At 61.0% G+C, this 54458-nt stretch carries 63 protein-coding genes and 4 pseudogenes (2 of these 67 running past the window's edge); 31 read left to right on the top strand and 36 right to left on the bottom strand.

What is annotated here, in order from left to right; genetic code table 11:
- Together RL_RS06180 and RL_RS06175 are read right to left on the bottom strand one after the other, a co-directional pair.
- Positions 1-514, bottom strand: partial view of an adenylate/guanylate cyclase domain-containing protein gene (locus RL_RS06180; RefSeq protein ID WP_011650913.1) — the start only. Its footprint begins 1193 nt before the window's first position; the window shows 514 of its 1707 coding nt (coding positions 1-514); the start codon lies at positions 512-514; its stop codon lies beyond the left edge, outside the window.
- Between the two features lie 295 nt (positions 515-809).
- Entirely contained in the window at positions 810-1697 is an 888-nt protein-coding gene (locus RL_RS06175; RefSeq protein WP_011650912.1) for a LysR substrate-binding domain-containing protein, read from the bottom strand.
- Positions 1698-1814: 117 nt separating this feature from the next.
- On the opposite strand from RL_RS06175, the gene RL_RS06170 reads away from it, so the two are divergent.
- Both RL_RS06170 and RL_RS06165 read left to right on the top strand, forming a co-directional pair.
- Complete coding sequence (locus RL_RS06170; protein ID WP_011650911.1) at positions 1815-2519, top strand: SDR family oxidoreductase; 705 nt, start codon at positions 1815-1817, stop codon at positions 2517-2519.
- Positions 2520-2614: 95 nt separating this feature from the next.
- Complete coding sequence (locus RL_RS06165) at positions 2615-3184, top strand: pyridoxamine 5'-phosphate oxidase family protein (protein ID WP_011650910.1); 570 nt, start codon at positions 2615-2617, stop codon at positions 3182-3184.
- A gap of 212 nt (positions 3185-3396) precedes the next feature.
- Here RL_RS06165 and aac(3) read toward each other — a convergent pair whose 3' ends face one another.
- Complete coding sequence (gene aac(3), locus RL_RS06160; protein WP_011650909.1) at positions 3397-4212, bottom strand: aminoglycoside 3-N-acetyltransferase; 816 nt, start codon at positions 4210-4212, stop codon at positions 3397-3399.
- 407 nt (positions 4213-4619) lie between these two features.
- On the opposite strand from aac(3), the gene RL_RS06155 reads away from it, so the two are divergent.
- Positions 4620-4808, top strand: a complete 189-nt coding sequence (locus tag RL_RS06155; RefSeq protein ID WP_028742892.1) for a hypothetical protein — start codon at positions 4620-4622, stop codon at positions 4806-4808.
- A gap of 110 nt (positions 4809-4918) precedes the next feature.
- On the opposite strand, the gene RL_RS06150 is transcribed toward RL_RS06155, so the two are convergent.
- The 8 genes from RL_RS06150 to RL_RS06120 all read right to left on the bottom strand — a co-directional run bounded on the left by RL_RS06150 (position 4919) and on the right by RL_RS06120 (position 10479).
- Positions 4919-5569, bottom strand: coding sequence for a pyridoxamine 5'-phosphate oxidase family protein (locus RL_RS06150; RefSeq protein WP_041936216.1), 651 nt, complete (start codon positions 5567-5569; stop codon positions 4919-4921).
- A gap of 150 nt (positions 5570-5719) precedes the next feature.
- The gene (locus RL_RS06145; protein WP_011650906.1) at positions 5720-6775 is read right to left on the bottom strand and encodes a Cj0069 family protein; all 1056 of its coding nucleotides are present in this window, start codon (positions 6773-6775) and stop codon (positions 5720-5722) included.
- Complete coding sequence (locus RL_RS39820) at positions 6772-6924, bottom strand: hypothetical protein (RefSeq protein ID WP_155251678.1); 153 nt, start codon at positions 6922-6924, stop codon at positions 6772-6774. The genes RL_RS06145 and RL_RS39820 overlap by 4 nt, the downstream gene beginning before the upstream one ends.
- Before the next feature lie 120 nt (positions 6925-7044).
- On the bottom strand, positions 7045-7596 hold the full coding sequence (locus RL_RS06140) for a hypothetical protein (RefSeq protein WP_244432354.1): 552 nt from the start codon (positions 7594-7596) through the stop codon (positions 7045-7047).
- A gap of 8 nt (positions 7597-7604) precedes the next feature.
- Entirely contained in the window at positions 7605-8336 is a 732-nt protein-coding gene (locus tag RL_RS06135; RefSeq protein ID WP_011650904.1) for an ABC transporter permease, read from the bottom strand.
- Positions 8336-8773 carry a YqaA family protein gene (locus RL_RS06130; RefSeq protein WP_011650903.1) on the bottom strand — a complete coding sequence of 146 codons (438 nt, stop codon included), beginning with the start codon at positions 8771-8773 and terminating at the stop codon, positions 8336-8338. The genes RL_RS06135 and RL_RS06130 overlap by 1 nt, the downstream gene beginning before the upstream one ends.
- A gap of 4 nt (positions 8774-8777) precedes the next feature.
- Positions 8778-9056 carry a metal-sensing transcriptional repressor gene (locus RL_RS06125; protein WP_024323399.1) on the bottom strand — a complete coding sequence of 93 codons (279 nt, stop codon included), beginning with the start codon at positions 9054-9056 and terminating at the stop codon, positions 8778-8780.
- Positions 9057-9129: 73 nt separating this feature from the next.
- Positions 9130-10479, bottom strand: a complete 1350-nt coding sequence (locus RL_RS06120) for a cation diffusion facilitator family transporter (protein WP_011650901.1) — start codon at positions 10477-10479, stop codon at positions 9130-9132.
- A gap of 527 nt (positions 10480-11006) precedes the next feature.
- Here RL_RS06120 and RL_RS06115 point away from each other — a divergent pair.
- Together RL_RS06115 and RL_RS06110 are read left to right on the top strand one after the other, a co-directional pair.
- The gene (locus RL_RS06115; RefSeq protein ID WP_028742887.1) at positions 11007-11279 is read left to right on the top strand and encodes a BON domain-containing protein; all 273 of its coding nucleotides are present in this window, start codon (positions 11007-11009) and stop codon (positions 11277-11279) included.
- A 128-nt stretch (positions 11280-11407) separates the two neighbouring features.
- Positions 11408-11803 (top strand): DUF1236 domain-containing protein, encoded by a 396-nt coding sequence (locus RL_RS06110; RefSeq protein WP_011650899.1) that lies wholly within the window; start codon positions 11408-11410, stop codon positions 11801-11803.
- Between the two features lie 159 nt (positions 11804-11962).
- Here the strand turns inward: RL_RS06110 and RL_RS06105 are convergent, their stop codons facing one another.
- The 6 genes from RL_RS06105 to RL_RS06080 form a co-directional block, all read right to left on the bottom strand.
- Positions 11963-12220, bottom strand: a complete 258-nt coding sequence (locus tag RL_RS06105) for a GlsB/YeaQ/YmgE family stress response membrane protein (RefSeq protein WP_028742885.1) — start codon at positions 12218-12220, stop codon at positions 11963-11965.
- Between the two features lie 163 nt (positions 12221-12383).
- Entirely contained in the window at positions 12384-12602 is a 219-nt protein-coding gene (locus tag RL_RS06100) for a hypothetical protein (RefSeq protein ID WP_011650897.1), read from the bottom strand.
- A 385-nt stretch (positions 12603-12987) separates the two neighbouring features.
- Positions 12988-13599 (bottom strand): ATP-dependent Clp protease proteolytic subunit, encoded by a 612-nt coding sequence (locus RL_RS06095; protein WP_011650896.1) that lies wholly within the window; start codon positions 13597-13599, stop codon positions 12988-12990.
- A 46-nt stretch (positions 13600-13645) separates the two neighbouring features.
- Positions 13646-14005, bottom strand: coding sequence for an SRPBCC family protein (locus RL_RS06090; protein WP_011650895.1), 360 nt, complete (start codon positions 14003-14005; stop codon positions 13646-13648).
- Positions 14002-14316 carry an ArsR/SmtB family transcription factor gene (locus RL_RS06085; RefSeq protein WP_003546150.1) on the bottom strand — a complete coding sequence of 105 codons (315 nt, stop codon included), beginning with the start codon at positions 14314-14316 and terminating at the stop codon, positions 14002-14004. The genes RL_RS06090 and RL_RS06085 overlap by 4 nt, the downstream gene beginning before the upstream one ends.
- A 120-nt stretch (positions 14317-14436) precedes the next feature.
- Positions 14437-15048 (bottom strand): TetR/AcrR family transcriptional regulator, encoded by a 612-nt coding sequence (locus RL_RS06080; RefSeq protein WP_011650893.1) that lies wholly within the window; start codon positions 15046-15048, stop codon positions 14437-14439.
- 137 nt (positions 15049-15185) lie between these two features.
- On the opposite strand from RL_RS06080, the gene RL_RS06075 reads away from it, so the two are divergent.
- From RL_RS06075 to RL_RS06045, 7 genes are all read left to right on the top strand, one after another.
- The gene (locus RL_RS06075) at positions 15186-15575 is read left to right on the top strand and encodes a RidA family protein (protein WP_011650892.1); all 390 of its coding nucleotides are present in this window, start codon (positions 15186-15188) and stop codon (positions 15573-15575) included.
- Positions 15576-15920: 345 nt separating this feature from the next.
- Entirely contained in the window at positions 15921-16238 is a 318-nt protein-coding gene (locus RL_RS06070) for a PepSY domain-containing protein (protein ID WP_011650891.1), read from the top strand.
- Positions 16239-16255: 17 nt separating this feature from the next.
- Positions 16256-16852: a general stress protein gene (locus RL_RS06065; protein WP_011650890.1), complete on the top strand. Its 597-nt coding sequence runs from the start codon at positions 16256-16258 to the stop codon at positions 16850-16852.
- Positions 16853-17276: 424 nt separating this feature from the next.
- Entirely contained in the window at positions 17277-18392 is a 1116-nt protein-coding gene (locus RL_RS06060; RefSeq protein ID WP_011650889.1) for a sensor histidine kinase, read from the top strand.
- Between the two features lie 11 nt (positions 18393-18403).
- A complete protein-coding gene (locus RL_RS06055) occupies positions 18404-18796 on the top strand; it encodes a response regulator (RefSeq protein WP_012756433.1) in 393 nt (130 codons plus the stop codon).
- Between the two features lie 254 nt (positions 18797-19050).
- Entirely contained in the window at positions 19051-19842 is a 792-nt protein-coding gene (locus tag RL_RS06050; RefSeq protein WP_011650887.1) for an aldolase, read from the top strand.
- A gap of 128 nt (positions 19843-19970) precedes the next feature.
- Positions 19971-20570, top strand: coding sequence for a c-type cytochrome (locus RL_RS06045; RefSeq protein ID WP_011650886.1), 600 nt, complete (start codon positions 19971-19973; stop codon positions 20568-20570).
- Positions 20571-20621: 51 nt separating this feature from the next.
- On the opposite strand, the gene RL_RS06040 is transcribed toward RL_RS06045, so the two are convergent.
- On the bottom strand, positions 20622-20972 hold the full coding sequence (locus RL_RS06040) for a cupin domain-containing protein (RefSeq protein WP_041936215.1): 351 nt from the start codon (positions 20970-20972) through the stop codon (positions 20622-20624).
- Positions 20973-21117: 145 nt separating this feature from the next.
- On the opposite strand from RL_RS06040, the pseudogene RL_RS06035 reads away from it, so the two are divergent.
- The 3 genes and pseudogenes from RL_RS06035 to RL_RS06025 all read left to right on the top strand — a co-directional run.
- Positions 21118-21333 (top strand): annotated as a pseudogene (locus tag RL_RS06035) (IS110 family transposase); the annotation flags it as partial.
- A 162-nt stretch (positions 21334-21495) separates the two neighbouring features.
- Positions 21496-22173: a winged helix-turn-helix domain-containing protein gene (locus RL_RS06030; protein ID WP_028742872.1), complete on the top strand. Its 678-nt coding sequence runs from the start codon at positions 21496-21498 to the stop codon at positions 22171-22173.
- Positions 22160-23557 carry a HAMP domain-containing sensor histidine kinase gene (locus tag RL_RS06025; RefSeq protein WP_011650883.1) on the top strand — a complete coding sequence of 466 codons (1398 nt, stop codon included), beginning with the start codon at positions 22160-22162 and terminating at the stop codon, positions 23555-23557. Before RL_RS06030 ends, RL_RS06025 begins: the two co-directional genes overlap by 14 nt.
- Here the strand turns inward: RL_RS06025 and RL_RS06020 are convergent.
- Positions 23523-24326, bottom strand: a complete 804-nt coding sequence (locus tag RL_RS06020) for a glycosyltransferase family 25 protein (RefSeq protein WP_011650882.1) — start codon at positions 24324-24326, stop codon at positions 23523-23525. The two genes, RL_RS06025 and RL_RS06020, sit on opposite strands and share 35 nt — an antisense overlap.
- 330 nt (positions 24327-24656) lie before the next feature.
- On the opposite strand from RL_RS06020, the gene RL_RS06015 reads away from it, so the two are divergent.
- On the top strand, positions 24657-25094 hold the full coding sequence (locus RL_RS06015) for a hypothetical protein (protein ID WP_011650881.1): 438 nt from the start codon (positions 24657-24659) through the stop codon (positions 25092-25094).
- A 301-nt stretch (positions 25095-25395) separates the two neighbouring features.
- On the opposite strand, the gene RL_RS06010 is transcribed toward RL_RS06015, so the two are convergent.
- The 5 genes from RL_RS06010 to RL_RS05990 all read right to left on the bottom strand — a co-directional run bounded on the left by RL_RS06010 (position 25396) and on the right by RL_RS05990 (position 31313).
- A complete protein-coding gene (locus RL_RS06010) occupies positions 25396-25755 on the bottom strand; it encodes a hypothetical protein (protein WP_011650880.1) in 360 nt (119 codons plus the stop codon).
- A gap of 130 nt (positions 25756-25885) precedes the next feature.
- The gene (locus RL_RS06005) at positions 25886-27382 is read right to left on the bottom strand and encodes a DUF1254 domain-containing protein (RefSeq protein ID WP_011650879.1); all 1497 of its coding nucleotides are present in this window, start codon (positions 27380-27382) and stop codon (positions 25886-25888) included.
- A gap of 54 nt (positions 27383-27436) precedes the next feature.
- Positions 27437-28114: a hypothetical protein gene (locus tag RL_RS06000; RefSeq protein ID WP_011650878.1), complete on the bottom strand. Its 678-nt coding sequence runs from the start codon at positions 28112-28114 to the stop codon at positions 27437-27439.
- Positions 28115-28123: 9 nt separating this feature from the next.
- Positions 28124-30544 (bottom strand): arylsulfatase, encoded by a 2421-nt coding sequence (locus RL_RS05995; protein ID WP_011650877.1) that lies wholly within the window; start codon positions 30542-30544, stop codon positions 28124-28126.
- A gap of 472 nt (positions 30545-31016) precedes the next feature.
- A complete protein-coding gene (locus RL_RS05990) occupies positions 31017-31313 on the bottom strand; it encodes a hypothetical protein (RefSeq protein WP_011650876.1) in 297 nt (98 codons plus the stop codon).
- Between the two features lie 289 nt (positions 31314-31602).
- Here RL_RS05990 and RL_RS05985 point away from each other — a divergent pair, with 289 nt between their 5' ends.
- Entirely contained in the window at positions 31603-31971 is a 369-nt protein-coding gene (locus tag RL_RS05985; protein WP_049778362.1) for a hypothetical protein, read from the top strand.
- Entirely contained in the window at positions 31958-32653 is a 696-nt protein-coding gene (locus RL_RS05980; RefSeq protein ID WP_011650874.1) for a class I SAM-dependent methyltransferase, read from the top strand. Before RL_RS05985 ends, RL_RS05980 begins: the two co-directional genes overlap by 14 nt.
- A gap of 143 nt (positions 32654-32796) precedes the next feature.
- Here RL_RS05980 and RL_RS05975 read toward each other — a convergent pair whose 3' ends face one another.
- Positions 32797-33852, bottom strand: coding sequence for a linear amide C-N hydrolase (locus RL_RS05975; RefSeq protein ID WP_011650873.1), 1056 nt, complete (start codon positions 33850-33852; stop codon positions 32797-32799).
- Between the two features lie 485 nt (positions 33853-34337).
- A complete protein-coding gene (locus tag RL_RS05970; protein WP_011650872.1) occupies positions 34338-34847 on the bottom strand; it encodes a nucleoside kinase in 510 nt (169 codons plus the stop codon).
- Positions 34848-34907: 60 nt separating this feature from the next.
- Between RL_RS05970 and RL_RS37330 the strand changes: the two are divergent.
- From RL_RS37330 to RL_RS40440, 4 genes and pseudogenes are all read left to right on the top strand, one after another.
- Positions 34908-35198 (top strand): annotated as a pseudogene (locus RL_RS37330) (GyrI-like domain-containing protein); the annotation flags it as partial.
- Between the two features lie 121 nt (positions 35199-35319).
- The gene (locus RL_RS05960; RefSeq protein WP_041936213.1) at positions 35320-36846 is read left to right on the top strand and encodes a winged helix-turn-helix domain-containing tetratricopeptide repeat protein; all 1527 of its coding nucleotides are present in this window, start codon (positions 35320-35322) and stop codon (positions 36844-36846) included.
- A 335-nt stretch (positions 36847-37181) separates the two neighbouring features.
- The gene (locus tag RL_RS40445) at positions 37182-37526 is read left to right on the top strand and encodes a hypothetical protein (protein ID WP_080667650.1); all 345 of its coding nucleotides are present in this window, start codon (positions 37182-37184) and stop codon (positions 37524-37526) included.
- A gap of 261 nt (positions 37527-37787) precedes the next feature.
- A pseudogene (locus RL_RS40440) lies at positions 37788-37919 on the top strand (AAA family ATPase); the annotation flags it as partial.
- Positions 37920-38128: 209 nt separating this feature from the next.
- Here RL_RS40440 and RL_RS05950 read toward each other — a convergent pair.
- From RL_RS05950 to RL_RS05930, 5 genes are all read right to left on the bottom strand, one after another.
- Complete coding sequence (locus RL_RS05950) at positions 38129-38896, bottom strand: anti-sigma factor family protein (RefSeq protein ID WP_011650869.1); 768 nt, start codon at positions 38894-38896, stop codon at positions 38129-38131.
- Positions 38893-39420, bottom strand: a complete 528-nt coding sequence (locus RL_RS05945; RefSeq protein ID WP_011650868.1) for an RNA polymerase sigma factor — start codon at positions 39418-39420, stop codon at positions 38893-38895. The genes RL_RS05950 and RL_RS05945 overlap by 4 nt, the downstream gene beginning before the upstream one ends.
- A 51-nt stretch (positions 39421-39471) precedes the next feature.
- Positions 39472-40932, bottom strand: coding sequence for a YncE family protein (locus RL_RS05940; protein WP_011650867.1), 1461 nt, complete (start codon positions 40930-40932; stop codon positions 39472-39474).
- 17 nt (positions 40933-40949) lie between these two features.
- On the bottom strand, positions 40950-41423 hold the full coding sequence (locus tag RL_RS05935; RefSeq protein WP_041936211.1) for a DUF305 domain-containing protein: 474 nt from the start codon (positions 41421-41423) through the stop codon (positions 40950-40952).
- Positions 41424-41497: 74 nt separating this feature from the next.
- Positions 41498-41932: a CopD family protein gene (locus RL_RS05930; protein WP_206778323.1), complete on the bottom strand. Its 435-nt coding sequence runs from the start codon at positions 41930-41932 to the stop codon at positions 41498-41500.
- Between the two features lie 42 nt (positions 41933-41974).
- On the opposite strand from RL_RS05930, the gene RL_RS40435 reads away from it, so the two are divergent.
- The 8 genes from RL_RS40435 (at position 41975) to RL_RS05890 (ending at position 46766) form a co-directional block, all read left to right on the top strand.
- A complete protein-coding gene (locus RL_RS40435; RefSeq protein WP_041936210.1) occupies positions 41975-42217 on the top strand; it encodes a hypothetical protein in 243 nt (80 codons plus the stop codon).
- Between the two features lie 20 nt (positions 42218-42237).
- Positions 42238-43536, top strand: a complete 1299-nt coding sequence (blh, locus tag RL_RS05920; protein WP_011650864.1) for a bifunctional sulfur transferase/dioxygenase Blh — start codon at positions 42238-42240, stop codon at positions 43534-43536.
- A complete protein-coding gene (gene bigR / locus RL_RS05915) occupies positions 43527-43874 on the top strand; it encodes a sulfite-sensing transcriptional repressor BigR (protein ID WP_011650863.1) in 348 nt (115 codons plus the stop codon). Before blh ends, bigR begins: the two co-directional genes overlap by 10 nt.
- Entirely contained in the window at positions 43871-44281 is a 411-nt protein-coding gene (locus RL_RS05910) for a YeeE/YedE family protein (protein WP_011650862.1), read from the top strand. Before bigR ends, RL_RS05910 begins: the two co-directional genes overlap by 4 nt.
- Complete coding sequence (locus RL_RS05905; protein WP_028742861.1) at positions 44278-44709, top strand: YeeE/YedE family protein; 432 nt, start codon at positions 44278-44280, stop codon at positions 44707-44709. The genes RL_RS05910 and RL_RS05905 overlap by 4 nt, the downstream gene beginning before the upstream one ends.
- Positions 44691-45488 carry a sulfite exporter TauE/SafE family protein gene (locus RL_RS05900; protein ID WP_041936209.1) on the top strand — a complete coding sequence of 266 codons (798 nt, stop codon included), beginning with the start codon at positions 44691-44693 and terminating at the stop codon, positions 45486-45488. The genes RL_RS05905 and RL_RS05900 overlap by 19 nt, the downstream gene beginning before the upstream one ends.
- A 299-nt stretch (positions 45489-45787) precedes the next feature.
- The gene (locus RL_RS05895; RefSeq protein ID WP_041936208.1) at positions 45788-46291 is read left to right on the top strand and encodes an AAA family ATPase; all 504 of its coding nucleotides are present in this window, start codon (positions 45788-45790) and stop codon (positions 46289-46291) included.
- Positions 46292-46532: 241 nt separating this feature from the next.
- A complete protein-coding gene (locus tag RL_RS05890) occupies positions 46533-46766 on the top strand; it encodes a hypothetical protein (RefSeq protein ID WP_041936207.1) in 234 nt (77 codons plus the stop codon).
- A gap of 144 nt (positions 46767-46910) precedes the next feature.
- On the opposite strand, the gene RL_RS05885 is transcribed toward RL_RS05890, so the two are convergent.
- Both RL_RS05885 and RL_RS05880 read right to left on the bottom strand, forming a co-directional pair.
- Complete coding sequence (locus RL_RS05885) at positions 46911-47351, bottom strand: hypothetical protein (RefSeq protein ID WP_011650858.1); 441 nt, start codon at positions 47349-47351, stop codon at positions 46911-46913.
- A gap of 19 nt (positions 47352-47370) precedes the next feature.
- Positions 47371-49143, bottom strand: a complete 1773-nt coding sequence (locus RL_RS05880; RefSeq protein ID WP_041936205.1) for an adenylate/guanylate cyclase domain-containing protein — start codon at positions 49141-49143, stop codon at positions 47371-47373.
- Between the two features lie 620 nt (positions 49144-49763).
- Between RL_RS05880 and RL_RS05870 the strand changes: the two are divergent.
- Positions 49764-51186, top strand: a pseudogene (locus RL_RS05870) (DUF1254 domain-containing protein).
- 258 nt (positions 51187-51444) lie between these two features.
- On the opposite strand, the gene RL_RS05865 reads toward RL_RS05870, so the two are convergent.
- The 3 genes from RL_RS05865 to RL_RS05855 form a co-directional block, all read right to left on the bottom strand.
- On the bottom strand, positions 51445-53019 hold the full coding sequence (locus RL_RS05865; protein ID WP_041936203.1) for a carboxylesterase/lipase family protein: 1575 nt from the start codon (positions 53017-53019) through the stop codon (positions 51445-51447).
- 464 nt (positions 53020-53483) lie between these two features.
- Positions 53484-53810 carry an NIPSNAP family protein gene (locus RL_RS05860; RefSeq protein WP_011650854.1) on the bottom strand — a complete coding sequence of 109 codons (327 nt, stop codon included), beginning with the start codon at positions 53808-53810 and terminating at the stop codon, positions 53484-53486.
- Between the two features lie 223 nt (positions 53811-54033).
- A protein-coding gene (locus tag RL_RS05855; protein ID WP_011650853.1) for a hypothetical protein crosses the window boundary here: on the bottom strand, positions 54034-54458 show its 3' portion. Its footprint extends 169 nt past the window's final position; 425 of the gene's 594 nt are visible here — the last part of the coding sequence; the start codon falls outside the window, past its right edge; its stop codon occupies positions 54034-54036.

Raw genomic sequence — 54458 nt, 5'->3', positions numbered from 1 at the left:
GCCAATGCCACACGTGGACCGGGCGAGTCAGGTTCTTCAGGTAGCGTTCGCCTGCATCAAAGAACCGGTCGCTAATCTTGCCGTCGATCTCGCCGTGAACATTGGCTGAAATGCAGATACCTCCCGGTGCGGCCTGCGTCTGGAGGCGCGCAGCGACATTGACGTCGTCGCCGAGGACGTCTGAACCGTCGTCAATGACATCTCCCAGATTGACGCCTACACGCAAAAGCAGGCGCCGGTCTCCGGAAGCCTCAACAGCGGTGGCGGCCCGTTGCATTTCCAACGCTGCTGCGACCGCCTCCACTGCGCTACCGAATTCGATTAGGAATCCGTCGCCCATGACCTTGAAGATGCGACCGTGGTGGCGCATCACAGCCGGCTCGATAACGCCGGAACGGAGTTCCCTGAGGTTCGCCAGCGTTGCGGCTTCATCAGCCTCCATCAGGCGTGAATATCCCACCACATCGGCAACGACGATGGCAGCAAGGCGACGCTGAAGAGAGTGATCCGCCATGTGAGGACAAGCCCAACGACTGAATTCGTAAGTTATTGTTCAACCGCGGGTGAGTCAACAAGTGGTAAAGAGGTAATGTCCAGGCGATCTCCACCTCCATCGAGCCGTCATCCTTCTTTGTGACCGACGGCTTCCAGGTGGACGACACGAAATGAGTATCCACGGAAAGCGGACGGTTCTTGAACGTCTGGTGATGGGCGGCGAGCGGGGGCCCCGGCGGAAGTGCCCCAACGACTGCTCCTGGGCGCAAACCTGCCGCAGCTGGTTCATTCCTTGAGCGATGGCTGTCCGACCATCAACTCTGCACCTTTGACCGCAGCCAGTCCTGAAGCTTGTCCACCGCTTCGGACTTCCGATATCGCGGCTTCACCAGATAGAAGTGCGACCGCGCCCTGAGGGCGCCGTCGAAGACCTGCCTCAGCCTGCCCGCCTCGATGTCGGTCGAGACGAAAGCGCGGGTCGCCACGGCGATGCCCTGTCCGGCGATTGCAGCTTCGATCGCGTGCGATGTCTGTGAGAAGCTGATGCCCCGAAACAGCGTGGGATCACCGCCGCCGAGGAAGCGATCGATATATTCGGGCCAGGAATTATGGGCATCGTGAAGCAGCGTGTAGTGCGAGAGTTCTTCCGCGTTGTTGGGCTCGGCTCCCTCGGCGACGAGGCTCGGATTGCAAATGGCGATGATCTCCTGCTCGAACAGCAGTTCGGCGGCGAGGCCTGGACCGAAGGGAGGGCTGCCATATCGGACGGCGAGATCGACGCCGTCTGTCTGGAAGCTGGAAATGCGGTCCGTCGCCAGGATGTGGAGATCGAGATCGGGATGTCTCGAGGTGAAATCAGGAAGACGCGGGATCAGCCATCTCGAGGCGAAGGTCGGTGTCGTGCTGACCACCAGTTTGACCGGCTGGGGCTTCAGGTTCGCCGTCGCGTTTGAAAGCAGTTCGAAGGCGCGCCGGACGTCGGCGACGTAGCTTCGCCCCTCGCCCGTCAGCGCCAATGACTTCGGCAGGCGCTCGAACAACGTCACCCCGAGCTCCGCCTCAAGCCCGCGCACGTGCTGGGCGACGGCTCCCTGGGTGACGCCGAGCTCTTCGGCCGCGAGCCGGAAGTTCAGATGACGCGCCGCCACGTCGAAGGCCTTGAGGCCGTTGAGAGAGGGAAGATTGCCGATGGACATGGACATTCGATAGTTTTTCTACTGGGATATTTCACGAAAACTGGTTCGCTCTTGCGTAAAGCCCATGGTATTCCAGGGATCAAAGCTCGGCAATGGGTGCAATATCGAATAGGGATAGCGACGATGGCAGTAGAAAAGGTGGCGATCATTACGGCTGGCGGCAGCGGCATGGGTGCGGAAGCCGCCAGGCGGCTGGCGGCCGATGGCTTCAAGGTCGCCATCCTGTCTTCGTCTGGCAAGGGCGAGGCGCTTGCCGCCGAACTGGGCGGCATCGGCGTCACCGGCTCGAACCAGTCCAACGACGACCTGAAGCGCCTGGTCGACGCGACGATGGAGAAATGGGGACGTGTCGACGTGCTCGTCAACAGCGCCGGCCACGGCCCGCGTGCGCCGATCACCGAGGTCACCGACGAACAGTGGCATACCGGCCTCGACGTCTATCTGATGAACGTCATCCGTTCGGTTCGGCTGGTCACGCCGATCATGCAGGCGCAGAAGTCGGGCGCGATCGTCAATATCTCCACCGCCTGGGTGTCCGAACCGTCGGCGATGTTCCCGACCTCGGCCGTCTTCCGCGCCGGGCTCGCCGCCTACACCAAAATTTATGCCGATACCTACGCGGGCGACGGCATCCGCATCAACAACGTGCTGCCAGGCTGGATCGACAGCCTGCCGGCGACGGAGGAGCGCCGCGACAGCGTGCCGATGAAGCGCTACGGCACCAGCGCCGAAGTGGCCGCAACAATTTCCTTCCTCGTTTCCGAAGGGGCGGGCTATATCACCGGCCAGAGCCTCAGGATCGACGGCGGCCTTACCCGGTCCGTCTGATCGGAATCGCTTTCAACGCCAAGGAGAACAGCGATGTGCTTCAACTGGAACGTCAAGGCCGGCGAGATAAAGAAGGCGGAGGCGGAGGCGACAGAATGACCCTCGAGGCGGTCGATGCATCGGCCTGGGCCGAGCTGGAAGGTGCTGCCGCCGATCCGCAGTCGGCCTTCCGCTACCTGAACCTGTGTTCGGTCGACGCCGGCGGCCGGCCGCAAGCCCGCATGGTCGTGCTGCGGCGCGTGGATGTGGCGCGGCGCGTCCTGGAAATCCATACGGATGTCAGAAGCCCGAAATGGCAGGAAATATCGGTCAATCCTCTGGTCACCATCCTCGGCTTCGGCCCGCAGCCGAAAGTGCAGCTTCGCCTGCAGGGATCGGCCGAGCTCCATGGACCGGCCAGCGAATGCGCGACTGAAGCCTGGAGCCTGCTGCCGCGATCGACGCGCAGTACCTATATGGGCGGGCCGCCGGGCGACGACATCGGCGAGCCGCTGGCAAGCGAGGCAGCGGTCGCAGACGCCGAAGGACGGGCCTTCTTCGGGGTGCTGATCTTCCGGGCCGAGACGCTGGACTGGTTCCAGCTGCGCCACGCCGACAACCGACGCGCAGTCTTTGCCTACGACCATCTGGGCGCGCTGACCTCCTCCCGCTGGGTCAATCCCTGAACGCCAGACGATGTCGAAGCCGCCCCTCGCTTTGCGATCGTCCGCCACATCCGGCTGATGGGCGAGATGCCCGCCGGGACCAGGAATGGGGAAGCGAGACTGTCGGCTGGATTGCAAGGCAGGCAAATTTCCTCAAGACGTGGGAGACCGCGCGATGTGTCGACCGCCTGTTCTGAAGCACCCTTTGACGCGCGGCTTATCGGCTTAGCCGCTCAGCCTTCAAGCCGAACATGATGCTCCAGCCATGCGACAGCGAAGCTGCAGATCGCGGCCGCGTCGACCAGGACCGATCCTGCGTCTCCGACCAGGCCCTGCGCACCCTGCCCGCTGGCGAGAAACGCGCCCACGATCCGGCCGAAATAATCGTCGTCGAGGCCCGGCACGACTGGGTCGCTTGTGTCGAACTCTTCCAGCATGCGCCACACCACGCCGGCCGATGTGACAAAGGGCGCCTCGTAGCGGCGCAGGCGCTTGTTCGGAATTCGCGCCAGGTGTTCTGCATGGTGGAGCAGGGTCATGGTGTCGAGCGGGGCGCCGGCCATCAGAACCTTGCCGCCTGCAGCCACCAGCCTGCCGAGCGGCGATGTCTCTCCATAGCCGTAATCGAGCGGGTGATCGGCGGTGAGCCAATCGGCGCGCGCACCGATCGCCGCGACCGAGGCGCCCGGATTGCCGCTGCGCCTTGCCCCCGGTGTCGTTCGAATGAATTCGGCGAGCACGCCATTATCGCGGGCAGCGCGAGAAACAGCCGGATCGAACGGCGCGATATGTGCGCGCCATTCCGGCGGGACGCGACCATTTTCATCCAGCAACGCATCATAGGCGCCGTTCCAGTCGGTGTAGGCGAGGATGGTGCCGGAAGGCCCCACGGCATCGCGAAGCGCTTCGATCAGTACATCAGGCCCGTTGAGCAGCCGCCCCACCCGCTTCATCGCGGCGTGGACCATGACCATGTCGCCGGCGCGAATGCCGAGACTGTCGAGATCCCTGGCGAGCGAGAGGCGGGTGTGAATGCGCGGAACGATCATCGGCAGACGATCATGGGGGCGCGTGCCGGAGTCAAGCGGTCGGAGACCGTGCTCTGATGCTCCCCTTCCGCCGACGATCGCGGCGGTGGGCCTCGCAGAGCTCATGCCACGTCCGTCAACAGGCTGGAGGCTACGCACATCTTATTCTGGTGGTCTCGTGTCACGTATAGTCGCGGTGCGTGTGTCACGCTGATTTCACGCGATTTCGATGGTGGATTTTACTAGATTTCTTCACGATTTCGCCGGGATGATTTGGCGGGACGCGTTGTCTTTTGGATCGCGTTTCGGACAGCGCCGGCCGCCGAAGTGGCAAAGAGTTTCGTGCCGATCAAGCATTGCCCCTCCAGGGTGGGCGGCGGTCGGTCGTTTTCACCTTGATCATGCTGCAGCGCAGGAGGCAGCTGAAGATGCACTTTCTGGTCCATTCAAAGACGATCGCCGAACTTGAATATGACAGCGAGACCTGCCTCTTGCGGGTGCTCTACAAAGACGGACGAGTGAGCTCCGTTCCTGATGTCGCTCCCACGCTGGTGATGAAGATCGTCGCGCGGGTTCCCGTCGAAAAATCTCCTTATCTCATGCAGACCGCGATCTGAGACTTCTGCGAAAGGCACAACGAGTCGGAAAGGGCGGGTAGCGCCGGTCCGAAGGTCAGGCGAGTTGCGGCAGCGGAGACACGGCCCCCGCTTCGGCCCGCGCCGGGCAGCTAGTAGAGTGTCTTTCGGTAGGCTTGTTCCAGGTCTTCGTCCATCTTTCGCATTTCATCCCCGTCCTTCGGCGCCCCTGTCGTCTCATCCAGAATGATCTTTATCAGCGAGGGCATCTCGGTGCGGTCCTGGAAATGGTCCGGGCTCCACAAGCGGGACCGTCTGAAGGCCTTGGCGCAATGCATGAAAACTTCGCTTACCGTCACGATGATCGCGAGTTTCGGGAGACGATCGGCGACGCTCATGCTCGTCAGCAGTTGAGGATCATGGGTCAGACTTGCCCGCCCGTTGACGCGCAATGTGTCGTCGAAACCGGGGACAAGAAACAAGAGCCCGACATTCGGGTTGGCGATGATGTTGCTTAAGGTATCAAGACGATTGTTGCCGGGTCGATCCGGGATCGCCAGGGTGCGCTCGTCAAGAACCTTGACGAACCCCGGAGGGTCGCCGCGAGGACTGACGTCGGCCTTTCCCTCGGAACTCTGCGTGCCGATGCAGAAGAATGGCGAGCGCCGAATGAATTCCTGCGCGTGCTCGCCAAGAGAATTCTGACACTTCACGATTGCCAGAGCGTGGGTCGGCTCGAACAGCGCCCGAAGCGACTGTTCATCCGCGATGGCAAAATCTGGATTGAGTTGCAAGGCCGTCATGATCCCCTCCCGAAACCCTCTCATCGCATGGCCGAACTGCAGGTCTGGAACTCTGACCTCGCTCGTCTCCGTCCGCAAGCGATGGATATGATGTACGTACCTCAGAAGCTATACATGAGTTGATATCCGGGATCAATGCTCCGGCGACAGTTACACTGCGGACTGGCGCAGCCGCGATGCCATCGCGCGCGCAATCTCCGCAGGGGCTTCGTCAGGAATGGCGAAGACGGAGCTGACGTTGATCTCGCAGAGAACGTAGGTGTCGTTGCCTGCAGCGTCGGGTGGCCCGTAGAGGAAATCGGCGTCCCAGATGATCGGCAACGACGTTGCTTCGACCCCAAGCGTCGACATCATTTCCGGCGTCCACTCACTTTCCATTCTTGTCCTCAAAGTATGGAACGGTTCTGCGGATGCCGGATGCATGATCCGTGGACCAGGCTGAAGTGGTTCCCGGCCAGATCCCGACGGCGGCGTCACCAGTGCCTTGACCAACTGTTGTCCGAAGCCCACGACCCTGCTTCCAGACATGTAGCAGCGGATCATGCCCTCGGGCAGACGGGACTGAAACGGCTGATCGACGATGCAGCCACCTTCGGTGAAGTAGCTCTCGCAGCGGGAAATGAAGTCGGACAGGTGGGTGGCTTCAGGGACACTGCCTGATTTCGCTTCCAGCACACTGATCGAGGTCGCACCGCCGGCGGGCGCTCCCGCCAGTTCGACCTTCCAGATACCTTGCCCGCCGTTGCCGCGGTTCCGCTTCAACACGCGCGGCCCGGCGGCTAGGAACGTTGGAACGAACGCCTGGCGGAAGTCCGCCGCGGTGCGATAGAGCCGTGTGTCGACGCCCCAGCCGATATGCCTGGTCTCGTAGAGCACCTCCTTGACGCCCATCTTGAGGATGACGTCCGGATGCGCACTTACAAATCGGCCGGCTTCCGCCACCTGTCGCAGAAGCGGATCGAGGATCTTTCTCGTCTTTCCGTCGTCGAGCGGGTTCACCCAGACAAGCACGGCGTCGACCGCAAGGAGCTGTTCGAGGACCTCGTCGGCGAATTCTTCGTCGAAGACGGCGGGCTCCGGCGCAAGGCCGACTGCCGCGAGTTCTTCGAAGATCCGGTGGAAGCGGTTGTTCTGTGGCGTCGCCGCTCGCCGGGCTTGCCGGTCGCCGCGCCAGACGATCGCAATCCGTGGGGGCGAGTTCTTCATGGGTGCAACTCGAACGACAGGCGATAGGCGAAGACGCCTTGACTGAGCTTGCGTCCCTGCCGGCAGCGGACGTCTAGCAGCATCTGGGCGCCTGAGGTGCCGACGATCCGATTCAGCTTGTCAGGTTTGATTTCAAGAAATGACAGCATGGCAGCGCGTCCTCCGTTGGTGCGGGTTCAAGGACGCGATTCTTCGGCCGTAGCCTCGTGGGGCGATCGCTGCCCCATGACTCCGAAACTCTCAAAGCAGGATCGCCCTGTCAAGCGGCTTCAGTTTTCAATCCGTTGTTCGGCGACGACGCTCGCCACAACCTCGTCGGCGCCGTTCGGATAGATTGGAAGGTCGAGCGTTAGCGCTTCCTTCACGCCCTCGCGCTCGATCGCAAAGAACTTCCGCACCCGCCCTTGCCCCTTTTGCTCTCCAGAAGGCCGCGCTGCTTCTGTCGAGGCGAAACTCCGTTCGAATTCGGCCGCGTCGGTCCCGGCGAACGCCATGGTGCAACTCTCGACGGTCTTCGGGCCGACGGCCCCACGTGCGACCACAACCGCCTCGAAGGGAGAAGCGCCGTCGGAATTCACGAGCCAGCCTTGGAAGCTCGCTGGTTCCCCGAGAGGCTGAATGCCCATCGTCATGTCCTCCGCCAGATCCGGCCAGCCGTTTTCCTTCGCCAGTGCGACCGTCTGGTCGTAGCGCGGCCCGAGTTCGAGGCACCGCTCGGCGAAACGCTGGAACGGCGACTTCGTCTCCTCGCACTGGGCGCCGCTTGCCAATACCAGTAGCGCTGCCGTCGCGCCAATCAGCACCATTTTTGTTCGACGCATCATTGCCCTCATGTAGTTGCCAGCCAGTTCGCTATCTCGACCGCAGCGACGGCAACCAGCACCAGCCCCGCGAGTGCACCCGTCGCGCGGGATACAAAACCGAGCAGCCGCGGCCACGTCCTCATCAGATAGGCGATGCGGTCGCGGAAAACCACGGTCAGAAGAGCGACCACGGAGAGCGTCAGCCCGACCCCTATCATCATGGTGAAGGCGAACAGCAGGCCGGTGACGACGACCTGATGGATCATGGCGAAGGTCATCACGAACAGGGTGAGAGGGCAAGGCACCAGCCCGGCCGCTACCCCCATCAACAGCCCTTCGCCCTCCGCATGCGAGTGATCGTGCCGGAACAGAGCCGACGCCAGCATCCAGAGGCCGATAACGCCTAGCAAGGCCCGGCTGACGACTTCGAGGGTCGGAGACGATCCGGCGTCGACGAAGGAATGCGACACCAGCGGCAGCGCGAGAAGCGCTATGAGGACTGCCATCGTCACGTGCGTGAAGGAAAGTGCGAGCGATACAAGCAGCGCCCGGTGCGCCCTGGTGGAGGAACCGGCAAGGTAGGTGGCAAGAACGGACTTGCTGTGGCCGGGCGTCATTGCATGGACGGCGCCGAAAACGATGCCCATCGGCAGGAAGGCGAGGAACGAGGCCCAGCCGCCGCCCGCAGCAAATCCCTTTATGTGGCCGGCGAAGGCGAGGTAGATTTCACGCTGGACGTCGACGATCTGCTGGAACATTACGCAAGCCCCGTCGTCGCTGCTGCAAGCACGAGATATCGCCCTACTTTGGCGATGGCCACCAGCACCAGGAAGGTCGGCAGCGGCTCGCGCAGGACGCCGGCCATCACAGTGATCGGATCGCCGACGATCGGCAGCCAGCTTGCGAGCAGCGACCACTTGCCGAAGCGGCGATACCAGGCCTGCGCACGGTCGAGCGCTGCCGGACCGATCGGAAACCATCGTTTTTCCCTGAAGCGTTCGATGCCGCGGCCGAGCAGCCAATTCGCCAGCGCGCCGAGCACGTTGCCCAGGCTCGCGACGGCGAGGAGCCAGAAGGTGGAAAACTTCCCGGAGAGAAGAAGGCCGATGAGAACGGCTTCAGACTGCATCGGCATGATGGTCGCCGCCCCAAGCGCCGCGGCGAACAGTCCGAGATAGGCCAGCAGGTCGGCCATGCCGTCAAAGGTACTTGGTGATCGTCTTGAACTCGTCGATGGACTGCCGCTTGTCGCGCGGCAGGGCGCCGACCGTCTCTTCGAGGCAGTGATCGAGATGATCCTGGATCAGCGTCCGTTTGGCGTTGATGATCGCCTTCTCCACCGCGGAGAGCTGCTGGGCGATGTCGAGACACGGTTTGCCTGCCTCGATCATCGTGATGACGCTCTTCAGATGACCCTCGGCCCGTTTCAGGCGCTTGACGATCTCCGGATGGGTGGCGTGGGTGTGAGGTTCGGTCATCGTGTCCATGTTCTCGATCCTTCTAAAGGAGAAGAGCGCTCGACCTTACGCCGGGGACCGCCTCCGGGACAAGTCAGTGATGATGGCCTTCCGGCTCTTCCATTCGAAACGGAAGGTCGTCGACTTCGACGCCTGCCATCAGCTTCAGCACCGCGTCGAACGCGTGAGGCTCGGCAGGAGCGACGTTGCTGATCAAAGCGTGATGATCGGCCGGCGAAGGGAGCAGCGGCAGCCGCTCAACGAGACCATCGCGGGCGATCTCCACGACGGCCTCGAGTCCCCTGGCGTGTTTCGAAATGGAGAGCCGCACGCGTTCACCCTCGGGCGTGTCGACAATCTCCAGCACTCCGGTCGCCAATCGGGAACTCACCGTGAACCCAGCGGGTGCGCGGTGATGCCCGTGGCCGCGATCGCTGGTGTGCGCTTCGGCGGCTGCCTCGGCGATCTGGATGGTCGCCGTACCTAGCGCCGGAAGATGTGCGTGAAGCTCATTGCGAAGCGTGGCCACGATGCCGTTGGCTTCGGCGACGGTCTTGTCGCCGCTGACCGAGATCGTAACGTCGGCATGGAGCCGGTGACCGATCCAGCGAGCCTTCACGTCCGTCAGACCACCGATGCCCTCGACATGCTCTGCTGCATGACGGATCTCGTCGGTGATATCAGGCTCGACGCCGTCGAGGCTGCGGGTGATGATGGCGCGCGCCGACTGCCAGACGATGCCGAAGATCGCGATGGTGATCAGCAGGCCGATGATCGGATCGGCGAGCGGAAAGCCGAACCAGACCCCGACGGCGCCGAGCACGACCGCCAGGCTGGTCAGACCATCGGTGCGGGCGTGGTAGCCGTCGGCGATCAGCGCGGCGCTGTTCATCTGCCTGCCGACACGGATGCGGAACACCGCCACGGCCTCGTTGCCGATGAAGCCGATGACGCCGGCCACGGCCACCGCCAGAAGCTGGGTGATCGGCTGCGGGTTCAACAGGCGGTTGATCGCCTCATAGCCGGCGACGATGGCGCTGAAGAGAATAATCAGCACGATCAGCATGCCGGCAAGATCCTCGACCCGGCCGAGGCCATAATTGAAGGTTTTTGTCGGCTTCCGTCTGACCAGCGTGAAGGCGATCCACAGAGGAATTGCGGTGGCGGCATCGCCGATATTGTGGATGGTGTCGGCCAGCAGCGCGACGCTTCCCGAAGAGAAGACGACGACAAGCTGCAGGGCCGCGGTGATGGCCAGAATGACGAACGACCACTTGATCGCCCAGATGCCGCGCTCGGATGAGGCGATGCTCGGATCGACGACGCCGTGTGTGTGCCCATGGCCTCCGGCATCTCCATGGGAGTGGCCGTGCGAGCCGTGACTGTGGCCATGGGACTGACCGTCTTGGCCGAAACCGAACCATTCCCTGATGCCGGAGAACATTGCAGACCCTTGACTGATAATGTTGCCTACCTATCCCCCTGGTAGGGATGCGTCAAGTTGGTTTCTTGTGTGCGATGCGGACAAGGTTATCAATTGCGGCATGATTCATCGCCGGGACAACAGATCGAGCATGCTCGCTGCTGCCCGAAAGCGCGGCCCGTTTCTCTTTTGCTGAACAATCCCATGTTTCCCGCGCAACTCGTAGGGGCAGGTTGAAAGCGTTGTTTCGTGGAGATCCCGCGTCGGAACTGCCCGCCGAAACCGCCGCGGGCGCCAAATCATCGATGTCAGACAGGCCTTAGGGAAAGGCGTTCGGTCGCTCCTGCGTCATCAGGGAGGTTCTGACTGGAGTTTGGCAAACATTGCTAAAACCTCCCTGATGTCCTTTCAACAAGGATCAGGAGAATCTAGGCCGGATCGTGCCGAGGGAAAGCCGGACTTAGGTCCGGGTGGCGACGTCAGGACACACTGCTCATATTAGCTTTGAGGAAGATGAAGGTCCGCGGGGGGCGGGACAGGAGGAGAATATGAAGTTCGGCCCCGATAACTACAATCACGAAGAGCGCTGCTCGCAAGGCCATAGTTCGGCGTCCACGATCGCCACAATCGAAGCAGCCCTTTCCGCCGATCCGGATATCGACAGCAGTGCCATCGAGATCAGGATGCTCGGCCCTGTCGTCCTGCTCGAAGGCTTTATAACCAAGGCTGCAGACCGCGACAAAGCCATCTCGCTTGCTGCGATGATCGTCGGCTGGGAGAACATCCAGGACCGGATGCTGAGCCGTTTTCCCAGGCAGTAGGCAGGCCAATCCTGCGCTAGGACCAAGGTCTGTCTGAGCCCCGGCATGAAGTCCTACATCTGGAACACTTCCTCCATCTTTCGGTTTGGCTCCGCAGCGGAACCATCCGCGTCCAAGGAGGAAAACAGATGGATATCAAAGTGGTAGGAATCGCCGCAGGCATCCTGTTGGGATCGACCTCTGCCTTTGCGCAGTCTTCGACGGTAACAGGAGCGGTAGGCGGTGCTGCAACAGGTGCGATTGTCGGCGGCCCGGTCGGTGCTGCTGTCGGTGGCATCGTCGGCGGCGTGGCGGGTAGCGTCATTGATCCGCCGCCGCAGCAGGTGGTGACCTATGTTCAGCAGGCTCCGGCCCCGACCGAGCGCATCGTGGTGAAGGAAAAGGTCGTCGTCGGACAGCCCTTGCCTGAGACCGTGGTCGTCACGCCAATTCCCGATGATCCGAAATATGCATACGCGATCGTCAACGATCAGCGTGTGATCGTCGAACCTTCCTCCCGGAAGGTCATCCAGGTCATCCAATGACCGACGGGCGGCTCCAGCCGCCCCTCCTACAGTGTCCAACCTCGTAGTAGGCATGGTCCCGGCGGCGTTTTGCGCGCCGCCGGAATCCCGGGAGCAATCAGCCGGGCTAACCCGAAAACGTGACGAAGGCGGCCGGTTGCGCAGCCGCCTCCTGTTAGATCAGGCCGTACGTCTGACCATTCTCGCAACAGCGATCAGGATACAGGCTCCGATGAAGCCCGCGATCAGATAACCCAGCCAGCCGCCAAGGGCGACGCCGAAGAGCGACAGGATAAAGTTGGCGACGATGGCGCCGACAATACCGAGAATGATATTCATCAGCACGCCCATGTTGCTCTTCATGAGCATTTCGGCGAGCCAGCCGGCAATGCCGCCGATGACGATGGCGGCGATCCAGCCGATACCTGCACTTTCCATAGCAATTCCCCTTGTGAATGATGAGCGGCCGGCGCAGGCAATCACATCTCGCAGATCCGGGCTAAACCGATTGCCAAGCGACAAGACTGTAATGGTCGCCGCGCCAGTTGGTTCCATAACCCCCGCTCCAAGAGGTCGCGCGCCCTCCCCGATCGGCTTCAGGTCACTTGTCGGCCGCGGGCCAATCGTTCGCAGGCTCCTCTATGACGGCAACATCGTCCTCCGCAGGATCGGGATCGCGCTCAAGGGCTGCGCGCAGATTGCCGATCTCTTTGATGATCGCATCGAAGACGTCCTGCTGCCTGGCCCCGGCCACAACGCAGTCGTCGACGAGATCCTCCAGCTTGGCGCGAAGCCCGACCTTCCAATTATTTTTGCTCATGACCTTCTCCTCCTCTGATCGATCCACACAGTGCATCGTCGCTCGCGTGTTCCACCGCCTTCGATGGCAGGCGGCGGTTTCCGCGCCCAGGAGACGGTGATCGATGTGTGGCCCTGGTTGGCGGTTCGATCCTCGCGAAATCCTGTTGTCCGGGATGAGATCGCGGCGAACGGGTAAAGGTGCTCGCCTGGCATTTCGTTGCCCGCACCGAGAAATCGGAAAAACCGATGCGTTCACCATCTCCGTCACGTCCGATTGGCACGCCGCGACCTCGGCGAATTAACCGATAGCCGCAGCAACGGTTCCGCCCGGCTGGACTCTTTTGCCGGCATGGCAGAACCGTCCATTCTGCGACGTTGCAAAAGTCAGGAAAACAAGTGTCGCTTCAATCGGGAATTTCGCCTTCCCGAACCGTTAGAATACGGTCGATAAGACCCCATTCCAGTGCTTCTTCCGCGGTCATGAAGCGGTCGCGATCCATCCCGCGCTCAAAGTCTTCATAGGAGCGTCCGCAATGTTCCGCGTAGAGCCGCGTCATGCGCTGCTTGGTCTTCAGAATTTCTTCGGCATGAATCATCATGTCGGAAGCCTGCCCTTGGAAGCCACCGGATGGCTGGTGAATGAGGATACTGGCATTGGGCAAGGCAGCTCTTCCGCCGGCCTCGCCTGCCATCAGCAGGAACGATCCCATGGAACGGGCTGTCCCCATGCAAAGCGTATGAACTGGCGCGCGGATAAAGCGCATGGTGTCGTACATGGCGAGGCCGCTGGTCACGACGCCGCCCGGAGAATTGATGTAAAGATTGATCGGCTTCTTTGAATTCTCGGCCTCAAGGAACAGTAACTGCGCGCAGACCAGAGCGGAAACGGTATCGTTGACCTCGCCGTTGAGGAAGATGATGCGTTCGCGCAGAAGGCGGGAGTAAATGTCAAAAGACCGCTCCCCTCTGCTGGATTGTTCTATGACCATGGGGACGAGTTGCATCGCTTCGCGCATCGGCGAACTCCGATCTTCCAGAAATCAAAGGGGAGAGCTTGCCGCGTCAGGCGGCGAGCATGAGGAGCGGATTGTTGCTGTTCGCGGCCGTTTCCGCCATCCGGTCAAGCCTCGCGTCGGTTAGCTGGTGGATGATGCGCAGGCGGGTGCCGCCGGTCGCGTTCGGGACGATCGTGAACGTCACCGTGCTTTCAAGGTAAGGTGGAGCGTCGTCGCGCAGGCTATAACGGACTTCCTCGCCAGGTGTGATCGTGGCCGGGGTGGGATCGGCTAAAGCGTCTTTCGGCAACCAGATTTCCCGAAATTCCGGAATGCTGATTGCACGCCAGACCTTTTGCGGCGGTTCATCCAGATCGAATTCCAGTTCGATGCCGTCTTTCTGCTCCTTGGCCTTTCCATCGTTCATTGGTCCATATCCTTCAGCAAGACCTTGAGAGCTTCGATGCGGGCAGGCCAGTAAGCGCGATATTTCGCCAACCATTGTGCGATGAGAGCCAGCCCCTCCGGATCGACTTCGTAATTCACGAAACGCCCCTGCCGTTCTTCCCTCACGAGCTTTGCGCTCCGCAAAACCGAGAGGTGTTGCGACATTGCCGGCTGGCTGATCTCCATGCCCTCACGCAGCGCACTGGCGTTCATGCCGCCCGCCGCCAGCTTCTCGAAGATCGCGCGGCGGGTCGGGTCAGCCAAGGCTCGGAAAATGTCATTCTCGATCATGCGAACACATAAGCACACACTTATGCGATTCGCAAGTCTATTTCGCGATGGCTTTTGCGTTGTCGCGCAATTCCCGACTTTTGCGACACTCCGGTTTCTCCTGAAAGCGTTCGAGGTCGATCACAAACGCTCCACCAGCAGGCCTGCCGCCAAGGCATGGAAAGCCTCGACCGCCTTTGGCAGCACGCTTTGCGGATCTTCGCTGGCGGCGATCCAGAGAGCGGCATTGAGAGCCGCGCCGCTCAGCAACCGGGCCGCCGCCTCTGGGTCAAGCGGCTTGAGGATACCTTGGGCGATCAGGCACTCCACCGTGCTCTTGGTCACCTGCAGGCAATTGTTCTGGCTCGGCCACTGCGAGGGATCCCCCAGCACCGCAGGTCCGTCGAGCAGGACGATGCGCTGGACTTCCGGATTGAGCGCCATCTCGATATAGGCCGCCCCCTCGGCGAGTAGGCCCTGCCAATCATTGCCCGCGCGCGCGCCAATCTCTTGAGCGCGCACCGCCATCTCCGTGTCGATCTGATCGACAACCGCCGCCAGCAACCCGCGCTTGTCTTGGAAGTTGTGGTAAAGCGCGCCCCGCGTCAGACCGACGTCGGCCGTCAGTTCATCCATCGAGGCTGCGGAGTACCCCTTTTCCGCAAAAGCCTTTCGTGCCGCCGCGATCAATTTGACGCGGTTTTCCTGCATCGTTTCGCTGCGTTTCCTAGCCATTCCATCCCTCAATTTCATATACGAAGCGTATATGGACTTGACATACGGTGCGTATTTCATACATTTCACATACGAGCCGTATACCAAATAGGGGGCGAGATGTGAAGCGTCACGCCGCGCTCAACGGTCGTTGTCAACAATGAAGAGAGATCAGAATGAGAAAACGCGAAGCAATCTTTCCGGCCGACAGGCACGCTCTTTACGAGAAGCACGGCTATTCCGCCGCGATCCGATCCGGTGATCTGTTGTTTGTGTCCGGACAGGTCGGCAGCCGTTCGGATGGAACACCCGAACCCGATTTCGAACGCCAGGTGCGGCTCGCCTTTGACAATCTGAAGGCGACACTGAGTGCCGCCGGCTGCACGCTGGATGATATCGTCGATGTCACCACCTTCCACACCGACCCCGAAAACCAGTTCGGCACGATCATGGCGGTCAAGCAGGAGATGTTCAGCAAGCAGCCCTACCCGAATTGGACTGCCATCGGCGTCAACTGGCTCGCCGGCTTCGACTTCGAGATCAAGGTCATCGCCCGTATTCCGTGAAGTCACTGACATTGCCGGGGCCGCATCTGCCACCCGCACGACGTGCCGCAGGAAAGCGGCCCCGCGCGCCCACCCTCTGGGATATTTGACAGCGGCACAACTTTAGGAGTTAGAGGATCGGCCTCACACCGAGAGGCTTCCTTCAAGCACGCCCGTGGATCGTCGGTTACCCTCCCCGTTACTGTCTGCTTACATTGCCCCAGCGCCGCAGAAAATGACCCGCAGCGCGCCGTATTGCCATATATTTAGAAAAATCAATTGCATAATCTCGGGGAACAAAGATCTCTCTTGCGTGTTCTGACTGCATGGATCGTCATCTGATCCGCAAAATGAGAGGAAACACATATGAAGAAGATCGTCTTTGCGGCGACCATTCTCTGCGCGTCTGCCATTGCAGCCTTTGCCCAGACCACACCGGCTCCATCTCCGGATGGGAATACACCTGCGGTTGCAACTCCGGATACCAAAAATCCGACTGCACCGGTTGAGGGCGCCAACAGCTTTACCGAAGCTCAGGCGAAGGATCGCATTGCGGAAGCCGGCTACACCGACGTCAAGGATCTCAAGCTCGATGACAAGGGGATCTGGATGGCCGCCGGCATGAAGGACGGGAAAGCCGTCGCCATTGCCCTCGATTATCAAGGCAACATCGTCGCCAAGTAACCCCAGGGAGAAACATGATGAGAACTGTAACCGGACTTTTCGACGACTACTCGGACGCTCGCTCCGCCGTCAGCAAATTGGAAGCGGCAGGCATTCCCTCAAACGACATCAGCATCGTCTCCAACAAGGCTGGCCGCATCGATCGCGACTCTGACGTTGGCGAGGATGCCGCGACGGGCGCCGGCATTGGCGCTGCCGTCGGTGGTGCTGGCGGCCTGCTGACCGGGCTGGGCCTGATGGCCATTCCCGGTGTCGGGCCGGTGGTTGCCGCAGGCTGGCTTGCCGCGACTGCGGCTGGCGCCGTCGCCGGCGCCGTCGCTGGCGGTGCCGCCGGCGGGCTGATCGGCGCCCTCACCGACTCCGGCGTCTCGGAAGACGATGCCCACCTCTATGCCGAAGGCGTCCGCCGCGGCGGCAGCCTCGTCACGGCCAAGGTCGACGACGCCCGCGCCTCCGAGGCGCAGGCCATCCTCCAGGGTTCAAACTGGGTCGACCCGATCGAACGCCGGCGTGCCTATAACGAGCAGGGATGGAGCCGGTTCGACGACACGCTCGATCCATACCGCCGTGAGCAGATCGAGCAAGAGCGCGACCGCTATCGGCGGACCGCCTAACCGGCCTTGAGTTTCAACCCTCCTCGCATCTGGCGAGGAGGGTTGAGGCGTTGATCTCCCGCACCGGTCGGTGCTTGAGATCCGCCGTGGACAAAACCCTTTCGGAGATTACCGAGGGAGGCGAAGTGCACCGCGAGCTTCACGCAGCCGACACGATCCGGACAATCGAACGCTCGCACCTGCTGTTGGTGGGACGGCGCTTTCCGGAAAGGCTTCGGCTGCGTGTTCGATGGCCTTGCTCCCAGAAGTGAATATTCGTCATCATCGGCTCATCGCTTCGACATGGCAGCCGCGATATTTAATATGAAGGGATTACCTCTCAGGCGTGTTACGGTCTCTCTGTCGGGCTGAGCCTTCTGGCCGGTTGGCATTGTTGCCGAGTGATGACTTGCTCCGCGAGTCTCCGGCCCATGAGGGCCTCTCCATGCAAAAGATTCCCACTGTGCATTTCGAGGCGGCGAGCACTCTTGCCGTGGTGGTATCGTCCAATGAACCGCTGCTTTTCCTGTCCGACGACCAGAAGGTCATTGCGGCCAGCGCATCCTTCTGCCGGGTCTTCGACATCGACCCCAAGACCGTTTGCGGCCAAAGCCTCAGCGACATTGGAAACGGCGAATGGGCGATGCCCCAGCTTGCGTCACTGCTGACGGCCACCGCCTCGGGAAGTGCCACCATCGAGGCCTACGAAATCGACTTTCAACGGTCAAACCAGAAAGCACGGCGCTTGGTCGTCAATGCACGGACGCTCGATGACGGCGACATCGACCATATTCGCCTGCTTCTGGCCATCACCGACGTGACCGATGTGCGCGCCGAAGCTCGGCTGAAAGATGATCTCGTTCGCGACAACGCGATCCTGCTGCAGGAAGTCCAGCACAGGGTCGCAAACAGCCTTCAGATCATTGCCAGCGTTCTCATGCAGAGCGCCCGGCGGGTCCAGTCGGAGGAAGCGCGCGGGCATCTCCACAACGCCCATCACCGGGTCATGTCGATTGCGGCCCTGCAACGCCAACTCTCCATGTCCAACGGCGGCAAGGTTGAACTCCGTACCTATTTCACTCAGCTTTGCCAAAGCCTCGGCGCGTCGATGATTGCTGACCCCGAAAGGCTTTCGATTCAGGTGATGGTCGACGACAGCGCCGTGGAGGCGGATGTTTCCGTACGCTTGGGGCTTGTCGTGACCGAGCTTGCCATCAACGCCCTCAAGCACGCCTTTCCCGTTGAACGACCAGGCGCAATCGTCATCGCCTATCGATCATCCGGCAAGGATTGGACTCTCTCCGTTACCGACAACGGCATCGGCATGCCTGCAGGTCGCGATGCACCAAAGGCGGGACTGGGGACCGGCATTGTGGAGGCGCTGGCAAAGAGCCTGCATGGTGACATTCAGTTAAGCGATGCGGGTCCCGGCACCGCCGTTACAATCCGCCACCGGGAAAGCGCCGGTTTGCGAACCGACCTTTCTACGGCCGCTTCGGAACCGAATGGCTTGCGAAACGCTATCCCTGCGGAGCCCACGCGGCTCGCACCTCCAATCTGACCGAGTGAGCAATGAATTATGGCAAAGCGGTCGTCCTGGTCGTCGAAGACAGCACGATTATTCGGATGAGTGCCGTCGATCTGGTATTCTCTGCGGGTTACGAAGCGCTTGAGGCGTGCGATGCGGACGAGGCAATTCGTATCCTTGTGTCGCGAAACGACATCGATCTGGTTTTCACCGATGTTCAGATGCCCGGCACGATGGACGGCATCAAACTATCCCATTACATCCGAAATCGGTGGCCGCCTGTCAGGCTGATCGTTGCCTCCGGCGCGGCAATCCTCGAAGAGAGCGATCTCCCCATGGGAAGCAGAGCCTTCTCGAAACCCTACGACAACCACGCAATTACCGATGCAATGGCTCATCTGCTGTCGATCGGGAACACGCCTGAGCTGGTAAGTTAAGTGTTTTTCGACACCCCTCGGGTCGAGCCGCGGGTGAGACGATCCGCCATCCGCTGCGCCGACGAGGAGTTTGGCGGAAAGCACCGCCCCACCCTCGCTCATCCCAGGCCTCAGCCCGGGATGACGGAGGGTGGGTAAAAATATGCAGATGAAGCGAACCATGTTTGTATCCAGCCGACTTGATGCGAGGCTGATCCGGGCGTAGTTCAGGACAATAGCCACCCTCTCCTTCGACACCGATCTGAAACGAACCCATGGCGCACTCCCTCAATACAGCCCCAACGCCCACCGGCGGCCCCAACCAGCCGAAACTCGATACGGACGACATCTGGCAGGCCCGCGTCGATCTTGCCGCCTGCTTCCGGATGGCGGCAAGGCTCGGCATGGAGGAAGGGATCTGCAACCACTTCTCGGCCGTCGTTCCTGGATATGACGACCTGTTCATCGTCAACCCTTATGGCTACGCTTTCGCCGAACTGACGGCCTCGATGCTGTTGATCTGCGATTTTCACGGCAACGTGGTGTCGGGCAGCGGGCAGCCCGAGGCCACCGCCTTTTACATCCACGCCAGGATTCACAAGAACATTCCCCGCGCCAAGGCGGCATTCCACACCCATATGCCTTATGCCACCGCCCTTTCGATGACGGAGGGCGATCCCCTGATCTTTGCCGGGCAGACCGCATTGAAATTCTATGGACGCACGGCCGTCGACCGCAACTATAACGGCCTGGCGCTCGACGCGCGCGAGGGCGATCGGATCGCGGCCGCGATCGGCGATGCCGACATCGTTTTCATGAAGCACCACGGCGTGATGGTCTGCGCACCTAACATCGCCGAGGCCTGGGACGATCTCTATTACCTCGAGCGCGCCTGCGAAGTGCAGACGCTCGCCCTGTCGACCGGACGCGAAGTCCTTGCCGTCGCGCCTGAGATTGCGGACGCGGCGTACCGGCAAATGCGCGAAGGCGACCCGGAGTCGGCCCGGCTCCATCTGGAGTCCGTCAAACGCGCGCTTGATCGCAGCGAGCCCGAATACAAGCGCTGAGCCGCAGCTCGCGGTCTAGGGCGTGAACTCATAAAGACGCAGCCATAGTCGGATGGAGGCGACGGGGGTTCGCTCGCCAATGGTTGCATCTTCTGATAAGATCAGCCTCACATATCTGGAGGCCTCGCATGCCCTGCAGCAGCGCGCTCGCTCCGTTCGTCATCGCCGCTCTCGTGGCCCTCGGTCCACTGCCGGCTGGAGCGCAGAACAATGCTGCGCCACCGCCGGCGGCGATCTCCCACAAGGCCAAGCTTTGCCAGATGTGTCACGGTAGGAAAGGTCTGCCGACTGTTAAGAACACGCCGATCATCGCCGGCCAGCACGAGTCCTCTTTGCTGATAGGTTTGCAGGAATATCGCAATGGAGCGCGCACCGACGAGCTCATGGGCCGGATCGCGAAGAATCTTTCCGACGACGACATGAAGGCGCTTGCGGCCTACTTCTCCGCACTGCCTTGGCCCGCCTACCGCGAGCCGGCCGACGCAGCGAGCATTACCCGCTTCCAAGCGCTCGACGTCGAGAAGAAGTGCACCTCGTGCCACCGGGAGGGTTTCGTCGGATACGCCAACACTCCGCGCGTCGCAAATCAGAAGCTGGACTACCTGATCAAAACCCTCTCCGACTTTCACGATAACAAGTGCCCGAACATGCCCCGCATGACGGCCTTGGTGCGCAATTTGTCGGCCGACGACATCGCTGCCATGGCTCACTATCTTGCCGGCCTCTGACGATCAGTTCGGGGGTCGGCGATCGACCGGATAGGGCCGCCGCACGGCGCTCTAGGCGTGTGCCGGCCGCCAATGCGGATAGGTGACATAGGCGGTGAGCGCGCCCTCCTCGTGCGAGCGGATGGTCACCGTTTCACCTTTGGGCATGTAGACGATCTCGCCGGGGCCGGCGGTGACCGTTTCCCCGTCCGTGGAGACCGAAAGCCGGCCTTCCAGAACGATCATGACGTCGTCAACCGCCATTGTCTCGGTCAGGCTCTGACCGGGTGCGTAGCGTCCATAGCCGATGGTGATCGGCCCTCCGTGCCGCTCATCGACCAGATTGCCGACGGAAATGTCTGCCTCCTGTCCGGGGGAACGCTCCAACGACGCATCGGCGATCGTGAACTTACGCATCTTCATCGTCTTCCTCCATTGCAGTGTGCAGAGGTAGCGCGGAAATTTCACACGCCAAGACGGTGCAAACGCTCGAGGAGGAGGTTCCCGGTCTTATGGTTTCCTCGCCATAGAGAACGGCGGGTGGAGCATGGCAACGCGCCATATCGCCGGCGGCCGCGCCACCGTCAGATGCACCCTCTATATGGCTACGCTCTCGGCCATCCGTTGCAACCCGGCCATCAAGACCTTCCACAAAAGGCTGCGCGACGCGGGCAAACCGCCCAAGGTCGCCATCGCCGCCGCCATGCGAAAGCTCATCATCATGATCAACACTATTCTTAGAAGACGAACCCCATGGAACCAGCCCCAACAACACGGTTGCTGAGGTGCGCAGGCCAAGGCCGGAGCCTCGAAGGACGAGTGCCGGTGGCGACACGGTTGCGTCTGAAGCCGCTCCCCACCCAGCACCTTACCAATTCGTAAGTTGTCGCCAAGCCGTCCTCTCGCTAGATCTCGCCATCCACGCATGCCGGGAATGATCGGGCTGATGCGAATCCTGCTTATCGAGGACGATACCAAGACGTCCGATTATATCGCCAAGGGCTTTTCCGAGGCCGGGCATGTCTGTGATGTGGTCGGCGACGGCCGGGACGGGCTGTTTCAGGCGCAGCGCGAGGCCTATGACGTCATCGTCGTCGATCGCATGCTGCCGGGTCTCGATGGACTGGCGATCGTGCGTTCGCTTAGGGCTGCCAAGGTCGGCACGTCGGCGCTGTTCCTGACGTCGATCGGCGGCGTCGACGATCGGGTCGAGGGGCTGGAGGCGGGCGGCGACGATTATCTGGTCAAGCCCTTTGCCTTCTCCGAGCTGATGGCGCGCGTCAATGCGCTTGGCCGGCGGCCGCCGGTGCAGGAGCAGCGGACGGTGCTGAAGGTTGCCGATCTCGAGCTCGATCTGATCCGGCGGGAGGCCCGCCGCGCCGGCCAGGTGATCGAGCTGCAGCCGCGCGAATTCACCCTGCTCGAGGTGCTGATGCGCGGCGAAGGCCGGGTCATCACCAAGACGATGCTGCTGGAGCGGGTCTGGGATTTCCACTTCGATCCGAAGACCAGCGTCGTCGAGACCCATATCAGCCGGCTGAGAGCCAAGGTCGACAAGCCGTTCCAGATCCAGCTTCTGCATACGGTCCGCAACACCGGATACAGCCTGCATGCGCCTCGCTAGCCTGCGCAGGAGCACGCCGTTCCGCCTTGCCGTCACCTTCGGCGTGCTCTTCGTCGTCGCCTTCATCCTGAGCGGCGCGATCATCTATCACATGCTGCAGCTCGGCCTTGCGCGTGATCTCGAACAGTCGCTCAACGAGATGAATTCGCTTATTATCTCGACCTACGAGCCCAACGACACCGAAGATCTGATCAACACGCTGAACAATTATGCAAGCTTCCAATCGACCTCCGACGGGCTTTATTCGCTGACGGATGCAGGCGGGCGCAAACTTGCCGGCAATTTCGCCGCACCCCGCATCCCGAACGGCGTCTATACCGTCACCTCCAGGGATGTCGGGCTGAAGGGGCATGAACGCTACCGGATGCAGGTGTCGACCATCGGCCCCTACAGCCTGGTGGTGGCGGAAAACTTCAACGATGTCGACGAGATGCTGCGGATCGTGCTGGTCAGCTTCGAATGGGCGGCCGCGATCGTCGTCGCGACCGCGATCGGCGGCGGCGTCTTTCTCGCCGTTCGTGCCCAGGCGCGGCTGGACCGGGTCGCCCTCACCATGAACGACGTCTCCCACGGCGCGCTCGACGCCCGCATTGCCATCTCCGGCAACGGCGACGATCTCGATACGGTGGCGATCCAGATCAACGCGGCGCTGGAGCGGCTGCAGAGATTGGTCGAGAGCATGCGGCAGGTGAGCGCCGATATCGCCCACGATCTGAAGACGCCTCTGAACAGGCTGCGCCTGACGCTGGATGCCGCCGTGGCCGGAAACGACCAGCAGGCGGATGTTTCGGCGCTGCTTGACGAAGCGAGACACGAGAGCGACCGGATCAACGCCACCTTCGAGGCGCTGCTGCGCATTTCCCAGATCGAGGCCGGCGCCCGCAAGGAGCGTTTCCAGGCGACCGATATCGACGCCGTGCTTGCCGTGATTTCCGAGGTCTATGTCGATGTCGCCGAAGACGCGCTGATGTCGCTTGATATCACGGAGCGGTGTCCCGCGCTCATCCGGGGCGACCGCGATCTGTTGACGCAGATGATCGCCAACCTGGTGGAAAACGCGATCAACCACTGCCCTGATGGAACCGACATCACGGTTTCGCTCCGCCGCCAGGGCGGCCGCGCCATCGTCTCGGTCGCCGATAGCGGCCCCGGCATTCCCGCCGGCGAAAGGGACAAGGTCTTCCGCCGTCTCTACCGGCTCGACAAGAGCCGCGCGACGCCGGGAAGCGGCCTCGGGCTCAGCCTCGTCAAGGCGATCGCCGACCTGCATTCGGCTGAGATCACCATGGCCGACAATCATCCCGGCCTCATCGTTTCGATCGGCTTCCCGCTGATGCCGGCGGCAGCTCCTAACTTCTCAGCCGCCATGCCGCGAGCCGGCTGAAGCGGGCCGCAAAGCGGCGCAGCTCGGCGGCGGCGCGATACGGCAGCACGCTCCACGGCCGGCGGCGGCCCAGCCGATAGGCCGAAAGCCCGGCCTGGATCTGGGAACAGGGATCGGCCCTTTGGCTGACCGGCAGCGGATCGACGAAGCAGGCGCTCAGTCCATCATCGAACTCCAGATCGAAGGCGAGATCATAGGGCAGACGCATGGGGACAAGCACACCGGCAATCCAGCCTGCTGCCTTGCGGTTGATGAGATAGGCGCCGGACCCCTTCTCGCGGGTGAGCGCAATGGCGAGCGAGCGCGACGCGGTCAGCGGCTCCACCTTGTGCTTTTTCCCGGAATTGACGGTCGACAGCCGCAGGATGTCCCAGCGCGCCTGGTGATCGAGGGCGGCATCGAGCAGCTCGGCCAGATCGTCATCGAAATCGAGATCGTCTTCCAGAATGAGCGCGAACTCGGCAGGGCTGCCGAGGAAGCGCTTGGCGCATTCGACGTGGCTGAGATAACAGCCGATCTCGAAAGGGTTCGGCCGGCGGCCGTGCCGGCTGAGATAGGCTGCGTCGTCGAAGCCCGGATGCGGCAGGCTCAGCCCTGCCCCATCGACCGCCGCCACGCGCTCGAAGGCAAGGCCGAAGCTTGCCAGCAGGCGTTCCATTCGAAACCTGCGCAAGGGCGCACGATCGAGATTGATCAGGTAGGTGTTCACCCGCAGGCTGACCGGATGAAGGGCCGGCATAAGGGCGGCAGGTGCGGCGCGCATGTTCATGAGAGAGCTGACCTCGACTTGGCAATGATGGCGCCAAGCTGCGCTCCAAACCTCACCGGGACCTCGCTGGAACCATACATTTTCGTAAAGTGCGGCGGTCGGGCGGCCGGGGCGGCATTCTTACGGATTGGTATGATCCCGGCAAAGCGCGCGTAAGAATGCCGCGCTACCAGCACTCCTGCGGCATGCAGTGGACGCCTCCCTTCCCGCGATCGAAACGACAACCCCGCGCCTTCGATGACGACAGCGACCCACTGCGTGCCGCGCCGGATGACCCCTGGCTTGAGCAAGCCGCTCAGCGCCCACTCTCAAACCTGACGGAGACCAACGATGAAATCACGTGCCAGACTGCTGCCGCTTTTCGCCGGAACCGCCATCGCCTGCTCGGCCGGAGCAAGCTTTGCCGCCACCACCGTGATCAATGTCACGGAAGATGGAGAAGGCGGCGGGGCGATGTCGCTGAAGCTCGACCCGCCAACGGTCAAAGCCGGGCCTGCGACCTTCGCAGTCCATAATGATGCGATGACGGAGCAGCATGAAATGGTCGTCGTTCGCCTGAAATCTCCGGACCTGCCCATTCCGCTCAACGCTGCCAAGAACCGCGTCGATGAATCGAAGCTGAAAAGCCTGGGCGAGGTTTCCGACCTGAAGCCAGGCGCCAGCGGCAAGCTGAATACCAGGCTGGCGCCGGGGACATACCTGCTCTTCTGCAACATGAAGGGGCACTACGAAGCCGGGATGGAAGCCAGGCTGACGGTGACGCCGTAGGGCGGTGCAAACTCGGCCCAATCTCTTCCGCCGCGCGGCCAGGATGGCCGCCGGCGACAGCAGACCAAGCCAACTCGCTCGCGGCAAGAGGCTCGACCGCCATATCGGACGAGAGCAAAGTCAGATCGGCGCATGCCGAAGGTCATGGCGTCGACTGCCGAAGATCGCAGCTATCGTTGCATCGCCCATGATCTGGCCATCAGCAGGAATACCGCTGCTGATATCGCCAGGTGCAATCGCGCGCGGCGAATGACTTGATTGCGGCCATGGGGAGACATTCATCGTCAACCGGAACATGAGCTCATCTCGCCCCGGAGCCGAGCCAAGTCCGAACGAGAAGAATTGATAAGACTGCGTGAAGCACCATCGCGGGCCATAGAAGGATGCCCACCGACTGCGCCAGGACACCCAAATAGCAAAGATAAATGGTCGCGAGGAGATTGTAGATGAGCATCGCCCGTGCGACAGACCGCGCGGAAGGGTCAGGCCAAGCCGTCAATGCAAAGCCCAGCAGGACGATGCCTGCGAGCCGACCGAGTGCTTGGCCCGGTTCGGACAATTCGCCTTCCAACACCAGCCGCCCAAACAGCACTGGGCTGACGAGCAGGATCAGGCCGGTAGCGGCCAATTCAACGGCAGCAGCAGTGGTAGCCCATCTCATGAAATTTCACCTCAAGGCAACTTGCCCAACAATTGCTGAATGCCGACCTGCCGGCCGTGAAAGCGGACATTCCGGCGCTCCTCTCTCGGCGCCCTCGCTCGCCATAGCGCCGACGAGATCAAGATTTGCGTCATGCCATCTTCTTGACTGGCGGAATTTTGTAAGAGCCATCATAGGCCGCCCGCTCCGGGAAATAGTTGCGGAGCGTGAGGTTGAACTGCCCGAGCGGCGTCGGCAGCCAATTCGACTCCTTGTCCTTGCCAGGTGAGGTCGCCTGCAAGTAGATGTCCAAGGATCCGTCAGGGTTGAACTGGAGCGGCATCCACGGGGCGATGGCGTAGCGATCGAGAATGTTCCGCTCGTAAAAATTGCCCTTGTATTGCGACACCGACCAGGTGCCGTTGGTCGGCGGCAACTGATCTTTCTCGAACCGCATGACGTATGCGTTGGCGCTATCGAACAGGTGACCGTCACCATCCACATAAGCCGTCGGATATACAGTATCTTCGCACATATCGGCGCCGAGCCCCATGTAGGCGACGCCGGCTCGGGTGTTGTAGTCGGTGCCATAGCGGCCCAGGTTGACCATATTGATCCAGCCGTTGACATTCTTCAGTTTGGTGACGCCTTCGGCCATCTTGATCTGAACTTCCTTCACGGCCTTTTGCAAACCCGCAGCGATGCCGCGATCGACTTTACTAATATCGAACGGCTTACCGGGCTCGATGCCCAGCCGATGCAATCGCTTAAGGGCCCGAGTGTCTTCGGCATAGGGAGGGTTGTCTTTCATCGCTGTGGCGAGGCGGTTAAAGAATGTGCCGGCATCCATTTGCGCCACCTGGTCGGGCGGTGTGATCTTGACATCGACCTTGCCGTTAACCCGCACCTTTTTTGGAGGCGTGTAAGACTTGCCCCATGCACTCAGGGGCGTCAGCTTGTAACCGGCCTGGATCGCATTGACCGCTGCGAAATCTTCCGGTCCGTTAGCCTGCGTCTGGCCAAGAGCCCACGCATATCTGGTTGATGAACGGAACGTTTCCTTGATGTCTGCGGGGGCTGTACCTTTCCAATTTGGTCCAACAATTAAAAAATGACCGGGCGAGGTACCCGTCGTCCTCTTGCCAGCTGAACCGAAGACATCGGTCCACATATTCATGATCGAGAAGACATAGTAGCGGTCTTTGGTGTCGGGGACCGAAAGAACAATCGGATCGTTCTCCAAATCCAGCCAGCCAGTCGTCCACAGCGAATTCAGGCTGATCCGCACGACGTTCTTGAAATCTGGGCTCACGTAGGTCGGCATCTTGGCAAGCTGGTTGATGGGCGCTGCAGTGCCGTCCGCATTCGGCGCCGGGGCTGCGGTAAGCACGTCGCGTGTCACGTCCATCATCACAAGCGGATAGCCAAAAACGTATGATTCCATGCCCAGGAAGTAGGCAGCAGCTTCACGGGCATCGTCGGGAAGATCCTTCAACTCCCCGGTAAGCTCGTCCCACGACCGTTCCAGCATGTTCGCGGCGATGCCGCGCCTGGGCGCGAGGAGAGCGGTGGCGGCGAGCGCCAGCGCTGCCAACTCAAGGTCGCGCCGGCGAATGGCAAACAGGCTAGATTTTTCATTCGGAGTCATGACGGCCTCCTTGTTTCTATTGAAGCGGCTCTTCAGGGCCGCAGTGGGGCTGCTTCAGTTACACGGGGGTAGCGGGTAATAGCCGCAGACCGGCGCGCCGACGTACGGATGATAATAGGGGTGGTAGTAGGCACCCGCTGCTGCTGCACCGGCTGCCGCGCCATACCAAGCGCCTCGGTACGCGGTTCGCCGAGCCGCGCCCGCGAAGGACATGGGCGTCCGCGGCATGCCGATGATGTCGATGAAGATCGAGGCCGGTCCATCTGCCTTGCTGAGACTGCCCTCAAGCACATCCACCTTGAACGTTAGGTCGGTGCCGTTGAGTTTCGGGTCCTTTAGAACGACGACGGCGTCTTCGACGTCGGAGGCATCCTTGTTGAGGACCGAGACGGTGGCATTCGGCGGGTCTTTTTCGAAGCTGCCCCCCTCAGCCCATTCTTCCAACAGGTGCGTTGTGAGCGCGTGCCCGGCGGAGCGAACCGGGCGGTCGGCAAACAGGATTGAATTGTTGGAGATTCCTTTCAGTGTGAGCGTATCACCGCTCAACATGGCGCCTGCCGCGTTCATGACGATCAGAGACGGGACGATTTCGTCCTTCTGCGTGCTCGTGGTGCCGATGCTCTTTGCGGTCGGGGCCTTGATGGCATTTTCGGCCATCGATGCCGACGGCGGCAGAACGGCGCTAAAGGCCGCGCTCATCGCGGCTGCGCAAATGGTTTGCCTCAGGCTCATTGGTCGCTCCTACTGTAGGTTGAAGGTCAGCTTGTCGATTTTGCCGGTGAATTTGAACGGAGTGTCGTAGCGGTATTCCAGCAGTGCGACCCCGGTGCGAGTGTCCAGGCCGATATCGAAGGTTTCGTCCTCAGGGAATGTAACCGGCGTGCCGTGTTCCAATACATTGGTGGCTACTTCCTTACCGTCCACTGAAAGGACGCCCGTGCCGCCTTTACCCAAACCGGGACCATCCGATTTGAAGTCGAAGACTATGGTGTGCTTGCCGGGTTCTAGTTCGGGGCCTTCCCACATGGTCCGCTTGAGGTCGAGGAGGTTGTAAAGGAACACGACCTTTCCTCGCCCGACGCCGAAGTCCCCCTTGCTGAGGAACAGGCCGTAGCCGCCGAAGCGTCCACCCTCGGTTACGATCATGCCCTCGGCACCGCCATCTGGTATCTCGACCTCGGTCGTGATGGTGTAGGACTTGTTCAGGATGCTTGGGGCAGCGCTCTTCGGCACACCGGTGAGTTCGCCAGCATAAGAAAACTCCGTTCGCCCCGCAGTGAGGTCCGGGCGCGGCGCGTTCCAGCGCGCAAGCGTCGAATTGTCGAGCGGCAGCACGTTGTATTTCTTGGCCTCGGAGTAGAACAGGTCCTGCATCTGCTTGAGCTTCTCAGGCATCTTGGCGGCGAGGTCGTTGAACTGGGTGGGGTCATTTTGGACGTTATAGAGTTCCCAGTTGTAGCCAGTGATCACATCCGGCGGCGTCGCTGTGCTTAGTTCCCATGGGAGAGTGGCGGGTGTCGTGGCCGCCACCCATCCGTCCTGATAGATGGCGCGATTGCCGAGCATCTCGAAGTATTGCGTCGTGTGTTTGGTTGGCGCATCGGTGTTTGCTTTGTCCCAGGTATACATCATGCTCACCCCTTCGATGGGGCGCTGCTCGATACCGTTGATTGCATCGGGTGCCGGGATGCCGGACGCCTCAAGAATGGTCGGCACGATGTCGATGACATGGTGGAACTGGCGGCGGATGCCGCCCACGTCGTTGATGTGGCCAGGCCACGACATGACCATGCCCTGGGCGGTTCCGCCGAAGTGCGACGGCACCTGCTTCACCCACTTGAACGGCGTGTCCATCGCCCAGGCCCAGCCCGCCGCAAAATGCGGGAACGTCCGTTCTGATCCCCAGAACGGATACCAGAGGAACTGGTCTTTGACCGGTACTGGGACGCCGTTGAACGTAGTGAACTCGTTCGGCGTGCCGTTGATCATGCCCTCGGCACTCGCGCCATTGTCACCCCCGATATAGATGATTAGGGTGTTGTCGAGTTCGCCAAGGTCCTCGACCGCCTGGATGACTCGTCCGATCTCATTGTCGGCGTAGGCAAGATAGGCCCCATAGACGTCCGCCTGCTTGATGAAGAGCTTCTTCTCCTCGAGACCAAGGGATTCCCATTCCGGCAGTCCCTTCGGCCACGGCGTCAGTTGGGCGTTCTGCGGCATGATGCCGAGCCGCTTCTGGTTGGCGAAGATCGTCTCGCGCAGCTTGTTCCACCCGTCATCGAACAGGTGCATGTCGCTGATCTTCTTGATCCACTCCGGCGTCGGATGATGCGGCGCATGGGTGGCGCCCGGCACATAATAGACGAGCCAGGGCTTGCCGGGCGCGATCTCCTTGAGCTGCTTGATGTGCTGGATAGCCTCATCGGCCATCGCCGTCTCCATGTTCCAACCGGGCTTGCCTTCGAACGGGTAGATGGCCGTCGTGTTGCGGAACAGGTTCGGTTGCCACTGGCTGGCGTCGCCGCCAACGAAGCCGTAGAAATAATCGAAGCCCATTCCCGTCGGCCACTGATTGAACGGCCCCGCCTGGCTCGACTGATAAGACGGTGTGTTGTGGTCTTTTCCAAACCACGACGTCGCGTAGCCGTTCTCTTTCAAAATCGTGCCGACGGTGCCTTTCTCGATCGGGATGATCGAATCGTAACCTGGGAACCCGGTCGCTATTTCGCCGACGACGCCGAAACCGACGGAATGGTGATTGCGCCCCGTGATCAACGCCGCCCGCGTCGGTGAGCAGAGCGACGTCGAATGGAAATTCGTAAAGCGCAGCCCCTGGTTCGCAATACGATCCATGGCTGGGGTGGGAATGACACCGCCGAAGGTGCTTGGGGCACCGAAACCCTGGTCGTCGGTCATGATGAGAAGTACGTTCGGCGCACCTTTCGGCGGCACGATGCGCGGCGCCCACCAGGGCCGGGAGTCAGACGCCCTCTCCTGGATAACGCCCCCGAATTTTGGATCTGGCGGCGGGAGCTGTTTTCCCTCGATGGTGGTCGTGGCTCCGGGTGAACCGGTGGTCCCTGTGACTTGTTGTGCCAACGCCGGGCCACAACCAAGGGCGAGCAAAGCCGCGCCCGCAAGCATATTCTGGCCAATACCCATAGCGGGCTCCCCCCATCAAAAAAAAGAAAACACCTGCGATAATTTAATAATATTCTAATATATGCGAACTTCGCGAACCCTACATTGACCAAGGTCAAACCAGCGGTTTAGTCGAAGGCGCGATGGGGCAAGTCTCTCTTCGCCGCGACTAAGCAGAGATAATCGTGGAAACTCGACCCTTATCGGACTGCTCGCCTCCCCATGCATTGGCCAGACTCAACCGTTAGCCGTTCACCAACGCTCGTGCGGCTAAACCGGTCAGAGTCCCCCATCGAGCAAATGTTGCCTGATGGCTTGGCGTGTCATTTCGCCCCGAGCCGCAGCCGACCCCACTCGGCGGCGCGCGCCTCTCGCCGGCGAGACAGGTATCCAGCGCATCGGCCCCGAAAATCGAAATCAGTTTCGGAAGGCACGATGCGAGGATTGAACGTGTTAGAGCGTCCTCAGCGCGTCTGAAAAGACGCGCGGCGCTCTAAATGACGGCGCTGCCGTTCGGGCCGATATACTCGGTCTTGAACCCATTCTTTCGGGCTTCGCGCAGGAAGGAATTCGCATGTGACAGATCGATGAGGGTTTCCTGGTCGCAAAGTTCCAGATGGTTGGCGCGCAACCAGTACGATCCGCGGGTGCTCACCACCCTCACCTGCCAGCCGCCTTCGTCCTGCTTCTCCAGCCGGAAGTCGGGAACCTTGCCATCCGGGATACCGGGATTGCCTGCCGACAGGTTTTTGGTGGCTTGCGGGGTGGCCGCTCTCGTCGCATGTCGCATCGGATGCTCCTTGGATTTTCTGGTGCGGTGATCTCGATCTCTTGGCTATGCTCTTTTCGCTGGTGTCGTTTGGGTGCCGCTGACGCGTGACCTGTCTGGCGGCGAACAAACGGATAATGGCTCGCTTTGAGACAGTCTTTGCGCTGGATCAAACTTCTGGATTTTTACGGACAGCCGGATCGTCTGGATCGCGCTTCAAGGTTCATCACTGATCCCTGCCTGATAACTATCATCATCGATCGTGTTCCGCCCAGTTGTGTCGGCATCGCTTTTCAAGAAAGGTTGCGACATGAGCAAACACACCGAGATCGACATCGACGCGCTCCGCAAAATTGGGTGGGATCATTGGGACCCTATAGGCATTCGTCAGCTCGATGATTCAGCTTTGCGAAACAACGCAGCCGAGGAATACGACACCTATCTCCTTCACGCCGCCCACATGATCCTGCAGGGCGCGACATGCGAAACGGTTGCTGCCTATTTCGATGACATGATTTCCGATTCCATGGCACTCGGACCTCCAAGCGAGGCCGTTCATCGCGCTTCCCTGCTTACGGCCGAAGCGATCTCTGCCATTTTGCAGGTCGATCGAGCGAGCGCCGACACACACGCGTCTTCGAACGATCTTCGGAAAGGGAAAAATCTTGGCCGAGAATGATTATGATGCGTTCGCGGCGGCTTATGACGCCGATAACGAGGTCAATGCCTGGAATGCCTATTACGAGCGGCCGGCTATTCTTGCCCTGGTTGGCGACGTCGCCGGGCTTTCCGTGCTGGATGCGGGATGCGGCGGCGGGGCGCATGCGGCAGCGCTGCTTGAGCGCGGGGCTATCGTGACCGGGATCGACGCCAGTGCCGGCATGCTCGACATCGCGCAACGTCGCCTGGAAGGGCGCGCGCGGCTGCTATCGGCGGATCTCAACGAGCCATTGCCGTTTACGGACAAGGCTTTCGATCTGATCCTTGCCTCGCTGGTCATGCATTACCTGCCCGACTGGTCGAAGCCTCTTGCGGAATTCAACCGGCTGCTGCCTGAAGGCGGCCGCCTGGTTTTTTCCACCCACCATCCCTTCATGGATCACGCCTCCACCGGCCGCGACAATTATTTCGAGACCTACAGCTTCGATGAGACCTGGCAGCGCGGCGGCAAGGATATCGCCATGCGCTTCTGGCATCGGCCGCTGCACGCCATGTTCGACGCGCTGAAGTCGGCCGGATTTCAGATCGATATCGTCAGCGAGCCACAGCCCGATCCGCAAGCCCGCGCGCTTTTTCCGCAGGCCTATCAGAGCCTGACGACCAAGCCGCGGTTCCTGTTCTTTTCAGTGGTGAAAGCGTGACGACGGGTGCCGGCGTTGGGGTCTCTTGACTCCATCGGGCGAGGTGTTCCGATCTTTGTGGCGGTGCTGCCTGCGTTGATCATCGCCCTCAGGCAGCTGTTGATCCATGCCGTGCTCTGTCAAGCCACTGGTCCAACGTGCGGCTAGAAGCCGATTTTATCGGGCGTAAACTTTGATGTTACGTCGCCGGTGAGGTTGATGTCGTCGGGATCGAGAACCTGAATAGGGCGGCCTTCGGAAAGGTCAAAGTTTGACAACGTCGTCCAGATGACATTGGGAGCGGTGGTGAACTCGAAGTAATAGGTCCGGTTGGTCAGGTCGATAGCCGTTCGGTACTCGGTGTTGTAGAGGCTGCCCGGCTCTCTGTTGGGGGCTCCGAACGGGACGGAAACATTGCGGGCGATGGCGAGGATAGCGGCGACGGCCTCCCGCGTATTCTTTGGTTCGGGGAGCCATTGGCGATAGTAGTCGGCGCGGATGAACCGGTCTTTCGCATCCGTGTTTCCGGGAATGGGCGTCTGGCGCGTGGCATTGTCAAAGTTATATTTGGCACGGTTGGCCAATTGCTGATCAAAAGACGGGTCATTCGTCATGATCCGATAGTCGCGGCTGTGGTAGATGGTTTTCTTCCCTCCGGGGATATACTCAATGATGGCGCTATCGCCCGTGGCGTCCTCAATGGCCAGATGGACAGTCGCCTTGATGCCCTCGTGGTCGACCATCAGCGGTTGGATGTTATCGAGAAGCGCAAGGCTTTCCTCCACACTTGCGGCATTGTCGAGCACGAATTGCCCCCAAAGAGCGGCTTGAAGGCCGGGCTTCTTAACGTCTCGAACGCCGAAATCTGTTGGGATGAAGTAGAGCAGGTGCATGGCGACACCTTTCTCATTGACGCCATCGGCTGTTCCCGCACCATACACGGATGTGACGATGCTGCCGTACTTTGAAACCCAGCGGGCCGGGTTGTTGCTCTCTATGCGTTGACCAGCGAATGTTCCGCCATCATGGGCTATGCCCCGTGGCAATACGGTTATGACGGGCTCGGTGCTCACAGGAAAATCCATCGTGCGTCCAACGAATACTCCGAGCCTATTTTCGTTCCAAAGCACGCGCGTACAGGCAAAAGCCGCTGAAAATGGCTGAACAAGAATTGCCACGAGCGCTGCGGTCAAGGGCAGCATCCGGCGAGCGATTGTCATGGGAGATAATCCTTACGTTCTTGATCGGAACTGGGCGGCACTTCGGCGTGTCAGGAATACTCGCTTGGACGACAGCGCGGCCAAAACACCCCTGAAGTCAGAGACGTCAGGGACTGCGGTTCTCTGTTCAAAAGAGCTCGCCAATTTGACGCGGCAACTTCGCCTGCTCTCGGAATTACTCAGAAACCACATATCAGCAGTTTAGATTGAGACCGTTGACCTGAATCAACAAAGGCTGATTTTGCCTGGCGGCATGGTTCCAAGGAAGCAGCGCATCGATCCGCCTTTGCTTATGGCCGCTGACGACGGCGGTGAAGGCGATGGCTGCTTTGCGCCCTTTTATCGGTGGTCAAGACACCCGGTTTCTCGTTCTGAGGGCTGCCGGTCGACGACGAGAGCGATAATGCCGCTGTGAGCCGTTCAGGCGGCTAGCGTTCCCGCAATAATCGAGTGCTTTCCATCCCATTCTCAATACTTTCAGGGCGTCAGGTGAGTTGAGCGAGGATATCGTCGACGACACTTGGGACAGTACCCGTCGTGTCGATATTGATGCCGATGGGAAGATATTCCCGGGTATGATGGTAGCGGAGCACCAGCGCCCGTTCGGCCGGCTCGAAGCCCGGCTCATTTGGCCGCCCATCCAATCGTCGGTTCAAGGTCTCAACGTCTATATCGAGCACGAAAACCTTGTCGAAAAGGTCCAGGAATTTGTGGAAATTGCGCGAGCCGCCACAGAAGAAGGTGGCAGGATGGGTGGTGTCGGCAGCAATAGCGCGGACCTTGTCGACACGCCAGATCCAGTGGGCGTATCCCCAAACGATGCGATCCGCGCCTGCGGGTGGTCCTGCGAATGCCTGGCCCGTCTCGGGGTCGCCGACATAGGCCAAGACCCGGTCACCATGGACGACATGGTAGCCCCGCCGCTCCAGTTCGGTAGCGACAGACGTTTTCCCAGTGCCGGAACCGCCTTCGATCAGATAGTTCTTGATTCCCATAGGCGCCGCTTATCATGGCCTTCGGTGAGAAGACACTCTACCTGGGAACGCTTCGCCAACGAAATGACGGCGGGTCTTATCCCCGGCTGGCGCTGCGCCGTGCTGCGCGTCCTCGGCAATTCCGACAATCGGGAGCCGGCCGCGCTGTTCCTCTATCGCGACTGGCTGCCGGCGGGCGGCGAAGAACCGAGGGATTCCCCCCTCTACTGCCAACGCCTCGCCTTCTTCCCAGAGGTGCCGGAGCATGAGACGGTGGCGGAGCTGTTCCTGCCGTTGGAACAGCCCGCCGGACGACGGCTTGCCGCTTCCGATCGCCGGAAGCGGACAGGCCGTTGTCCACGCCGCGCCTGAATAACGCGCGAGTCCGGTCGTTTGCTAAATTGCGCCGGCCAGACCCCTGAAAGAATGAAGAGCCGTCGGCGAAGACCTGGTGTATGCTGGGCGACGGGATCCGTCACACGTGGGGATCGTCATGGTCGGTTCGCCAGCAACTGCCACCCTTATCCTCAACGACAAGGTTGTCGTCGACCTGGAAGGCGAGACGCTCCGTCTTGAGAACGGCGATGCAATCGCCCTCAGGCCGCAGGCCTTTGCGGTCCTTCGCCACCTCGTCCAGAACGCGAACAGGCTGGTCAGCAAGGCCGAGCTGCTTGAAGCCGTCTGGGGAGGCGCCGCCGTTACCGACGACAGTCTCGTTCAATGCATCCACGAGATCCGGCGAGCGCTCGGCGACGAGCGGTATGCGGTCTTGGCCACCGTCTCGCGGCGGGGCTACCGCCTGTCGCTGGAGCGTAGCGACGAGAGTGCGCTCGGCGGCCCTTCGATCGCCGTGCTGCCGTTCGCCACCATGAGCGGCGGCGAGCCCAATGACTACTTCGCCGATGGCCTGGTCGAGGACATCATCACCAACCTCTCGAAGATCCCGGGTCTGTTCGTCATCGCACGCAATTCCTCCTTCGGCTTCAGGGGTGAGAAAGCCGACCTGCGCACAATTGCCGCCGAACTACGCGTTCGCTATCTGCTGCAGGGCAGCTTGCGGCAGTCCGGGGGGAGGCTGAGGATCTATGCCCAGCTTGTCGACGGCGCATCGGCCACTCATGTCTGGGCCGACAGGTTCGAGGGCGCGGCAACCGACGTGTTCGATCTCCAGGATCGGTTGACCGAGCAGATCGTGGGCTCGATCGAGCCGAGTGTCCGCCGTGCGGAGATCGAGCGTGCGCACCGCAAGCGGCCCGAAAGTCTGGACGCGTACGATCTCTACCTTCGGGCGCTGCCGCACGCCCACGCGAATACGCCCGCCCAGACGGACAAGGCCCTGCAATTGCTGGCGCGCTCGATCGAGCTTCAGCCCGACTATGTCGCTGCGCATGGCTATGCCGCATGGTGTTACGAGCAGCGCTACCTGCGCAACGGGTTGGATCCCGCAGACAAGGCGGCCGCACTCAGCCACGCCGATATTGCGTTAGGCATCAACAGCGACGACCCGCAGGCGATGAGCATCGGCGCGTTCGTCCGCGCCAACCTCACCCGGGATTACGACGCCGCCGTCGAGGTGCTCGACCGGGCTCTCGCATGGAACAACAATTCGACCCTGGCCTTTGGCTTCAGCGCTTTGGTCAGTGCCCACAGCGAGCGACACCAACGGGCGGTGGAACATGCGCACAAGGCGCTGCGGCTGAGCCCGCTCGACGATCCGCTGAGCTACCATCCCTACTGCGCACTGGCCCTGACCCACCTCTTTGCCGGCGCCTTCGCCGACGCAGCCAGATACGCCGCTCTGGCGGTCCGGGCAAATCCCGGCTTCAGCATCCCGTACGCCTATCTGGCGGCCAGCCACGTCGGCCTTGGCAATGTCGAAGCCGCGCACTCTGCGGCACGACGACTGATCGAGGTGGCGCCGAATTTCTCGGTCGGCGGCTACGTGCGAACGAACCTGTTTCAGCCGTACTTGATGGACGCGCTGGCAGCGGCCTTGCGAAAGGCAGGGCTTCCCGAATGAGGCCGGCCAGCGGCGACCAAACCGCGCGCCAGATGCGGCGCTGTCACAAGCCGCCGGTCCCCAGATCATATCCGTTGGACGGATAGACCAGTCGAGCCGCGATGCGAACAACATCTGCGTCATGAAACGTCCATGACGCATCTCCTGCCTTGGTCGGCGTCGAGGAATTCGCGGGCGACCATATCAGCAAATGCTTTTCTAATTCGAAACAGGGTCGGGCAAAGATGCCGATCGGGGAAATATCGTCATTTGATCGGAGTCCGTTCGTTACATGCGGCAGAACCTCGCTCACAATTACCGGCGGATTTGCGACCTGCCGCCCCGGAACACTAAAGATGAATCGCGCTTTGTATTTCTCAGCTATCCTATCGACGCTGTCTTGCTGGAATGGCGCTACCGCCCACGACACCGAGTCGGGATGGATCTATCCACCCGCTTGCTGCCGGGGGGGCAAAGAACGAGGCGATTGCCACGAAATTCCGAGTACCAGCGTGAGCACCGGTCCTGACGGTTTCAGAGTGCTGCTCAATCCGGGCGACCATCACCTCGTCACAAAGCAACACTTCTTCCGAATTCCGTATGGTGACACCATTCCGTCCGGAGACAGTCGTTTTCACATTTGCCTGCACCCAACCGAAGACCACGCGAACTGCTTCTTTGCCCCTCCTTACGGATCTTGATTTGCGAGGCATCGACGGCGCCGACGGGCGGGATGCCGGTAGTCAGCTTATCCTTGGAGGCACCACAAAGCGGCCAGTGGGTTGGACGACCTCACCGGTGAGCTCACCCATCCGTCTTGCCCCCCAAGCAGAGCGGTCCTACAAGACAGACCATGGCAACACACCTCTGATTGGCCGCGCCTTGCGGTCTTGAGCGAAGCGCAGTCCTGCACGACACTGCGGGGCCACTTCCCCTTGCCAAGACAAGATCAGAGATTTTCCATGCCCACGCTCTATCTCACTTGCGGTCTTCCCGGTTCGGGGAAGACGTCGCTTGCCAAGATCATCGAACATGAAGCATCTGCCCTTCGTCTGACCGGAGACGAGTGGATGCACAGGCTTTACCCCGGCATCCTCGGCATGTCGCCTTCCTGGTATAGGCTTGCCGGAAAGTGCCGCGGCGGAAGCCGGAACGCCGTCGGCAATAACCATTGCAGTTGCAGCGGCTGCGCTCAGGAGGCCGCGGCGCGAAGGGTAGATATCACGAGGCGTGATTTCGCGGGCCGCGATCTGAGGGAAGCGGCAGAGGGACATGATCTCACCTTTGACTTGGGTTTCAAGCGCTAGACTTGCGAGCGTACAGCATCAGCGATCGGGTGAAGCTCTTCTGACGGCAACGATCCAACCAGGCTGTAGCCCATGCCGTTCTTTGCCCAGCTCCAGCCGCGGATGTCGTCCTTGCCGCTTTTGACCATCGGCTTGTCCTGATCCGCCGTCATGTGGCGCGCGAGCATGACGATCCGGCTGCCCTTGTCGTTGTCATACATCAGCATGAAGCCAGGACCGCGCGCCGTCGGGATCACGCGACCGCCCATGAGGCGATAGCCCGACTTGCTGAGATCCGGGATAGCGGCAGAGCGCCCGAGCGTCGCGGCTGCAAACTGCTGCAGATTCTCGCTGCCGTCAAACCTGACTTCAACGGGGCGAAGCCGGTCGGGGGCGAAGACGCTGTAGCTCGCGGAAGCTTCCTGCGCGAGCGCAGCAACACCTTCCATCGATGGGATCGTGTAGCCTCTGGTGATCCAGCCGCCCGTCGCGCCGACGGCAAGCATCAGGACAGCAGCGGCAGCAAGCCGGAACCATTGCGGTCTACGGGAAATGGGGCGCGCTGCCATGATAGTCTCGAGGTTGAGCCTCGACGGCACAGGCTCGCGCGCCACAGCGTCCATTGTCAAGCGCAACGCCGCGGCTTGGGTCCGGTAGGAGGAGACACGTGCGGCAGCCTCGGGGTTCGCCAGCAGATATTCGGACACGTCGCGACGCCGCTCAGCATCGAGCGCATTGTCGACAAAGGCCTGGAGGTCGTCTTCGGTAATTGGTCTCATGGTCATTTTACCCTCCAGATATACGGGCGGCCGGCTGAGCCACCCGACGGCTTGGTTTCCAGTATCGTCCTTAACTGCTCCCGCGCTCGCGACAACCTCGACATCACGGTGCCGAGCGGAATTTCCAGTACCTTCGCCGCCTCCGCGTAAGTCAGATCTTCGACCGAGATCAGGAGCAGAATGCTGCGCTGATCCGGCGGCAGGCGTTCGATCGCCGCCATCACCTCATGGCCATAGACCGTATCCTCCTGCGTCGCCGCCCGCGCGCCCGTAGCCTCGGGAACGTCCTCGATTGGCACGGAGCCGCCACGCCGGGCATCCTGCCTGAGCCTATTCACTGCCAGATTGTGCAGAATGGCGAACACCCACGAACGCGGATTGTCGTCGCGCCGGCGGCTCCAGTTGAGAACCACCTTCTCCAGGCAGTCCTGAACGATATCATCAGCAGCTTCGATGTCCCGCACAAGACCTCTGGCGTAACGCCTCAAGGCAGGGATCATCGGCTCTACCTGTAGAAGCAAGTCATCCATATCCTGACCTCCAGACAGACGGCCCGCTGTTCCGCGGGCCGTCTGTTCGCTTTACTCCGCAGTTTGTACCTGCAGGACGTTGCCCGGCTTGCCGTCTTCAACCGAGGCAACCACGAGGTAGCGCCGCTCGTCCTTGTGCTTGGCTTCCACGATCTGCCGGATCGGCCCGACTGCGTTGACGATCGCCGAGCCGGCTGGGTTGGTCATAAAGCTTGAGAGGCCCTGGAGTGGTCCGCTGCCATCTGCCTTTTCGGAAAGTGCCAAAACATACATCTTCTTCGGCTCCAGTCCAGTGACGGATGCCTGCAGAACTTGGGTCAGACCCTGGTCGAACAGGGACACGCTCGTCGGTGCCTTGTTTACCTTGTCGCCCTTCATTTCGAGCTTCAGGTGAGCGGCGACGCCCGCGGTCCCGAGTGGTTGCAGGTTCTGCAGGCCATCGCCCTCCGGTACCGCGTTCGGGACATAATTGACAGCCTGCGCTGCTTGGCCGATCGGTATCGTGGCGATAACCTTGTTCGTCAGCGTGTCGATCGCAGCCATGGCGTCGGCGTTTTCCAGGCCGACATAGACGCGGGTCCCATCACCCGACGGCCAGATTCCGTGCGGCAGATTGCCGACCGGGATCGTCGCGACCTGCTCGAAATTGTCGGTCCGGAAGACCTTGACCTCGTTTAATCCGCCGACTGTCACGTAAGCGAAGCTGCCATTCTTGTTGGTGACGAGGTTGACGTGGTTGGTGATTGGTCCGGTATCGATCGTTTTGATCAGGTCGAATGGCGCCTGAGCATTGAACACCTGGGCCTTGCCGATGTCCTTCAGCGTGAACCAGACTTGCTTGCCATCCGGCGAGGCAGCGATATTCGGGCAGAACGGGCTCGCCTGCTTCACGTGGCCGACGATCTGATGGTCGGCGACGGTGACCACGACCGTCTCGGGGTTGAACGACGAGCAGATATAGCCGTACTTTCCGTCCGGCGAGAAGATCTGCATGCCAGGACCCGCAGGCACCTTGATCTGGGCCTTCTCCTCGAACGTGCTGGCGTCGATGACGGAAATGTAATCCTCACCCCGGACGGTGATCCAGACTTCCTTGCCGTCCGGGGTATAGAAGGCTTCATGCGGCGAGCGACCCACATAGGTCGTGTGCTTCACCGTGTTGGTCGCAGTGTCGATGAAGGTGACGGAGTTCGAGCCGATGGAGACGACCGCGATCGTCTTCTTGTCGGGCGAAAAGCCCATACCATGGACCAGAACCTGCCCCTTGTAGAGCGGCGAGAGGTTGCCGGGCTGAGGATCGCCAAGCTTGATCACGCCAAGAAGCTGGTTGGTCGCCGGATCGGTGACCGAGACCGTATTCGAAAACTGCTCGGCCGCGTAGACGCGGTCCTTACTGCTCACCGGAATATCCGGGGCGGAATCTGCGAAGGGCGCTTGGCCGGCGAAGGCAGAAAAAGGCAATAGCATGCTGCCCGCCAGCAAGCTGGCGGCGAAAGATGTCCGAATGTTCATGGGTAACGACCTTTAGGTTACATCTTCATTCCTGGATCCATGCCCTGCATGGATTCGGCGGGGGTAGTCTCCGGTGCGACCTGTGTCGGGGCGGCGTCGGATGGGGGAAGCGGATCGCCGATCGCAAGCTTCATTGCCGCAATCTCCTGCTGCTGATCCACGATGATCTCTTGCGCGATGCGCTTAAGCTGTTCGTTCTTGCCGTATTTCAGGACGGCGAGTGCCATATCGATCGCGCCCTGGTGATGAGGCGTCATCATCGCCACGAAATCACGATCGACATCGCCGGTCGGCTTGACCTCCATGTCCGCCATCATCCTGTCCATGGCCGTATTGTTCTCGGCGAGAAAGGCAGCCTCTGTAGAGTCGGCCACTAGCTTGGCCGGATGTGTGTGCTGCGCTGAGTCATGCGCGAATGCCGCACATGTTCCGGCTGTGGCCAGGATCGCGGCCGCAAGGACCGTCGACTTTCGGTGGGACCAGATGTTCATCGACTTCTTCCTTCTTGTTATATCCGGGGTAGACACCTGAGGGCGGTGTCTATTCCCGAAGAGAGCGTCTTTTTTTATGCCGTCGGGTCTTCGAGTCCGAAGGACGCGACAAGAGCGAAGGCGAGCAGACCGAGTGCGATCTCAAGGGCCGCACCGACCATCAGGACGTTTCTTGATGTCTCGGGATGATTTCGGTTGAGCGGCACGATCAAGTAACGGTTCGCGATTGCCAGGCATGTCATGGCCAGTGCGACAGCGATCTTCACGAGCAGCTTCCATTGGTAGGGAGAGTTTGGGTGGAGCGACAGACGCCCAACGATCAGCCATGTGTTCGTCGCGCCGCTGAGCAGGACGAGAGCGACCGCAGGATGACCGAGCGCGGAGAATCGTTGCATCGACACCACGGCTTCGCGGCGAAGTTCTGGTATCCGGGACATTGCCACAAGCAATAAGAATGGCGGCAGCGCTCCGACCCAGGCTGTTGCCGACAGAACATGGATGGCATCCACAGTCATACGAGCCGAGCCGGCAAGGTCAAAGGAGGCAGCGGCATGCCCCCTGGTCACCGTCTCGCAAATGGCCAAGCCGGCAAGAGCGACCGCAGTTCGCCAGTACCCGGCGAAAACTGCGCCGGCGTGCTTGGCGAGTTCAAGCCCTTGGCTGTCACGGAAGCGGATGAGTTCGACGCGCTGATCGCCACCAACTTGCCTCCCACGGAAACCACAGGCGAGCACAAAGTTGCTTGCCCACCATTGAAGTTTTATCAATATATAATATATTATATCATATATTGATAAGAGCCACGGAGCCAGTCATGCCTGTAACCGAAATATCCGAGAAACTGTCGGTCTCGCCGCAGCCAAGTATCGAGGACATCCAGTCGCTCCGCGACCAAGGATTCAAGACACTCATCAACAACCGACCGGACAACGAGGATGCTTCCCAGCCGAACACGCGAGCCGAAAGACAGCAAGCGAAGCAGTGCGACCTGTCCTATGCGTTCATTCCCGTCACGGCCGACACGATCACCGAGGCGGACGTCCGTGCCTTCCAGCGGGCCGTCGATGAATCGGACGGACCCGTTCTCGCACATTGCCAGACCGGCAAGCGCGCGCTTAACCTCTATCTGATTGGAGAGGTTTTGGACGGCAGCATGTCTGTCGACAAGGTCGTCGAATTCGGACGCAGCCGCGGCTTCGACACCAGCGCCGCCGCAGCCTGGCTCAAGCAACATGCTGCCCGCAGGCCGCAGGTGAAGGGCTTCTTCGACAAGCGCACCTGGAGCGTCCAGTATGTGATTTCCGATCCGCTGACCCGCAAGTGCGCTATCGTCGATCCGGTACTCGACTTCGACGAGAAGTCCGGAGCTACGGCGACCATCAACGCGGACGCGATCCTCGACTACATCCGCGACAATGGGCTGACGGTCGAGTGGATCCTCGACACCCACCCCCATGCCGATCACTTCTCCGCCGCCCATTATCTGCAAGAGAAGACCGGTGCTCGCACGGCGATCGGCGAGCGCGTCGTGGACGTCCAGAAGCTGTGGAAGGGCATCTACAACTGGCCTGAGCTTGCCACCGACGGCTCGCAATGGGACCGGCTGTTTGCCCATGGCGAGACCTTCGAGGTCGGCTCGATCGATGCCAAAGTGCTTTTCTCTCCGGGACACACGCTCGCCTCGATTACCTATGTGATCGGAGACGCGGCCTTCGTGCACGACACGCTCTTCATGCCCGACAGCGGCACGGCGCGCGCCGACTTCCCCGGCGGCGACGCGCGTGTCCTATGGAAGTCGATCCAGGAGATCCTCGCACTCCCGGCCGAGACACGGATTTTCACGGGTCACGACTACCAGCCAGAGGGTCGGGCACCTCGATGGGAAAGCACGGTGGCCGAGCAGAAGAAGTCCAACCCGCATCTTGCCGGCGTGAACGAGCAAGAGTTCGTTGCGCTGCGGACGACGCGCGACAAGACGCTGCCTATGCCAAAGCTCATCCTGCATGCCCTGCAGGTGAACATCCGCGGCGGGCGCCTGCCGGAGCCGGAAGCCAACGGCAAGCGCTACCTCAAGTTTCCCCTCGATGCATTGCAGGGAGCAGCATGGGAATGACAAGCGATCTGAAGGCGATGATGAAGGCGGGGCTCTCCCCCGCCGAGATGGCCGACCGGGCCGGCGATGTGGCGAACCTCCTGAAGACGCTGTCCCATCCCGCGCGCCTGATGATCGTCTGCACGCTGGTGGAAGGCGAGCATTCGGTCGGGGAGCTTGAAGAGAAGATCGACGTCCACCAGCCTCATCTGTCGCAGCACCTGACCGTGCTGCGTGGCTCCGGGATTGTCGAAACGCGGCGGGAGGGGAAACAGATCTTCTACTGCCTGACGGAGGCGAAGGCCGCCCGACTGGTTGCCGCCCTCTATGACATCTTCTGCGTGGGCCAAGGCGAATGAGCACCTATCTTCAATCTTTGGCCGGGGGCTTCCTGATCGGCACCTCTGCTGTAATGCTCCTGCTCCTCAACGGCCGCATTGCCGGGATCAGCGGGATCGTCGGGCGTCTTGCTCAAGGCGTCGGCTTGACCACCAATCTCGCCTTTGTGCTGGGGCTGCTGCTTGGGCCGTTTACCTACCTGCTGTTGTTCGGCGGCTGGCCGGCTGTTCAGATCACCGCCGGCTGGCCGCTGATTATCGTCGCGGGACTGCTCGTCGGCTTCGGCTCGCGTATGGGATCGGGCTGCACCAGCGGCCACGGCGTGCTTGGGCTTGCCCGGCTGTCGCCGCGGTCGATTGTGGCGGTCGCCACGTTCCTGACGGCCGGCATTATCGCCGTCGCAATTCTGCGAGGTCTTGGACTATGAACCGGAACATCTACCAATTCGTGGCCGCTCTCGCCTCGGGTATCGTCTTCGGCTTCGGCCTGTCCTTGTCCGGCATGCTGAACCCGGTCCGGGTCCAAGGCTTCCTCAACGTGTTCGGCGCCTGGGATCCGAGCCTTGCCTTCGTTCTCGGCGGCGCGGTCGTTGTCGCGTTCATCGGCGTCCACATCATGAAACGGATGAAGCGTCCCGCCTTCGACGACAGCTTCCACGTGCCGACGAACCGTCGGATCGATGCTCCGCTGGTCGTTGGTTCGGCCTTGTTCGGCCTGGGCTGGGGGATCGGTGGCTTGTGTCCCGGTCCGGCAGTCGCATCCCTATCGGTCGGCCTCCCCCAGACGTTCCTCTTCGTCATCGCCATGCTGGTCGGGATGACCTTGTATGACAGAGTATGGAGCAGACGGACGTGAACACCTCCATTTTGGCTGTCGTTGGCTCCGGCGGGATCGTCGGCTTCATGCTCGGCCTGCTCGGCGGCGGCGGGTCCATCCTGGCGACGCCGCTACTCCTCTACGTGGTCGGCGTGACCCAGCCGCATATCGCGATCGGAACGGGTGCGCTTGCCGTCTCGGTAAATGCCTTCGCCAACTTCGCAAGCCACGCGATCAAGGGGCACGTCTGGTGGCGCTGCGCAGCCGTCTTCTCCGCGCTCGGCGTCATCGGCGCCCTCGGCGGCTCCAGCCTCGGCAAGGCGATGGATGGAGACAGCCTGATATTCCTGTTCGGCGTCCTGATGATGGTCGTCGGCGCTCTGATGCTGAAGCCTAGGAAGGCGGTGACGGTAGAGTGCCGTCCGGTCGACCTCAGGATGTGCCTTGCCACCGCCGCCGTGGCACTCGCCGCCGGCGCTGCATCCGGCTTCTTCGGCATCGGCGGGGGCTTCCTGATCGTTCCGGGCCTCATGCTGGCGACGGGCATGCCGATGATCAACGCGATCGGCACATCTCTCCTCTCCGTCGGTGCGTTCGGACTGGCAACGGCTCTGAACTATGCCAGTTCAGGCCTGGTGGACTGGTGGCTTGCCGCCGAATTCATCGGCGGCGGCATCGTCGGCGGCGTACTCGGCATGCTGCTCGCCACCCGGCTCAGCGCCTACAAGAACATTCTCAACCGCCTGTTCGCAGCGCTCATCTTCGTGGTCGCGGGTTACATCCTGTATCGGAACTGGGGGAGGTTGATGGCTGGCTGAGCGCGCAGCGCTGACGGCTCTAGGTCGATCCCAAGCCTTGCCGCGGAGCACTCAGTTGCCGACGGGTGGGATGCTGACAGTCAGCTTATTGTTGGAGATCCCCAAAGCGGCCAGTGGGTTGGACGATCTCACCGGTGAGCTCACCCATCCGTCTTGACCCCCGAGCACAGCGGTCCTACAAGACAGACCATGGCAACACACCTCTGATTGGCCGCGTCTTGCGGTCTTGAGCGAAGCGCAGTCCTGCACGACACCGCGGGGCCACTTCCCCTTGCCAAGCCAAAATCAGAGATTTTCCAATGCCGACGCTCTACCTCACTTGCGGTCTTCCCGGTTCGGGTAAGACGTCGCTCGCCAAGATCATCGAACATGAAGCATCTGCCCTCCGTCTGACCGGAGACGACTGGATGCACAGGCTTTACCCCGGCATCTCTACGCCGGAAGCCGAAACCGGTCCGTGCCGAGGCAGGGTCGAGAGCCTGCAATGGCAGATCGCCCTGCGTGCCATCAGGCTTCAGTGTAACGTTGTCGTGGATTGGGGCGTGTGGTCACGGGCAGAACGCGACACCTGCCGGGAGGAAGCGCGCGCAGCGGGTGCCCGCGTCGTCCTCTGCTTCCTCGACGTTCCCTTCGATGCGCTTTGGGACCGGGTCTGCCGGCGAAACGCCGAGCTTCCAGCCGGCACGTTCGACATCTCGCGGGCGGACCTGCTTCGGTGGTGCAAGCTGTTCGACCCGCCAACCGCGGAGGAGTTGGCGCTTTATGATCGGCAAACCCTTCCAGCCATCGCCGCCCTTAGATGAAACGCCGCAGCGCTGGGGGTATTCCCAGTCTGCGTAGCAGGCGGGTCCGGGCCAGCTCGCTGGTGAGGACACCTCGCCTTCTTCCCCGGGGGCCGGAGCACGGGACGGTGGCGGAGCTGTTCCTGCCGTTGAGTGGTTCATCTTCGAAAGTGGACGAAATGTTCCAATCCATTGTCACCCATTGACGTGAACAGGTTTCACCCCAATACGGTCAGGCCAGCCAGACGACAACAGGAGTGTAATCGTGAGCGAACCGACCGTAGCAGATGCAACAGACCGCATTTATGAATCGCTCCAGGCGGACAACGCCGACATCGACGTGCATATCGCGACTCTCAAGGCAGCGTTGACGCGGGCGGGTTTGAAAGAGGCCGTATTCGACCCGGCCAGGCTCGTGCAGAATAACCGCTCCGGCAGGAAGCGGATGGAGGCCTACTTTCGCCAGCGCGGTGTCATGGTGAAATTCGCCTCGTGAAGCCTTCCAGACGGCTGTAATCACTCTCAGTGGGGGCTGACACCACGCATTGGCGTCGGACGCGAATGATCGTCCAGGCGCAGACGCTGAACAGCCGTCCAACGAAGGGCCGGGAGCCCTGCCGTGATCTCAGGGCTGCCGACGTCAGAGGGGCCGAATCCCTTCCGCCCATGACATGCCGAACCACACCGCCGAATCTGGCGCCTTGCTCCACGCGATCAAGGCGTCGAGACCTGCGGTAACTGCGTCTCGTGAAAGCCCGGTCGCCACGATGTCGTCGATCGCTTCGTCGACGATGCTCGCAATGTTGCGAACCACATCCTCGAAATCGGGATCACCCGCGCAGCCGCCGAGGAAGACAAGCGTGTTACGGCGAGGCCGCAGATCCGCCTGGTGAAGCAACTGCACGAGGCGACGCCCGACGATAGGGTCGTTGCAAAGCCTGTCATAGGTGCGCTGATAAGCGTTCCAGACCGACGAGAACCCTGGGGGTTCTGGCCATAGCCGCAGACCGTCGTAATCGTCATCGGACAGGATCACACGGCTATTGCTCATCCTCTGTGCAAATGGCGGCAACAGGCTCAAGATCGGACATTCATCACCGTCATTGTACGACACCAGCCTTGCGTAGCCCCTCCACGACGAGCTCGAAATCGGCGGGGTTCTTGAAGGGCAAGACTTTGCGACGGTATTCCAGGGAGTAGTCGGGATTGACGCGCATCACCTCTTGCCACGTCGCGCGAGCCTCTTCGAAACGGCCGAGGTGCCCGTAACAGGCGGCCAGAAGCGCGCGAGAGACATCGGTGACGGGATTGCGGCTGACGCGCTGCAGCAACAGTTCGACGGCCTCTTCGTACCTTCCCAGTTGAAACAAGGCCAAGGCCTGAAAGTGGAGAACGATATCCGGAAAGTACGGGTTCAGGACACTCGCCCGATCAAAATAGGCGAGTGCCTCCCCGGATCTGCCTGAATAGATGAGTGCCTCGCCGAGGCTGACGTGCCCTTCGGCGAAGTTCGGATTGAGGACGATCGCACGCTCGGCCTCGCTGATGGCTCTATCGTGCTGTCGCAAGTAAAGGCTGACCAGACTGAGCGCCCAGTGTGCAACGGGATCGCTATCATCCCGCGCTACCGCCAGCGTCGCGACCTCTTCGGCTTGCTCGAGCGAGCGCTGCGGCAACGCGCTCCACCGGTTCAGGTAGTCGAGCCCGTGGGTAAGGGCGAGGAAGGCGTGCGCCGAGGCGAAGTTCGGGTCAAGGTCGACGGCACGTTGCAAAAGGTCACGGGCGTCGCTGTTCGTTTGCCTCGTCAGCCGGTGCCATAGCTCCCGGCCACGCAGGAAGCAGTCATACGCCTCGGGGTGCCGGGTCTGCCCCGGCGCAAGTCTTTGCCGGTCGCCCTCTGTCAGGTTGACCGCCAGCGCGCCGACGATCTGCTGCGTGACATCGTCCTGAACCGCGAATATGTCGGTGAGGTCGCGATCGAACCGCTCCGCCCATAGATGCCCGCCGGTGGTCGCGTCGATGAGCTGCGCGGTGATGCGTACCCTGTTTCCCGATTTGCGTACGCTGCCCTCAAGGACATGCCGCACGCCGAGTTTCGTGCCCACCTCCTGCACATGGACGTTCTTGCCCTTGAACGTGAACGACGAATTGCGGGCGATGACGAAGAGCTGCGACAGCTTCGATAGCGCCGTGATGATGTCTTCCGAGATGCCGTCGGCGAAGTAGTCCTGTTCGGCGTCACCGCTCATGTTGGTGAAGGGCAGGACGGCGATCGACAGCTTCGGCGGGGCTGCCGTCGCCGGTTGGCTCACCGCGGTTTCCGGGGACGCGGCCAATTTGGTCCCTGCGCTGCCGACTTGCAGCGAATAGACCCGGATCGGCTCGGCGATGTTCTTGAGCTGCGTGCTGCCGAGATCGTTGACCGAGAGGTCGAGCCTCGCCTTGACTTGGCGATAGGCATCCTCGGACAGGCAGATCGCGCCCGCCGCGGCGACGCCCTCCAATCGCGAGGCGATGTTGACGCCGTCGCCCATCAGATCGCCGTCGCTTTCCTCGACGACGTCGCCCAAATGGATACCGATCCGGAACTCGATGCGACGGTCCTGCGGGACGCCGTGATTGCGCTCCACCATGCCGTTCTGCACCTCGATGGCGCAGCGCACGGCGTCCACCACGCTGCGGAACTCGACCAGCGCACCATCGCCGGTGCGCTTCACCACCCGGCCGTGGTGCACGGCGATCGTCGGATCGATGAGATCGCTGCGCAGTGTGCGCAACCTCGCCAGGGTGAGATCCTCGTCGGCGCCAGCAAGCCGGCTGTACCCGACCACGTCCGCGGCCAGGATTGCAGCCAGCTTTCGGTTCTCGCTCATGGCGCTGTCTCCCAACTTCCAAGATAACAGGGAGACAGAGGGCAAGAAAGAACTTTCAGCCGCTGCTGGCGATCCTGGTTGAGATCGCGTGGGCCATGGCTCATGTGGACGCAGCCGACGTTGTGGCCCCACGCAATGACGGCTCTGTCATGCTCCCGGCCATCCAACGTGGTCGTTCCAAAAGCCCACTCAGGGTCGGGTCACGACGATGTCCGCGCCCACCCGAATGTCCGCTCCTTGAAGATCCGCAGCCTGCAGTTGCCAGTCCGCTATCGGCCCCGGATCTGCCGCATTCATGAGGTCACCGCCTACCTCCTTCGACGTAATTGCAACTTTCGGTAAAGGCACTATCTCAAGTGCAGAAATTGGTCCGGGGGGACGAGCGGGCTCGGCTGGAAGAAGGGCAACACGGCGCTTCTCCTTGACGATGCCGATGGCAATAGCTGGATCATGAAGGGGTTCCAGCTGGGACTGAAGCCTCAGCATACGCACTGCCGCAGCAGCAAGCACGATCATGGATGGGCGACGACAAGCCCTCGCCGTCTCAACACGCCTCCAGCATCTCACCTGAACCGCCGCCTTTGGCTTCGAACCGACTGTTTGTCGATGAGGACATGATGATGATCAAACGTGCAATATCGCTCACGGTAGGACTAGTTGTCGGTCTTTCCCTTTCAGAGGCCGCTTTTGCTCAGGAGGCGATTTCGGAGCAGGAGGCGCATAACATCGGCGTCGATGCCTACGTCTACTTCTATCCGCTGCTGTCGATGGACGTCACCCGGAAGCAGTTCACCAATGTCGAGCCCGGCAAGGAGTTCGGCAAAGGGCCGATGAATATGTTCGTGAACGTTCCGGAATATCCCCCCGCCGATTTCAAAGGCGTCGTGCGCTCGAATTTCGATACGCTCTACTCCATTGCGTGGCTGGATCTTACCAAGGAGCCGTTGGTCATTTCGGCGCCGGATACGGCCGGACGCTATTATCTCCTGCCGATGCTCGACATGTGGACGGATGTCTTCGCATCGCCGGGCTGGCGGACGACGGGAACGGCGGCGGGCCAGTTTCTCGTCACGCCGCCCGGCTGGACGGGGACGGTTCCGGACGGCGTGACGCGGCTTGCCGCGCCGACCCCTTATGTCTGGATCATCGGACGCACCAAGACGGACGGACCTGCGGATTACGCTGCCGTGCATGCAATTCAAGCCGGGTACACGGTCACGCCGCTGTCCGACTGGGGCAAGGCGGCCCAGCCGGTCACGGCCAAGATCGACCCAAGCGTCGATATGAAAACGCCGCCGAAGATCCAGGTCGATACCATGTCGGCCGCGACATACTTCACCTACGCTGCCGAACTGCTGAAGCTGCATCCGCCCCACATGACCGACCAGCCGATCGTCGCGCAGATGAAACGCATCGGCATCGAGCCCGGCAAGAGCTTCGACTTCGATAAGCTTGCCCCAGCCGTCAAGAAGGCGCTGCAAGATGTGCCCGAAGCAGCCCAGCAACTGATGGCGTGGAAGATGGCGACCCTTTCGCGTGTTGCCAATGGCTGGTCGATGAATACCGACACCATGGGCGTCTACGGAAATTACTACCTGAAGCGGGCAATCGTCACGCAAGTCGGGCTCGGCGCCAACCTTCCCGAAGACGCGATCTACCCGCTGAACCTCGCCGACGAAACCGGCAAGCCGCTCGATGGCGCCAACAAATACATGATCCACTTCGAGAAGGGAGCAACGCCGCCCGTGAACGCTTTCTGGTCGATCACCCTCTACGACACGGACGGTTTTCAGGTGGCAAGCGTGCTCAACCGGTTTGCGGTCAGCAGCTGGATGCCGTTCAAGATCAATGCCGACGGCTCTCTCGACATCTATTTCCAGAACGAGAGCCCCGGCACAGACAAGGAAGCCAACTGGCTGCCCGCACCCAAGGGGGCGTTCAACCTCACCATGCGTCTCTACAGCCCAAAGGCCGAAGCCCGGCAAATGGAATCCGCCTCCGGTCACCAAGGTTCAGGGATTGCCGAGCTTGATCGCTCAGTGAGGCGCCGGCATCTTGTCCGTTGAGCCGTCGCTTCGCCCGCGCCCAAGCCGCCACGAGCAGGGAATTCATGTCATGCGACAATCCCCGCCCAGAGATCCCCGCCTGCCCCTCATCCGGCTGCCGCCACCTTCTCCCCGCGCGCGGGGCGAAGGGACATACCGCGGCCTCTCTGTTCCCCACCCGGCCTATGCATGGCACGTCCCCTCGCCTCGTTTACCGGGGTCCGAAGGACGGGTCGAGACGAGTGGCTCGACCCCGTCATTTCTTCTCCTCCCAATAGCTTTGCCAGAGGTCGAGCCTCAGCTTCAGCGGATCTGCTCCTACCGTCACGCCGTGATTGGTGAAGTCGATGACCCTTTGGACGGATGGGTCGTGGTGAGGCCATTTTGGCCGTGAGCCTCCATTGGGGTCACCGCTCGTTGCAAATTCGACCCAGTAGGCACTCGCCAATGTGGCCATGGCCCAGTCGGCAGGCGTGACCTTGTCTTTCACCAGTGCGTTTGGAATATTGAGCGTATACGGAATTTCGAAGCCGTGCAGAGTGCCTTTCCATGCCGGATCGTTGCGGAGAGCCTCGGCGACATAGGAGAAACGATACCACCACGTCGGCTGACCAGCGCGGATCATCTCGTCAGCCAGGTGGCGAGACGGTTCAACAAGTGTTTTGTCGGCCAGAACCTGCTGCTTCAGCTCATCGAGGGTCTGTTGACCGCTGGGATCGTAGAGGCTGCGGGCTTCGGCTGCATGCTTCCCGAACAGCGCGAAGAGATCGTCTTTCGTCGCGGCCTGACCGATACCGAGATCACGATCATTTGCCCCGACGATGACCGGAACCGGCGCTTGACGGCCTGCCGCAAAAGCCGCTTCCGGCGTTTCGAGCAAAAACCTCCCGTCAATCATCGCGCCTGAGATGCCGATGACGGGCTTGCCTGTCGACATTCCCGCCAGCACCTCTTGTGCCGATGCACCTTCGGTCAGCTTTTCCGCGGGCAGCGCCCGAAGGGCCGTGAGAGCCTCGGCATCGCTCCCATTGATTCCGAGAGAAGCCGCATAGTCCAACGCGGTTTTCTCTGCTGCTTTCAACGTTGACAAAGGCGTGCTCTCAGCACGCGCGGTAGGCAGACCCGGTGACTGTAAAATGGCGCCCCGGAAAAGCCCCCGTGACAACGGCGATATCATGTGCGCCATCACCGAGCCGCCACCGGCCGACTCTCCGAATATCGTCACTTTCTTCGGATCACCGCCGAAGGCCTCGATATTTTTCTGGACCCATTTCAAGGCTGCAAGCTGGTCCATGTAACCATAGTTGCCGACGGGCTCGTCAGGGGCTTCCTTCATAAGTGCAGGATGGGCAAAATAACCCAGCCGGCCCATACGGTAGTTCATGCTGACGAACACAACTTTCCGGGCGGCCAGCTGACCCCCGGGATACTGAGGGGTGCTTCCATGGGCAAGAGCGCCGCCGTAAATCCAGACCATCACCGGCAGCGGCGTCCGAGAACGCTTGGCGGGTGTCCAGACATTGAGGGTCAAACAATCCTCCGACTTCGGCAGGTCGTCGGTCTGCATGCAGGACGGACCGAAATTGCGGGCATCCCTGGTCCCGCTCCATGGCTTCATTGGTCGGGGATTGCGCCATCTCAGATCACCAACCGGCGGTGCCGCATAGGGTATGCCTTTGAAGCTGACGACCGTGCCCGACCTCTCACCCTTCAGCATTCCGCTGTCGATCGTAACGGTGTCATCTGCCGCACCCGATCGTGACGCGAACGTCACCTGACACGATGCGACGGCCAAGAAGAGCAGGAACTTGCGACTGCCGCCCACAAACACTGCACTCTCCAACGCCAAGTTGAGACAATTTGAGAGCAAAATACTCCCATAGAGCGGCAACGAAAAGGGTTCATCCGACGTCTACCGGCCCTCACCCCGCCGCAAGCCCCCTGCTCGCCCACGAGAACAGCGGCGGCGGCATCTGGTGCGGGCGCGCTTTCGCTCTCCGAAGCCACTGAGATCTGAACTAAGCGATTTTGCCGACGGTGATGAAGAGCCGTCAGCGAAGCGCCCATTCCGGCCGTTCTGGCAGCGTTGGCAATATCATAGAGCATGATGCCGAAAAGTGTGGTCGGTTTTCGGACGACATCATGCTCCAACTATTTAATTTAGAACAGGATTCAGATTTTAGGCCGACCGGGCCTAAAATCATCCTGTTCTAGGAACTGCCGTTCTTCATCGCTTCCGCGGATGACCAGATCGGGTGGAATTCCGACTGGCGGCAAGCGGGGATCGGTGGTGTCTTACTTTACTGCCGAAAAGGCGGTCGGTGACAACAGCTGGCTAGAGATATTGGAGAGGATTTGTCCGTCGCGCTCTGACTCGTCGCGGGCCTTAAGCCATGCAGGATCAGTGGTGAAAGCTTTCCATTTCACCTCGCGATCAGCCAGCGATTCCCAGGCGATGAGATAGGTGAGACGCTGGCTGCTTTCGCCCACGATTGTGGTGAAGAAACCCGCCTGCTTGATGCCGTGCTTGTCCCATATTGCCAGCGTATGTTCGGCAAAGCGGTTGAGCAGCGCGGGCAATCGGCCGGGCAGGCACTCGTAAATTCTGAGCTCGTAGATCACAGTCTTGCTTCCTTATGTCCCTTGAGAACGACATGTGTTTGGCACTTGCTCCCCTGCGCCCAAAATGTCCTCAAAACTTGCAGCAACGTCAATTTCACGGTGGATCCGTCAATATCCCCATTAGAACAGGCCCTGCAGGTATGTGCGAACCGCTAATCTTCTGTCAATCCGATCGCCTGTGTTTAGGCGTGGCAATTTTGAACCCCCGGCTTGAGCCAGTCCATCACCCACTCCTCGCCCGCCGCAACGCCGTCAATCCCCTCCGCAGCCACAGCAATTGCTGCGGCGGCATCTGGCGCAGGTGGTCGTAGTCCATCACCGTCACGTTATAGACCGTGCTCCTGACCTGCGGTCCGTCCGGGCAGCGCAGCAGGATGCCCTGCAGCGCCATCATGCGGTTGCTGGCTTTGCGGGCGCGGTCGGCGAGGGTGTCGGTGACTTCGCCTTCGTGGCCTTTGACTGAGAACAGCGATTGCGCCCTCGGGCTCGGGGCCGGGATGCCTGTGGTCTTGTGGTAGCGGGCGATCGCCTCGGCATAGTCGTCGCCGGCCTGGCGCTGCTCGGCGGTGATCAGGCCGTCGAGGAACATGCGGCCGAGGGTGTAGCCGACAAAGGGGCTTTTGACCGTCTCGTCATCAACCGTCCGGC

It is taken from the genome of Rhizobium johnstonii 3841 (assembly GCF_000009265.1).
Classification (GTDB): domain Bacteria; phylum Pseudomonadota; class Alphaproteobacteria; order Rhizobiales; family Rhizobiaceae; genus Rhizobium; species Rhizobium acaciae.
The sequence above is the reverse complement of the archived record's forward strand: the minus strand, read 5'-3'. Positions and strand labels throughout refer to the sequence as shown.

Coding starts and splice junctions, on each gene's coding strand:
- RL_RS06175 (WP_011650912.1), bottom strand. CDS start 1,697: ATGTCCATGTCCATCGGCAATCTTCCCTCTCTCAACGGCCTCAAGGCC.
- RL_RS06170 (WP_011650911.1), top strand. CDS start 1,815: ATGGCAGTAGAAAAGGTGGCGATCATTACGGCTGGCGGCAGCGGCATG.
- RL_RS06165 (WP_011650910.1), top strand. CDS start 2,615: ATGACCCTCGAGGCGGTCGATGCATCGGCCTGGGCCGAGCTGGAAGGT.
- RL_RS06155 (WP_028742892.1), top strand. CDS start 4,620: ATGCACTTTCTGGTCCATTCAAAGACGATCGCCGAACTTGAATATGAC.
- RL_RS06150 (WP_041936216.1), bottom strand. CDS start 5,569: ATGACGGCCTTGCAACTCAATCCAGATTTTGCCATCGCGGATGAACAG.
- RL_RS06145 (WP_011650906.1), bottom strand. CDS start 6,775: ATGAAGAACTCGCCCCCACGGATTGCGATCGTCTGGCGCGGCGACCGG.
- RL_RS39820 (WP_155251678.1), bottom strand. CDS start 6,924: ATGCTGTCATTTCTTGAAATCAAACCTGACAAGCTGAATCGGATCGTC.
- RL_RS06140 (WP_244432354.1), bottom strand. CDS start 7,596: ATGCGTCGAACAAAAATGGTGCTGATTGGCGCGACGGCAGCGCTACTG.
- RL_RS06135 (WP_011650904.1), bottom strand. CDS start 8,336: ATGTTCCAGCAGATCGTCGACGTCCAGCGTGAAATCTACCTCGCCTTC.
- RL_RS06130 (WP_011650903.1), bottom strand. CDS start 8,773: ATGGCCGACCTGCTGGCCTATCTCGGACTGTTCGCCGCGGCGCTTGGG.
- RL_RS06125 (WP_024323399.1), bottom strand. CDS start 9,056: ATGACCGAACCTCACACCCACGCCACCCATCCGGAGATCGTCAAGCGC.
- RL_RS06120 (WP_011650901.1), bottom strand. CDS start 10,479: ATGTTCTCCGGCATCAGGGAATGGTTCGGTTTCGGCCAAGACGGTCAG.
- RL_RS06115 (WP_028742887.1), top strand. CDS start 11,007: ATGAAGTTCGGCCCCGATAACTACAATCACGAAGAGCGCTGCTCGCAA.
- RL_RS06110 (WP_011650899.1), top strand. CDS start 11,408: ATGGATATCAAAGTGGTAGGAATCGCCGCAGGCATCCTGTTGGGATCG.
- RL_RS06105 (WP_028742885.1), bottom strand. CDS start 12,220: ATGGAAAGTGCAGGTATCGGCTGGATCGCCGCCATCGTCATCGGCGGC.
- RL_RS06100 (WP_011650897.1), bottom strand. CDS start 12,602: ATGAGCAAAAATAATTGGAAGGTCGGGCTTCGCGCCAAGCTGGAGGAT.
- RL_RS06095 (WP_011650896.1), bottom strand. CDS start 13,599: ATGCGCGAAGCGATGCAACTCGTCCCCATGGTCATAGAACAATCCAGC.
- RL_RS06090 (WP_011650895.1), bottom strand. CDS start 14,005: ATGAACGATGGAAAGGCCAAGGAGCAGAAAGACGGCATCGAACTGGAA.
- RL_RS06085 (WP_003546150.1), bottom strand. CDS start 14,316: ATGATCGAGAATGACATTTTCCGAGCCTTGGCTGACCCGACCCGCCGC.
- RL_RS06080 (WP_011650893.1), bottom strand. CDS start 15,048: ATGAAATTGAGGGATGGAATGGCTAGGAAACGCAGCGAAACGATGCAG.
- RL_RS06075 (WP_011650892.1), top strand. CDS start 15,186: ATGAGAAAACGCGAAGCAATCTTTCCGGCCGACAGGCACGCTCTTTAC.
- RL_RS06070 (WP_011650891.1), top strand. CDS start 15,921: ATGAAGAAGATCGTCTTTGCGGCGACCATTCTCTGCGCGTCTGCCATT.
- RL_RS06065 (WP_011650890.1), top strand. CDS start 16,256: ATGAGAACTGTAACCGGACTTTTCGACGACTACTCGGACGCTCGCTCC.
- RL_RS06060 (WP_011650889.1), top strand. CDS start 17,277: ATGCAAAAGATTCCCACTGTGCATTTCGAGGCGGCGAGCACTCTTGCC.
- RL_RS06055 (WP_012756433.1), top strand. CDS start 18,404: ATGAATTATGGCAAAGCGGTCGTCCTGGTCGTCGAAGACAGCACGATT.
- RL_RS06050 (WP_011650887.1), top strand. CDS start 19,051: ATGGCGCACTCCCTCAATACAGCCCCAACGCCCACCGGCGGCCCCAAC.
- RL_RS06045 (WP_011650886.1), top strand. CDS start 19,971: ATGCCCTGCAGCAGCGCGCTCGCTCCGTTCGTCATCGCCGCTCTCGTG.
- RL_RS06040 (WP_041936215.1), bottom strand. CDS start 20,972: ATGAAGATGCGTAAGTTCACGATCGCCGATGCGTCGTTGGAGCGTTCC.
- RL_RS06030 (WP_028742872.1), top strand. CDS start 21,496: ATGCGAATCCTGCTTATCGAGGACGATACCAAGACGTCCGATTATATC.
- RL_RS06025 (WP_011650883.1), top strand. CDS start 22,160: ATGCGCCTCGCTAGCCTGCGCAGGAGCACGCCGTTCCGCCTTGCCGTC.
- RL_RS06020 (WP_011650882.1), bottom strand. CDS start 24,326: ATGAACATGCGCGCCGCACCTGCCGCCCTTATGCCGGCCCTTCATCCG.
- RL_RS06015 (WP_011650881.1), top strand. CDS start 24,657: ATGAAATCACGTGCCAGACTGCTGCCGCTTTTCGCCGGAACCGCCATC.
- RL_RS06010 (WP_011650880.1), bottom strand. CDS start 25,755: ATGAGATGGGCTACCACTGCTGCTGCCGTTGAATTGGCCGCTACCGGC.
- RL_RS06005 (WP_011650879.1), bottom strand. CDS start 27,382: ATGACTCCGAATGAAAAATCTAGCCTGTTTGCCATTCGCCGGCGCGAC.
- RL_RS06000 (WP_011650878.1), bottom strand. CDS start 28,114: ATGAGCCTGAGGCAAACCATTTGCGCAGCCGCGATGAGCGCGGCCTTT.
- RL_RS05995 (WP_011650877.1), bottom strand. CDS start 30,544: ATGGGTATTGGCCAGAATATGCTTGCGGGCGCGGCTTTGCTCGCCCTT.
- RL_RS05990 (WP_011650876.1), bottom strand. CDS start 31,313: ATGCGACATGCGACGAGAGCGGCCACCCCGCAAGCCACCAAAAACCTG.
- RL_RS05985 (WP_049778362.1), top strand. CDS start 31,603: ATGAGCAAACACACCGAGATCGACATCGACGCGCTCCGCAAAATTGGG.
- RL_RS05975 (WP_011650873.1), bottom strand. CDS start 33,852: ATGACAATCGCTCGCCGGATGCTGCCCTTGACCGCAGCGCTCGTGGCA.
- RL_RS05970 (WP_011650872.1), bottom strand. CDS start 34,847: ATGGGAATCAAGAACTATCTGATCGAAGGCGGTTCCGGCACTGGGAAA.
- RL_RS05960 (WP_041936213.1), top strand. CDS start 35,320: ATGGTCGGTTCGCCAGCAACTGCCACCCTTATCCTCAACGACAAGGTT.
- RL_RS40445 (WP_080667650.1), top strand. CDS start 37,182: ATGAATCGCGCTTTGTATTTCTCAGCTATCCTATCGACGCTGTCTTGC.
- RL_RS05950 (WP_011650869.1), bottom strand. CDS start 38,896: ATGACCATGAGACCAATTACCGAAGACGACCTCCAGGCCTTTGTCGAC.
- RL_RS05945 (WP_011650868.1), bottom strand. CDS start 39,420: ATGGATGACTTGCTTCTACAGGTAGAGCCGATGATCCCTGCCTTGAGG.
- RL_RS05940 (WP_011650867.1), bottom strand. CDS start 40,932: ATGAACATTCGGACATCTTTCGCCGCCAGCTTGCTGGCGGGCAGCATG.
- RL_RS05935 (WP_041936211.1), bottom strand. CDS start 41,423: ATGAACATCTGGTCCCACCGAAAGTCGACGGTCCTTGCGGCCGCGATC.
- RL_RS40435 (WP_041936210.1), top strand. CDS start 41,975: ATGCCCCCTGGTCACCGTCTCGCAAATGGCCAAGCCGGCAAGAGCGAC.
- blh (WP_011650864.1), top strand. CDS start 42,238: ATGCCTGTAACCGAAATATCCGAGAAACTGTCGGTCTCGCCGCAGCCA.
- bigR (WP_011650863.1), top strand. CDS start 43,527: ATGGGAATGACAAGCGATCTGAAGGCGATGATGAAGGCGGGGCTCTCC.
- RL_RS05910 (WP_011650862.1), top strand. CDS start 43,871: ATGAGCACCTATCTTCAATCTTTGGCCGGGGGCTTCCTGATCGGCACC.
- RL_RS05905 (WP_028742861.1), top strand. CDS start 44,278: ATGAACCGGAACATCTACCAATTCGTGGCCGCTCTCGCCTCGGGTATC.
- RL_RS05900 (WP_041936209.1), top strand. CDS start 44,691: ATGGAGCAGACGGACGTGAACACCTCCATTTTGGCTGTCGTTGGCTCC.
- RL_RS05895 (WP_041936208.1), top strand. CDS start 45,788: ATGCCGACGCTCTACCTCACTTGCGGTCTTCCCGGTTCGGGTAAGACG.
- RL_RS05880 (WP_041936205.1), bottom strand. CDS start 49,143: ATGAGCGAGAACCGAAAGCTGGCTGCAATCCTGGCCGCGGACGTGGTC.